This is a genomic window from Flavobacterium polysaccharolyticum (assembly GCF_038739875.1).
Lineage (GTDB): Bacteria > Bacteroidota > Bacteroidia > Flavobacteriales > Flavobacteriaceae > Flavobacterium > Flavobacterium polysaccharolyticum.
Map to the genome: position 1 here is coordinate 115344 of NZ_JBCGDP010000008.1, position 57671 is coordinate 173014.

47 protein-coding genes and 1 pseudogene (1 of these 48 only partly in view) are annotated in these 57671 nt (G+C 34.9%); 14 read left to right on the forward strand and 34 right to left on the reverse strand.

Going from position 1 to position 57671, the window contains the following annotated elements:
• The 5 genes from coaBC to WFZ86_RS09865 all read right to left on the reverse strand — a co-directional run.
• On the reverse strand, positions 1-8 hold the 5' end (the start) of the coding sequence (gene coaBC, locus WFZ86_RS09845; protein WP_342691781.1) for a bifunctional phosphopantothenoylcysteine decarboxylase/phosphopantothenate--cysteine ligase CoaBC. Its footprint begins 1228 nt before the window's first position; 8 of the gene's 1236 nt are visible here — the first part of the coding sequence; the start codon lies at positions 6-8; its stop codon lies off the left edge, out of view.
• A 9-nt stretch (positions 9-17) separates the two neighbouring features.
• The gene (locus WFZ86_RS09850; protein WP_026709525.1) at positions 18-335 is read right to left on the reverse strand and encodes a DNA-directed RNA polymerase subunit omega; all 318 of its coding nucleotides are present in this window, start codon (positions 333-335) and stop codon (positions 18-20) included.
• 8 nt (positions 336-343) lie between these two features.
• On the reverse strand, positions 344-1138 hold the full coding sequence (locus WFZ86_RS09855) for an outer membrane protein assembly factor BamD (protein ID WP_342691782.1): 795 nt from the start codon (positions 1136-1138) through the stop codon (positions 344-346).
• Positions 1139-1275: 137 nt separating this feature from the next.
• Complete coding sequence (gene dapA / locus WFZ86_RS09860) at positions 1276-2151, reverse strand: 4-hydroxy-tetrahydrodipicolinate synthase (protein WP_342691783.1); 876 nt, start codon at positions 2149-2151, stop codon at positions 1276-1278.
• 7 nt (positions 2152-2158) lie between these two features.
• Positions 2159-2677 carry a DUF6913 domain-containing protein gene (locus WFZ86_RS09865; protein WP_342691784.1) on the reverse strand — a complete coding sequence of 173 codons (519 nt, stop codon included), beginning with the start codon at positions 2675-2677 and terminating at the stop codon, positions 2159-2161.
• A gap of 47 nt (positions 2678-2724) precedes the next feature.
• On the opposite strand from WFZ86_RS09865, the gene WFZ86_RS09870 reads away from it, so the two are divergent.
• On the forward strand, positions 2725-3504 hold the full coding sequence (locus tag WFZ86_RS09870; protein WP_342691785.1) for a 5'-nucleotidase C-terminal domain-containing protein: 780 nt from the start codon (positions 2725-2727) through the stop codon (positions 3502-3504).
• 59 nt (positions 3505-3563) lie between these two features.
• Positions 3564-4481, forward strand: coding sequence for a bifunctional metallophosphatase/5'-nucleotidase (locus WFZ86_RS09875; RefSeq protein WP_342691786.1), 918 nt, complete (start codon positions 3564-3566; stop codon positions 4479-4481).
• Between the two features lie 87 nt (positions 4482-4568).
• Here WFZ86_RS09875 and WFZ86_RS09880 read toward each other — a convergent pair whose 3' ends face one another.
• The 6 genes from WFZ86_RS09880 to rpsF all read right to left on the reverse strand — a co-directional run bounded on the left by WFZ86_RS09880 (position 4569) and on the right by rpsF (position 9067).
• Positions 4569-5261: a lysoplasmalogenase family protein gene (locus WFZ86_RS09880; protein WP_342691787.1), complete on the reverse strand. Its 693-nt coding sequence runs from the start codon at positions 5259-5261 to the stop codon at positions 4569-4571.
• The gene (ligA, locus tag WFZ86_RS09885; RefSeq protein WP_342691788.1) at positions 5251-7254 is read right to left on the reverse strand and encodes an NAD-dependent DNA ligase LigA; all 2004 of its coding nucleotides are present in this window, start codon (positions 7252-7254) and stop codon (positions 5251-5253) included. The genes WFZ86_RS09880 and ligA overlap by 11 nt, the downstream gene beginning before the upstream one ends.
• A gap of 72 nt (positions 7255-7326) precedes the next feature.
• On the reverse strand, positions 7327-7800 hold the full coding sequence (locus tag WFZ86_RS09890; RefSeq protein ID WP_342691789.1) for a DUF6495 family protein: 474 nt from the start codon (positions 7798-7800) through the stop codon (positions 7327-7329).
• A gap of 112 nt (positions 7801-7912) precedes the next feature.
• The gene (gene rplI, locus WFZ86_RS09895) at positions 7913-8356 is read right to left on the reverse strand and encodes a 50S ribosomal protein L9 (RefSeq protein ID WP_342691790.1); all 444 of its coding nucleotides are present in this window, start codon (positions 8354-8356) and stop codon (positions 7913-7915) included.
• Between the two features lie 67 nt (positions 8357-8423).
• Positions 8424-8720 (reverse strand): 30S ribosomal protein S18, encoded by a 297-nt coding sequence (gene rpsR, locus WFZ86_RS09900; protein WP_159684738.1) that lies wholly within the window; start codon positions 8718-8720, stop codon positions 8424-8426.
• 5 nt (positions 8721-8725) lie between these two features.
• Positions 8726-9067, reverse strand: a complete 342-nt coding sequence (gene rpsF, locus WFZ86_RS09905; RefSeq protein ID WP_159684735.1) for a 30S ribosomal protein S6 — start codon at positions 9065-9067, stop codon at positions 8726-8728.
• Between the two features lie 168 nt (positions 9068-9235).
• On the opposite strand from rpsF, the gene WFZ86_RS09910 reads away from it, so the two are divergent.
• Positions 9236-9931, forward strand: coding sequence for a LytR/AlgR family response regulator transcription factor (locus WFZ86_RS09910; protein WP_342691791.1), 696 nt, complete (start codon positions 9236-9238; stop codon positions 9929-9931).
• An 11-nt stretch (positions 9932-9942) separates the two neighbouring features.
• On the opposite strand, the gene priA is transcribed toward WFZ86_RS09910, so the two are convergent.
• The 4 genes from priA to nadC all read right to left on the reverse strand — a co-directional run bounded on the left by priA (position 9943) and on the right by nadC (position 15016).
• Entirely contained in the window at positions 9943-12393 is a 2451-nt protein-coding gene (gene priA, locus WFZ86_RS09915) for a replication restart helicase PriA (protein WP_342691792.1), read from the reverse strand.
• A gap of 147 nt (positions 12394-12540) precedes the next feature.
• The gene (locus tag WFZ86_RS09920) at positions 12541-12972 is read right to left on the reverse strand and encodes a DUF2147 domain-containing protein (protein ID WP_342691793.1); all 432 of its coding nucleotides are present in this window, start codon (positions 12970-12972) and stop codon (positions 12541-12543) included.
• A 203-nt stretch (positions 12973-13175) separates the two neighbouring features.
• Positions 13176-14135 carry a YihY/virulence factor BrkB family protein gene (locus WFZ86_RS09925; protein WP_342691794.1) on the reverse strand — a complete coding sequence of 320 codons (960 nt, stop codon included), beginning with the start codon at positions 14133-14135 and terminating at the stop codon, positions 13176-13178.
• 23 nt (positions 14136-14158) lie between these two features.
• Positions 14159-15016, reverse strand: a complete 858-nt coding sequence (nadC, locus tag WFZ86_RS09930; protein WP_342691795.1) for a carboxylating nicotinate-nucleotide diphosphorylase — start codon at positions 15014-15016, stop codon at positions 14159-14161.
• A gap of 266 nt (positions 15017-15282) precedes the next feature.
• Here nadC and WFZ86_RS09935 point away from each other — a divergent pair, with 266 nt between their 5' ends.
• The 6 genes from WFZ86_RS09935 (at position 15283) to WFZ86_RS09960 (ending at position 19555) form a co-directional block, all read left to right on the forward strand.
• Complete coding sequence (locus WFZ86_RS09935; RefSeq protein ID WP_342691796.1) at positions 15283-15825, forward strand: hypothetical protein; 543 nt, start codon at positions 15283-15285, stop codon at positions 15823-15825.
• A 2-nt stretch (positions 15826-15827) separates the two neighbouring features.
• A complete protein-coding gene (locus WFZ86_RS09940; protein ID WP_315144378.1) occupies positions 15828-16031 on the forward strand; it encodes a helix-turn-helix domain-containing protein in 204 nt (67 codons plus the stop codon).
• 271 nt (positions 16032-16302) lie between these two features.
• Positions 16303-17136 carry a 50S ribosomal protein L11 methyltransferase gene (gene prmA / locus WFZ86_RS09945; protein ID WP_342691797.1) on the forward strand — a complete coding sequence of 278 codons (834 nt, stop codon included), beginning with the start codon at positions 16303-16305 and terminating at the stop codon, positions 17134-17136.
• Between the two features lie 37 nt (positions 17137-17173).
• The gene (locus WFZ86_RS09950; protein WP_024982108.1) at positions 17174-17449 is read left to right on the forward strand and encodes an ATP-dependent Clp protease adaptor ClpS; all 276 of its coding nucleotides are present in this window, start codon (positions 17174-17176) and stop codon (positions 17447-17449) included.
• Between the two features lie 93 nt (positions 17450-17542).
• Positions 17543-18808, forward strand: a complete 1266-nt coding sequence (locus WFZ86_RS09955; protein ID WP_342691798.1) for a sterol desaturase family protein — start codon at positions 17543-17545, stop codon at positions 18806-18808.
• 75 nt (positions 18809-18883) lie between these two features.
• Positions 18884-19555, forward strand: a complete 672-nt coding sequence (locus tag WFZ86_RS09960) for a lysoplasmalogenase (protein ID WP_342691799.1) — start codon at positions 18884-18886, stop codon at positions 19553-19555.
• Between the two features lie 65 nt (positions 19556-19620).
• Here WFZ86_RS09960 and WFZ86_RS09965 read toward each other — a convergent pair whose 3' ends face one another.
• The gene (locus WFZ86_RS09965) at positions 19621-20037 is read right to left on the reverse strand and encodes a DUF6691 family protein (protein WP_342691800.1); all 417 of its coding nucleotides are present in this window, start codon (positions 20035-20037) and stop codon (positions 19621-19623) included.
• A gap of 7 nt (positions 20038-20044) precedes the next feature.
• Entirely contained in the window at positions 20045-20605 is a 561-nt protein-coding gene (locus WFZ86_RS09970) for a YeeE/YedE family protein (RefSeq protein WP_342691801.1), read from the reverse strand.
• A 405-nt stretch (positions 20606-21010) separates the two neighbouring features.
• Here WFZ86_RS09970 and WFZ86_RS09975 point away from each other — a divergent pair, with 405 nt between their 5' ends.
• The 3 genes from WFZ86_RS09975 (at position 21011) to WFZ86_RS09985 (ending at position 23274) form a co-directional block, all read left to right on the forward strand.
• Positions 21011-21463 carry a 2-dehydro-3-deoxyphosphooctonate aldolase gene (locus WFZ86_RS09975; RefSeq protein ID WP_342691802.1) on the forward strand — a complete coding sequence of 151 codons (453 nt, stop codon included), beginning with the start codon at positions 21011-21013 and terminating at the stop codon, positions 21461-21463.
• Between the two features lie 119 nt (positions 21464-21582).
• Entirely contained in the window at positions 21583-22401 is an 819-nt protein-coding gene (kdsA, locus tag WFZ86_RS09980) for a 3-deoxy-8-phosphooctulonate synthase (protein ID WP_342691803.1), read from the forward strand.
• Positions 22402-22422: 21 nt separating this feature from the next.
• Positions 22423-23274, forward strand: coding sequence for a hypothetical protein (locus tag WFZ86_RS09985; RefSeq protein WP_342691804.1), 852 nt, complete (start codon positions 22423-22425; stop codon positions 23272-23274).
• Positions 23275-23355: 81 nt separating this feature from the next.
• Here WFZ86_RS09985 and WFZ86_RS09990 read toward each other — a convergent pair whose 3' ends face one another.
• The 13 genes from WFZ86_RS09990 to WFZ86_RS10050 all read right to left on the reverse strand — a co-directional run bounded on the left by WFZ86_RS09990 (position 23356) and on the right by WFZ86_RS10050 (position 47791).
• Positions 23356-25587 (reverse strand): DUF6055 domain-containing protein, encoded by a 2232-nt coding sequence (locus tag WFZ86_RS09990; RefSeq protein ID WP_342691805.1) that lies wholly within the window; start codon positions 25585-25587, stop codon positions 23356-23358.
• A gap of 157 nt (positions 25588-25744) precedes the next feature.
• The gene (locus WFZ86_RS09995; protein ID WP_342691806.1) at positions 25745-27949 is read right to left on the reverse strand and encodes an alpha-galactosidase; all 2205 of its coding nucleotides are present in this window, start codon (positions 27947-27949) and stop codon (positions 25745-25747) included.
• Between the two features lie 18 nt (positions 27950-27967).
• Complete coding sequence (locus WFZ86_RS10000; protein WP_342691807.1) at positions 27968-29179, reverse strand: M24 family metallopeptidase; 1212 nt, start codon at positions 29177-29179, stop codon at positions 27968-27970.
• 45 nt (positions 29180-29224) lie between these two features.
• Positions 29225-31369, reverse strand: coding sequence for a family 43 glycosylhydrolase (locus tag WFZ86_RS10005; RefSeq protein ID WP_342691808.1), 2145 nt, complete (start codon positions 31367-31369; stop codon positions 29225-29227).
• Between the two features lie 6 nt (positions 31370-31375).
• The gene (locus WFZ86_RS10010; RefSeq protein ID WP_342691809.1) at positions 31376-34066 is read right to left on the reverse strand and encodes a DUF5695 domain-containing protein; all 2691 of its coding nucleotides are present in this window, start codon (positions 34064-34066) and stop codon (positions 31376-31378) included.
• A 50-nt stretch (positions 34067-34116) separates the two neighbouring features.
• Positions 34117-35808 (reverse strand): DUF885 family protein, encoded by a 1692-nt coding sequence (locus WFZ86_RS10015; RefSeq protein WP_342691810.1) that lies wholly within the window; start codon positions 35806-35808, stop codon positions 34117-34119.
• A 31-nt stretch (positions 35809-35839) separates the two neighbouring features.
• Complete coding sequence (locus tag WFZ86_RS10020) at positions 35840-38899, reverse strand: beta-L-arabinofuranosidase domain-containing protein (protein ID WP_342691811.1); 3060 nt, start codon at positions 38897-38899, stop codon at positions 35840-35842.
• A 55-nt stretch (positions 38900-38954) separates the two neighbouring features.
• Positions 38955-41204: a S9 family peptidase gene (locus WFZ86_RS10025; protein ID WP_342691812.1), complete on the reverse strand. Its 2250-nt coding sequence runs from the start codon at positions 41202-41204 to the stop codon at positions 38955-38957.
• 191 nt (positions 41205-41395) lie between these two features.
• Positions 41396-42808, reverse strand: a complete 1413-nt coding sequence (locus tag WFZ86_RS10030) for an APC family permease (protein ID WP_342691813.1) — start codon at positions 42806-42808, stop codon at positions 41396-41398.
• 165 nt (positions 42809-42973) lie between these two features.
• The gene (locus WFZ86_RS10035) at positions 42974-44209 is read right to left on the reverse strand and encodes an NAD(P)/FAD-dependent oxidoreductase (RefSeq protein WP_342691814.1); all 1236 of its coding nucleotides are present in this window, start codon (positions 44207-44209) and stop codon (positions 42974-42976) included.
• 64 nt (positions 44210-44273) lie between these two features.
• Positions 44274-45284 carry a 4-hydroxyproline epimerase gene (locus WFZ86_RS10040; protein WP_342691815.1) on the reverse strand — a complete coding sequence of 337 codons (1011 nt, stop codon included), beginning with the start codon at positions 45282-45284 and terminating at the stop codon, positions 44274-44276.
• A 3-nt stretch (positions 45285-45287) separates the two neighbouring features.
• Positions 45288-46856 carry an aldehyde dehydrogenase (NADP(+)) gene (locus tag WFZ86_RS10045; protein ID WP_342691816.1) on the reverse strand — a complete coding sequence of 523 codons (1569 nt, stop codon included), beginning with the start codon at positions 46854-46856 and terminating at the stop codon, positions 45288-45290.
• 20 nt (positions 46857-46876) lie between these two features.
• Complete coding sequence (locus WFZ86_RS10050) at positions 46877-47791, reverse strand: dihydrodipicolinate synthase family protein (RefSeq protein WP_342691817.1); 915 nt, start codon at positions 47789-47791, stop codon at positions 46877-46879.
• A gap of 137 nt (positions 47792-47928) precedes the next feature.
• Here WFZ86_RS10050 and WFZ86_RS10055 point away from each other — a divergent pair, with 137 nt between their 5' ends.
• Positions 47929-48771 carry an AraC family transcriptional regulator gene (locus WFZ86_RS10055; protein ID WP_078229284.1) on the forward strand — a complete coding sequence of 281 codons (843 nt, stop codon included), beginning with the start codon at positions 47929-47931 and terminating at the stop codon, positions 48769-48771.
• A gap of 55 nt (positions 48772-48826) precedes the next feature.
• On the opposite strand, the gene WFZ86_RS10060 is transcribed toward WFZ86_RS10055, so the two are convergent.
• From WFZ86_RS10060 to WFZ86_RS10070, 3 genes are all read right to left on the reverse strand, one after another.
• Positions 48827-50416: a M61 family metallopeptidase gene (locus WFZ86_RS10060; protein ID WP_342691818.1), complete on the reverse strand. Its 1590-nt coding sequence runs from the start codon at positions 50414-50416 to the stop codon at positions 48827-48829.
• Positions 50417-50515: 99 nt separating this feature from the next.
• A complete protein-coding gene (locus tag WFZ86_RS10065; RefSeq protein ID WP_342691819.1) occupies positions 50516-52123 on the reverse strand; it encodes a RagB/SusD family nutrient uptake outer membrane protein in 1608 nt (535 codons plus the stop codon).
• An 11-nt stretch (positions 52124-52134) separates the two neighbouring features.
• On the reverse strand, positions 52135-55131 hold the full coding sequence (locus WFZ86_RS10070) for a SusC/RagA family TonB-linked outer membrane protein (protein ID WP_342691820.1): 2997 nt from the start codon (positions 55129-55131) through the stop codon (positions 52135-52137).
• 241 nt (positions 55132-55372) lie between these two features.
• Between WFZ86_RS10070 and WFZ86_RS10075 the strand changes: the two are divergent.
• Positions 55373-55561, forward strand: a pseudogene (locus WFZ86_RS10075) (IS1595 family transposase); the annotation flags it as partial.
• Between the two features lie 210 nt (positions 55562-55771).
• Here the strand turns inward: WFZ86_RS10075 and rho are convergent.
• Positions 55772-57607 (reverse strand): transcription termination factor Rho, encoded by a 1836-nt coding sequence (rho, locus tag WFZ86_RS10080; protein WP_342691821.1) that lies wholly within the window; start codon positions 57605-57607, stop codon positions 55772-55774.
• Positions 57608-57671 lie beyond the last annotated feature (64 nt).

Below are 57671 nucleotides of genomic sequence, written 5' to 3' on the forward strand. Positions count from 1 at the left end.
ACTGACATTAATTCTAATTATTTATTAGAATCTCTATGGTAGATTTTTCCATCTAACCACTCTTGCACTGCTAATGCGTGTGGTTTTGGTAATTTCTCATAAAATTTAGAAACTTCAATTTGTTCCTTATTTTCAAAAACTTCTTCAAGACTGTCATTATAAGTAGCAAACTCTTCTAATTTTTCAGTTAATTCTTTTTTAATTTCAGAATTGATTTGATTTGCTCTTTTAGCCATAATGGTTATTGCTTCATATACATTACCAGTTGGTTCTTCAATTACAGTTTTGTTATAGGTAATTGTATTTACTGGAGCATTCGTCTTCTTTAAATCCATGACTTTATTTATTTAATAAATTTTTGTAAATCGTTTTCAATTCTAGCCAACATGTCATCAGCTTTTTCTTTGTATTCAGTATCTGCCTTGTAACGTATTAAAGTAGCATGAGCTAATTTAGCCACTTGCAATCTTTCTTCCATCTTCTCTGGAACACTATTAATAGCCAGATGATAGGCAGAATCTAATTTATAATACAACGCCTTTTCTTTAAAAGGAGTTCCAGGATAATCTGCAATAAAATTATCTAAAGCTATTAAAGCGGACTTATAATCCATAATGGTATTGTATCCAATAGCATTTTCGTATACTTTTTTCTCTATCTTTTCGTTCAAAGTACGCATTGTCTTGTTTGCTTCTGGCAAATACTCTGAATTAGGATAATTATCAATGAATGCTTGAAGTTTCTCAATAGCTTTGAATGTATCTACCTGATCCAAGCTATATACCGGAGAAAGCATAGAATAACATTTTGCCCCTAAATAAGAAGCTTCTTGCGTTTTTTCACTTCTTGGATAATTAGAAGCAAAACTTTCGAATTGATATCCTGCCAAATAATATTGTTTTGTTTTATAATACGCTTGAGAATACATGTAAAACATTTTCTCTGCTTGAGGTTTCCCTCTGTAAGCTGGAGCTATTTGCTCAAAAAGTCGAATGGCTTTAGAATATTTCCCTGCATCGTATAGCTTTTCTGCTAATTCATACTTAACCCCAACATCTTCCGATTTTAATGCCTTTTGATATTCTCCGCAAGAACCTAAAGCTAGGGCAAGAATTAATAATGCAACTATTTTCTTCATTTATTTTACTTTTATTACAATTTAGCACCAAATAGTTATAAATCAAACTCAACTTTGGGTGGCAAATTTAGTTATTAATTTAGCGACTACAAAATATATTTTTATTTAAAAAAAAGCCTACTTTTTTGTATATTATTTTAGAACTTTTTTACAAAATCATAAATTCTTTTCGAAAGCGAATCATCAACTGATACTAGTGGCAAACGCACCACGTTTTCAGCAATTCCAAGGAACTTAAAGACTTCTTTTATTCCAGCTGGATTTCCTTGTTCAAAAATCATATCAATACTATCTGCAATTTTGTATTGAATTTCGAAAGCGGCATCCACTTTTTTATTCAATCCAAGACGAATCATTTCTGAAAACTCTTTTGGAAAACCTTGACCAATTACTGAAATTACGCCTGCTCCACCCGCCAAAACCATAGGTAAAGCAATCATATCATCCCCAGAAATCACCAAAAAATCTTTGGGCTTGTGCTGAATAATCTTCATCGCTTGAACCAAATCTCCAGCTGCTTCTTTTATTCCAACAATATTTGTAAAATCATTGGCTAGACGAAGAACGGTTGACGGCAACATATTACTTGAAGTCCTCCCTGGCACATTGTATAATATAACTGGAATTGGAGAAGCTTCTGCTATCACTTTAAAATGTTGATAAATTCCCTCTTGAGTAGGTTTATTGTAATAAGGCGAAACCGATAAAATAGCATCAAAAGCAGATAAATCTCTTGTTTGCAATTCAGCAACAACCTCCATCGTATTATTGCCTCCAACACCTAAAACTAGTGGTAGTCTTCCATCATTCGTCTCAACTACAGTTGCAATAACCAATTCTTTTTCTTCAGCGCTAAGGGTAGCATTCTCAGCAGTTGTCCCCATTACAACCAAATATTCTATCCCATTCTCTATTGAAAAGTGCACTATGCTTTTTAACGTCTCTACATCTACTGAAAAATCTGATTTGAATGGTGTAACTAATGCAACACCTGTGCCTATTAATGCTTGCATAATGGTATTAAATTTTATTAAATAATTGTAAAACTCGAACAAATTCTTGTACGAATTCTTTATAATTCATGGTTTGAGTATTAATCAATATATGATTTAAACGCTTGTCTACTGAAAAAAAACCAACTTTGAAAGAGGCTTTAGATTGAGAAGTAATCCATTGCAAGAATCCATTATTTGTATCGTAATAACTCAACAATACATCAAAAGGATGCTTTACAAAATCTAACAATAAGGCTTCTTGAATTTGAAAACTCCAATTGATGTGTTCCCAACCAAAAGTGGGATACTCATTCAGTTCTTTTACTTTAAAAGGATCTCTAAAAACAACAATTGAAATATTTTTTTCTAAAAAATTATGCTCAATTAACGCTTCTTTTAATGCTAATGTTTGTAAAAAAGAACGCTCATCTACAAGAATTCCAATAGTTTGAACTTTATTATTCGATGGAATCACTTCAGCATTTGACAAGCTGTTTTTTAATTTCTTTTTTAAGAAATAATCTTTAAAATAATTGAAAAACATACTACTTTTACTGAGGTTCAAAATTAATTAATAAAGTTGCATTACAAATGGTAAATTTAAAAAAGTATAATGGTGTTTTAAAACTTTTTGTTATATTCTTAACATTTTTTTTAATTCTTTCCTGCGCATCCTCTCCTTACACCTTGACAAAAATAGAAGGAAAACGTGTTCCAATAACCAACACCTACACTACTAATCCTGAAATAGATAAATACATTGCCCCCTACAGAGAAAATATAGACAAAGATTTAAATTCTGTTTTAGCTTTCAGCCCCGAAACATTGGACAAAAGCACTGGAAAATGGCAATCCACATTAGGCAACTTAATGGCTGACGCCTGTGTAGCTCGAGGCAATACTATTTTGTATGCTCGCGAAAAAAAGAAAATAGATATTTGTATTCTAAATCATGGTGGTATTCGCGCTGCCTTACCTAAAGGTGATGTTACGCCTCGTACTGCTTTTCAGATTATGCCTTTCGAAAACAGCTTAGTAGTGATTGCTATGAACGGCGAAACAGTCATGGAAATGATTCGATATTTTATCAAAATTCAAAAAGCACAACCCCTTTCTGGTTTAACTTTTACTATCGATAAAAACAACCAGCCGAAAGACATCAAAATACAAGGAAACCCTATCGAAATCTCAAAAGTGTATTATGTTGCCACTAATGATTACTTAGCTAATGGAGGAGATGACATGACTTTTTTTCAAAAAGGAATACAAACGTATGACTTGAATTATAAATTACGTAATGTACTTATTGATTATTTCAAGGAAATCAAAACCATTCCAGTTTTAAAAGAGACTCGAATTACTGTAGAATAAGTTCAAAAAAAATCTATTAACAACAACAAAGCTTCTCAAAAGTTGTAAAGAAATATAAAATGAAAAGAAGAGATTTTATTCAAAAAACAGCCGCTGGCTCTGCCTTATTAGCATTACCAAGTTTGCCTCTAATGAGTTTTGCAAAGCCCGAAATAAAAAAAATAACAATCCTACATACCAATGACGTTCACAGTCATATTGATCCCTTTCCTGCAGATGATCCCAGAAATGCTAATATGGGAGGCGTATCCAGAAGAGCTGCCTTAATCGAATCAATACGTAAAGAAAACCCAAACGTTCTATTATTGGATGCTGGAGATGTGTTTCAAGGAACGCCGTATTTTAATTACTATGGAGGAGAATTAGAGCTAAAATTAATGAGTATGATGCAATATGATCTCGCTACATTAGGCAATCATGATTTCGACAACGGCATCGAGGGATTTTATTCCCAATTACCTCATGCTAATTTTGATTTCGTTTCAGCCAATTACGATTTTAAAAACACAGCCTTAGATACTCATATCAAGCCCTACAAAATCTTTCATAAAGACGGAATCAAAATTGGTGTTTTTGGATTAGGAATCGAATTGCAAGGCTTGGTAGATAAAAAAAACTACAAAGAAACGGTTTACCGCGATCCGATAGAAATTGCCCAAGATATGACTCGCATCTTAAAAAAAGAGGAGAAATGCGACTTGGTAATTTGTTTATCGCATCTTGGGTACGACTATAAGAAAAGTGACGAAAACAAAGTGTCTGATTTGAAATTGGCTCAAAAAACACAAGACATTGATTTGATTATTGGAGGCCACACCCACACTTTTTTAGACAAACCAACTGTTGTGAAAAACGCTGCAGGACAAGAAGTTTTAGTCAATCAAGTCGGTTGCTATGGTATTCACCTTGGAAGAATCGATTTCTATTTTGACAATAACAAACAAAATATCGCCAAAGGAAAAGCTATTGTGGTATAAAGACAACTATTTTCAATAGGTATCTAAAATTAAAAATAAAGCAAGATAACTTTTAGTAAGGCGGATTACTTTCATAATCCGCCTTATTTAATTGTCAACTTTTATAAATTCTTCTTTTTTGTTTCTCTCTAAAAAGTAATGCATCATTAGATAATACCCCAAAACTTGCGACAGATTTCCTCCAATTCTTAGAAAAGCAAGCTTTATAAAATAATTGTTTAGCAGCAACGACAAATCTGAAATAAAAACACTAAGACCAAAAAGCACTAAATACAAGCTACTCTTTTGATGGGTTTTTACAAAATTAGCAAATGACAAAATAAACATGACAACGAAAACTATACTGTAAATAATATACAAAATAAAATTCACATCGGTATTTTTCAAATCTAAAGACAAGATAATGTATGCAAGAGCCCCCAATAGTCCCATCAACACCACAAGCTTAAAAAACTCGGCTTGGCTCCATTCTTTTTCCTTGACATCCAACCACGATAATCCCAAGAAAATTAAATTTATACATAAAAAAAGGACAATTGGAATAGTTTCGGTATACGACTTAACATAGAGATAATAGGTTTCTCCAAAAAAAGATAGTAAAAGTATGGTTGCAACGACCGGACTAAACTTTGAATCTTGAACAAAAAAAATGAGTGCTACTACCAGAACAATTACGCCTTTTAAATAGAGTATAATCTCGCCCAAGCGAAATATACTCAATACCCCCACCATAAAACACAAAACAAAATATAGTACAACTAATAACCTATCAATCTTCATAAAGCATCTTTTTAAAATTTTCCTCCGACAAAATCAGTATACCCAATTTGGTTGCTTTTTCTAATTTAGTAGGCCCCATATTATCTCCCGCTACCACATAATTGGTTTTGGACGAAATTGAACTTCCTACTTTCCCGCCATTGTCTTCAATTGCTTTCTTTAAATCATCTCTAGAAAATTCTTCAAAAACACCAGAAACTACAAAGGTTTTTCCTAAGAACTTAGTTGTCGCATTAGGATTCACTTTTTCAACAATTTCCATTTGAACACCCTGCAATCTTAATCGCTCAATAATCGCTCTATTTTCTTCATTTGCAAAAAATTCGATTACGCTTTTGGCAATACGTTCTCCTATTTCATCCACCAAAATCAAATCTTCAAGAGTAGCTTGCTCTAAAGCCGAAATTGTTTTGTAATGCTTGGCCAATTTTTTAGCAACCGTTTCACCTACAAAGCGAATTCCCAAAGCAAACAAAACACTTTCAAAAGGAATTTCCTTTGATTTCCCTACACCATTCACTAAATTCTCTGCAGATTTCTGAGCCATTCTTTCCAGCGGCAACACTTTCTCCACTGTCAAATCATATAAATCTGCATAATTATGAACCAAACCGTTATTGTATAATAAAGCAACTGTTTCTCCTCCTAAACCTTCAATATCCATTGCCTTACGAGAAATAAAATGCTGAATTCTACCTATGATTTGAGGGGGACAACCATAAAAATTAGGGCAATAATGATTGGCTTCCCCTTCAGAGCGCACCAAAGCCATTTGGCATTCAGGGCAATTTGTAATATAATGCGTTACTTCAGACTGTTCAGGACGCTTTTCGAAGTCAACAGCAATGATTTTTGGAATTATCTCTCCACCTTTTTCTACAAAAACCGTATCTCCAATTCGGATATCCAATTTTTCTATCTGATCAGCATTATGCAAGGAAGCGCGTTTCACAACAGTTCCTGCCAATTGTACTGGCTCTAAATTAGCAACTGGGGTAATAGCACCTGTACGCCCCACCTGATAGGAAATCGAATTCAATCGGGTACTAACTCGTTCTGACTTGAATTTATAGGCAATGGCCCAACGAGGAGATTTTGCAGTATATCCTAACTCGTCTTGATAAGACAACGCATTCGCTTTGATCACTACACCATCCGTTTCATAAGGAAGCTCATGACGATGGGTATCCCAATAGGTTATAAACTCAAAAACTTCGTCTATATTTTTAGCTAGTTTAGCTTCATTTGGCACCTTGAATCCCCAATCTCTAGCAGCTTGAAGTCCTTCAAAATGTGATTGAAAAGGCAAATTATTTCCAACTAACGAATAGAGTAAACAGTCCAATGGGCGTTTTGCAACCTCCGCACTATCTTGTAACTTCAAACTTCCAGAAGCAGTATTTCTTGGATTAGAATAAGGTGTCTCCCCGATTTCAATCAACTCCTCATTCATTTTTTCAAAACCAGCAAAAGGCAAAATAATTTCGCCACGAATGGCAAAATGAAGAGGATAATTGCCTTTCAATTGCAAAGGAATCGATTTAATGGTTTTGATGTTATTCGTTACCTCGTCACCTTGAAAACCATCACCACGCGTAACTGCTCGAGCCAACTTTCCGTTTTCATACGTAATACTAATAGAAGCACCGTCATATTTCAATTCGCAAGTATATTCGATAGGAACATTACCTAAAACTTTCTGAATACGAGTTTCCCAGTCCACTACATCTTCTTTAGAATACGAATTATCCAAAGAATACATACGATAATCATGAACCACAGTTTGAAAGTTTTTAGTGATTGCACCACCCACTCTTTGAGTTGGAGAATTGACATCGAAAAACTCCGGATGCGCAGCTTCTAACGTTTGAAGTTCTTTTAATTTTTGGTCAAATTCGAAATCCGAAATTTGAGGTTGATCTAACACGTAGTAGTTATAATTGTGTTGGTCTAATTCGGAGCGCAACTGCTGAATCGTATCTTGAATATTCATGAAATAAAAATAGCTATTTTAGTTTTTCAAATAAGGTACTAAAATAGCCAATTTATACTTTATAAAATAGTTTTACGATTCTATAATTGAATTTATTTGGTTAAATAATTGACCATCACTTAGAAAAGCGCCTTGCTGAATTAATTGAAATAAAGAATAATTTCGTTCCTCAGTAAATACTTTTTTACCCACTTTCATCTCGATGGTTTCGGTAAACATATTATCAGAAAGCCATTGTAGTCCTTCCTTAGTCAAAAAATCAACTTCAGGAACCAATGATTTCAGAACAATTGATTTCACTTCTGTATCAAAGCATTGAAATAAGAAAATATGATTTTTAGAAAAATGTTCTAAAAACTGTGCTTTGGTCAATACGCCTTCCCATATTAAATCTGAAAAAACATCCAATTCTTGTTCAGCCACTTCTGGCTTTTCCTTTTTAATGATATCCCATTCCGCTTTATCGATAGATTGCGTTGCTAAAAAAGTAGTAAACTCTTGATGTAATTCTTCAAACTGTTCTTTAGTTAATCTTGTATATTTCATTTTAATAAAATTTAAACAAAAAAGCTATTGTTTATTTAATACTTTCTAAAAATAAAAAATCCCGATTTCGTTCAAAAAACGTATCGGGACTTTAAAAATTGTAAATCTGAAATTATGCTTTCTCAGGAACGATTTCGTAAGGTATTTCAACAATTACATCTCTGTGTAAACGGATAGATGCACTGTATTTTCCAATACGTTTTACGATACCACTTGTGATGAATTTACGGTCAATTTCTTGACCTGCATTAGCTAAAGCAGCAGCAATGTCTATGTTTGTAATAGAACCGAATAATTTTTCACCACCTGCTTTTGCAGCAATTTTAATTTCTAATGCTTTCAATGCTTCAGCAGTAGCTTTAGCATCAGCAACGATTTTAGCTTCTTTGTGAGCTCTTTGTTTTAGGTTCTCAGCCAATACTTTCTTTGCAGAAGCAGTTGCCAAGTGAGCAAATCCTTGAGGAATTAAATAGTTACGACCATAACCGTTTTTTACAGTTACGATATCATCTTTAAAACCTAAGTTTTGCACGTCTTTTCTTAAAATAAGTTCCATGTTGTTGTCCTTATATTGCAGAAGTTAGGTTTCATTTTACCGAAAACCAACAACTATTAATTAATTATTATTTTAGTAAATCAGCCACATATGGCATTAAAGCTAAGTGACGTGCTCTTTTCACAGCTACAGACACTTTTCTTTGGTATTTCAAAGAAGTACCAGTTAAACGACGAGGCAAAATTTTACCTTGCTCATTTACAAATTTCAATAAGAAATCAGCATCTTTATAATCCACATATTTGATACCTGATTTTTTGAAACGACAATACTTTTTAGTTTTGTTGATTTCTATATTCAAAGGCGTTAGATATCTGATATCCCCGTCTTTTTTTCCTGAAGCAGATTGTTGTAATGTTGCCATGATAATTAAGCTTTAGTAGATTTAAGTTTTGCTCTTCTTCTTTCAGCCCAAGAAATAGCATGTTTGTCAAGAGCAACAGTTAAGAAACGCATTACACGCTCGTCACGTCTAAATTCAGTTTCGAATGGAAGTAAAACTTCACCAGCTACTTTGTACTCGAATAAATGGTAAAAACCACTTTTTTTGTTTTGAATTTCGTAGGCCATTTTTTTAAGACCCCAATCTTCTTTCGATACCATTTCAGCTCCTCTACTAGTAAGAAATTCTTCAAATTTGCTTACTGTTTCCTTTACCTGAACCTCAGATAAAACGGGATTTAAAATGAAAACAGTTTCATAATGATTCATAAATAATTTATTTATTTGTTAATTTGGGTGCAAAAGTAGTCTTTTTATTTGATTACACAAATGTATTTTTGAAATAATCGACAAAGTGCAAAATTTATGTTAGCAAATTTGTTTTACATAATAAAAAAAAATATATTTACCTAACCAAATTTTTTAAATAGCCTAATTATGAAACTAAACTGTGTTGTTGTTGATGATAGTTCCATCCAACGAATGATCATAGCTAAATTAGTTAATAATCATCAACACTTACACTTGATAGGCGATTTTTCAAATGCGATAGAGGCAAAAAACTGTATGTCAATCCATACAGTGGATTTGATTTTTCTTGACATTGAAATGCCTGTTATAAGTGGATTTGACTTTTTAGATGGATTAAAAATAAAACCCCAAATCATTTTCATCACTTCAAAAGCAGAATATGCGATGAAGGCGTTTGATTATGATGCAACTGATTACTTACAAAAACCTATAGCTCTTGAACGTTTTAATGCTTCTGTAAAAAGAGCTATTGACTTACACTTGTTAAGAACTGAAAACAAAGAAGAAGAGGGCGAGCATATCTTCATCAAGAGCAATTTAAAGAAACTTAAAATTTTTACATCAAAAATCAAATGGATTGAAGCGTATGGCGATTACGTAAGAGTAGTTACTGAAGAAGATAGCAACCTAGTACTTTCAACCATGAAATCCTTCGAGAATGATTTAAGTAAAGAAAAATTCATTCGTGTTCACAAATCCTACATCGTCAATATTGACAAAATAGATCGTTTCAATAGCAAATTTGCTGAAATTGGAGTTACCAAAATTCCATTAAGTCGCAATAAAAAAGAAGATCTTGTTAGAGCTTTATCTATACTCTAAATTCATTTGAATTAATAAAAATCCACGTTAGTACTCACTTTAATCGCTCTATACTGAGCAACAGCTTCAAAACTATTTAACACTTTTTGAATCATTTTTTTTGTTCCTCCGATAGGCTTGTCTTGAGGGATTTTAATCATGATGGTTCTAATGTATTCATTTCTAATTCTATTAACAGCAGGTTCCTCTGGACCCAAAACAGGCATAAACAACGACTGACTCATTACTTGATACAACCACATCGCACCTTCTTTGAGTTTATCAAAATCTCGATGTTTTAACGTTATTTTAATCAACCTATAATAAGGTGGGTATTTATAGATCTGTCTGTCATATAATTGTTCTTTATACATTCCTTCAAAATCATTTCTAGTAACTTGCTGAATGGTATTATGCAACGGATTATACGTTTGAATAATAACTTTTCCTTGCTTTTCAGCTCGCCCAGAACGACCAGCCACTTGTGTCATCATTTGAAAACTTCGTTCGAAAGCCCTGAAATCAGGATGATATAACATGTTGTCTGCATTCATAATTCCAACTAAGCTCACATTATCAAAATCCAAACCTTTAGCTAGCATTTGAGTACCTACCAAAATATCAATTTCTTGATTTTTAAAACTGTCTATTATTTTTTCAAAACCGTATTTTCCTCTGGTAGTATCTTGATCCATTCTCCCACATTTAGCATTTGGAAACAATGACAACAATTCGAGTTCTATTTGCTCCGTTCCAAAACCTTTTGTAGTCAAATCGATACTAGAACACGAATGACAATTGGTAGGTTTCCCAATTGCATACCCACAATAATGGCACCGTAACTGATTTTTAAATTTATGATAAGTCAAACTCACATCACATTGTGGACATTGAGGAATATGACCACAAGTCATACATTCAATCACAGGAGAAAAGCCTCTTCGATTTTGAAACAAAATCACTTGTTCACCTAATGACAAGGCAACACTTATTTCTTCAATTAAGGTATCACTAAAATGACCTTTCATTCGTTTACGGAAATATTTATCCTTCAAATCTACCAACTCTATAACAGGCATTTGACCATTACCAAATCGTTCTTTAAGCGTGACTAATCCGTATTTAGCAGTTTGGGCATTATAATAGGTCTCCAAACTTGGTGTCGCTGACCCCAAAAGCACTTTAGATTTATGAAAATTAGCCAAAACAATAGCTGCATCGCGAGCATGATAACGAGGAGCTGGATCGGTTTGTTTAAAAGTTTGCTCATGCTCTTCATCAATAATAATACCACCTAACTCTTGAAATGGAAGAAATAACGCCGAGCGAGCCCCAATCACAATCTGAGCTTTTCCGGAATTGTTCAAAACCTGCTGCCAGACTTCCACGCGTTCGTTGTTATTGTATTTTGAATGAAAAACCGCCACTTTGTCTCCAAAATGCAATCTCAAACGACTAACTAATTGAGTAGTTAAAGCTATTTCTGGCAATAAATACAATACTTGCTTTCCTTTGACTAGATATTCTTCTATCCATTTAATATAAATCTCGGTTTTCCCACTTGCGGTAACACCATGAAGCAAACATACCTCTTTTTGAGAAAATTGATTTTGAATAGCATCAAAAGCAGTTTGTTGTGAAGTACTCAATTTCAAACTTTTTGAAGAAACCGCTCCCGAATAGATTATGCGATCTTGTTGAATATAATACTCTTCAAACACAGCCTTATCAATCAAAGCTTTAACTGTTGCAGTAGTAACCTTTGCAGATTCTACTAACTTTTTGATAGGAATTGGCTTTTTCTCTGTGGCATTCAACTGAAAGTAATGAAGTACTATTTCTTTTTGCTTGTTGGCATTTTTCAATTGTTCCAACAAAGCTGTCAAACCGTCTTGGGAATTATATTGTGGATGCAAACGAACGTATCTAACAAGTTTTGGTTTATAGTTTTCAGATATTTCTTCTTGCAAAACCAATATGTTTTTATCTATCATTTTATGAATAATAGGAAAAACATTCTTTTTATTGAGTATAGCAATAATATCATTAATCTTAAGCGAACTTTGTTGTTGCAGTGCTTGAAATACTAGATACTCCTCATCAGAAAGTTGCATTTCATTTACAAAGGATGATGATTGAACAGTAACCACAGTTTCACTTTCCAAAAGCAAAGCGCTTGGCATTGCCCCGCGATAGAGTTCGCCAATACTACACATATAATAGGTAGCAATCCAAAACCAATGATCAATTTGTATTGAAGTCACAATAGGTTCGTGATCTAATATCTGATGGATTTCTTTCGCTTGATATAAAACAGGTTCGTTTTGATGAAGTTCGAGTGCAATAGCTGTATAAATTTTGCTTTTACCAAAAGGCACCGCCAAACGCATTCCTTTTTTTATGAAATGATATTCGGTTTCCGAGACTTGATAGGTAAAGGTTTTAGCTAAGGCTAATGGCAAAATTACTTCAACAAAAAACATGGGATACTTGGTTTTGTCAAGCGACAATTTTTGAATGGTTACTGTATTAGGCTAGGCACCAAAAATAATAAAAAAATACCCTTACTACTCTATTTCAAATTATAATCTGAACTTTGAGTGATAAGGGTATCTCTTATATGTAAAAAACTATTTTACTCTATGCCAGTATTGTGTTCTTCCGATTAAAGAAAAGCCAATATAGCCTCTTACTTTTAACTTATCTTTACCTTCAAGAGTAATGAAACATTTGTATTTCTTTCCTGTTACTGGATCTGTAATTGACCCTCCGTTGAATTCTTCGGCGTCTTTTTGAAGTCCTTTGACAATAACCATCCCTAAGACAGGTTTGTTTTTTTCGTCACCTGTACACTCTGTGCAAAGCTTGTCTTTTTTTTGTGGATCTAATATATCCAAAATTTTACCATAAATCTTTCCAGATTTTTCATAGACTTCTACAATAGATTTTGGTTTTCCAGTTTCGTCATCAATTGTTTTCCATTTACCAATTACTGATTGGCTACGAACGGTTGTTACTACTACAAAACACAAAACGCTTGCTACTAGAATGGTTTTTCTCATTTGTTATTAATTTCTTGGTTTTTTATTTTATTCTAGCCCTGATGGAAGCGGCATCCTTTCTTGGACTCGTTTTTAAGAGACCAAGAAAGATATAGCGTACAGCAGGAAATAGCTCCAAAACAACATTTTTTTATTAATAAATTAGGATTTTGGAATTTCAAATTTATTCAAAAATAAAACAGTTTGTCTTATTTATAACACAACTATAACGTTTTTTTTGATTTTATTTGGTTGCGATGAGACTGAATAATTGCATTAAGCTCAAAACCAAGCAAAAGCAACATACAATTGATCCAAATATAAAACATAAGAATTAAAAGTGTACCGATAGAGCCGTACAATTCGTTGTATTTGGAAAATTTCACTACCCAAATCCCAAAACCATAAGAGGAAATAATAATTAAAATTGTAGTAAAAACAGAGCCTACAGAAATGAATTTAGGTTTGTGTCTTTGTTTGATTCCGAAGCGCAATAAAATAGATGTAGTAAACAAAATCATTAACGAAAGAAACAAATAACGTCCAAGTTGGATAAGCGGAATATTATCACTTACCACATCTTGTATTTTAGATTTTTGAATAAAGACCTCAAATACAACAATGATTGCCACAGTAAAAAGCAATAAAAAAGACAGGAAAATAGACATACCAATGGCTACAACATACTGGTCAACAAATCCTCTTTTTTCAATTACGTGTCTTGATTCTTCAAAACCACCTAAAATAGCATTTAAACCATTAGCCATTAAAAAAATGGACAAAATAAACCCTGAGGAAAGTAATCCAGAGTGACTATTATTTAAGATATCGTTTATGATTCCAGCAATCGCCTCATAGGTGTTTGGCGGTACGCTTTGCTCAACAAATCGCAGAAAATCAGCTTGAAAACCTTGTATGGGTATGTATGGAATTAGGTTTAAAATGTACAGTGCAAACGGAAACAAGGCCATAAAGAAACTAAAAGCAATGGCTCCTGCTCTTACATTTAATTTTCCGTTTAAAACTCCCACTACATATGAATGCAAGAAGTCATATAATGAAACCTCTTCCAGCCAAAAGAGTTTCTGGCTTTGCAAGAAATGAATCAATTTACGAACCAAGCCATTCGCTTTGATTCTGTTTTTAACTAAAATTTCAAAAGGAACTTTATTTGTTGGGGTCATTTGAATATCTTTTATTTATCCAATCAAATAGCTTTTAAACTTAAATCCATATTGTACACTGAGTGCGTTAACGCTCCAGAAGAAATATAATCTACTCCACAGTCCGCATATTCGCTTATAGTCGTTTCGTTGATATTTCCTGAAGATTCGGACTGGCATTTGCCGTTAATCATTGCAACTGCTTTGCGGGTATCCTCGTAATTAAAATTGTCTATCAAAACTCTGTAAACACCCTCAGACTTTAAAATTTCTTCAATTTCGGCTAAATCTCTAGCTTCAACAATGATTTTCAAATCCAAGTTGTTTTTCTTTAAATAGGCTTTTGTTTTGTCGATAGCTTTTGTGATGCCTCCAGCAAAATCGATATGATTGTCTTTGAGCATGATCATGTCGTACAACGCAAATCGATGATTCACTCCTCCCCCAATGGTTACGGCCCATTTCTCGGCAGCACGAAAACCAGGAGTTGTTTTACGAGTATCTAAAATTTGGGTTTTTGTACCTTCTAGCAAACGAACATAACTATTGGTTTTTGTCGCAATGGCTGACATTCGTTGCATGGTATTCAACACCAAACGTTCTGATTTTAATATCGATTGTGAACTACCCGATACGTGAAAAACCACATCGCCATAGCGCACAGGCGTTCCATCTTGTATAAAGGTTTCTATTTGTAAGGAAGGGTCAACATAGTTGAAAATCATTTTTGCCAAGGCAACACCCGCGATTATCCCATCTTCTTTTACTAGCAATTTTGCTTTTCCCGTGGCCATTGACGGAATACAAGCTAAGGAACTGTAATCCCCCGGACCAACATCTTCACGAATACCATTAGCAATAAACAATTGTAACTCTTGTTGAAACTGTTCTTCTGAAATCATTCTCTTATTTTTTTTGTGGTGCTAAATTAATCAAAAACGATGGCAAAAGCTAGTCTAAAAACCAAAATAAACTATCAAAATTAGCCCAAAAAAAAACCAGCAAAAACAAGGATTTTCATTAATAACGCCACTTTTTTCAAATCCATCACTTTCACTATTTTCTGAATTACCATTTTCATTTAAATAAATTAAAATAATAAATTTTTATTGTTTATCAATAAATTTTTATTATTTTTGAATCAATAAACCAAAAAAAACAAACCGTTATGGAAATCAGAATTAGCACCGAACAGCTACTCAAAATCCTATTTTATGTAGCCCTTTTACTTTTTGTTGGCATTTGCATTGAGTCAGGAATGTACATTTTTAATGGCATATACACCTTCACCATCAATTCGTACAACGCCAATTTTTTGAGTCTAAAAGCACTCTATCAATTTGACCCTGGACATTATGGTGTCGTGATGCTGCTGTTAAGCATCGTTACTACCTTAAAAGCCGTCCTCTTTTTTGTTATCCTAAAACTATTGCACGATAAAAACCTCAATCTTTACCAGCCCTTCAGCACAAAAATGTATCATTTTCTCTTAACCTTAAGCGGTTTAAGTGTAGTAATCGCCTTTTTTTCCAATTATGGCCTCAACTACTTGAAGTGGTTGCAAGAAAAACCTATTGCCCTTCCTGACTTAAGTACATTCGCAGTAGGCGGAGGCGATGTTTGGTTTTTTATGGGCATCATCTTATTTCTGATAGCAAAAATCTTCAAAAGAGGCATCGAAATCCAGTCCGATAACGAATTAACCATATAATTATGCCTATAGTAGTCAACCTAGATGTAATGATGGCCAAAAGAAAAATGTCCCTCAACGAGCTCTCAGAAAAAGTAGATTTAACCCTCTCCAACCTTTCGATTTTAAAAACAGGCAAAGCAAAAGCCATTCGTTTTAGCACGCTCGAAGCGCTCTGCAAAGCCTTAGAATGCGAACCAGGCGATTTACTCGAATATAAAAAATAACCGTTCTCAAACCATCACAAAACCTCGACTTGTAAATAGGTTTTCAATTTTTAGGAGCGCTAACAAAAGGCTTATTTGTTAGAATAGTTCTTGCTCTCCGCTGTATCTTTGTCTTTTTAAAGAAAAAAGACAAAGGATGCCGCTGCGATCAAGGCTAAGGAGCAGCATTGTTGCTTTTTTGGTTTCCAACCTACTAAATAGCACCATAGCTTTTTGATATTTTTAACGCAGCTTCATCGCAGAAATAGTACCTTTGCAAAAAAATTGAAAGATGTCAAATAGTTACATAGGATACCATTTTACCATTGAACCCAAAGAATTAGGTTCAGAAATTCTAATTGCCGAGTTGGGCGAAAAAGCATTCGAAAGCTTTACTGAAACCGAAACAGGAATTGACGCATTCGTTCAAAAAGACCTTTGGGACGAAACTATTTTAGAGGATATTTTTATTCTACAATCCGAAGAGTTCAAGATTAGCTATACCTTCGAAGAAATCGAACAAATCAACTGGAATGAAGAGTGGGAAAAAAACTTTGAACCTATAGATGTAGACGGAAACTGTCACGTTCGCGCTCCTTTTCACCCAAAAACCGATGCCGAATTTGACATTGTCATCGAACCGAAAATGAGTTTTGGTACAGGGCATCACGAAACCACACATATGATGATTCAGCACCTACTCGATATGGATGTTGCGGGTTTAAAAACACTAGATATGGGATGTGGCACTGCTATTTTGGCCATTTTAGCCGAAATGAAAGGAGCTCAACCGATTGATGCCATTGATATCGACAATTGGTGTTATTTGAATTCTATAGAAAACGCACAACGCAATAATTGTGAACACATTAGCGTTTACGAAGGCGATGCAGCATTACTTGCTGGCAAACAATACGATTTGATTATTGCCAATATCAACAGAAACATTTTATTGAACGATATGCAAAGTTATGTTGATTGTTTGAATCCAAAAGGAACCTTATTATTGAGTGGTTTTTACGAAGAGGACATTCCGTTCCTAGATGCCTCTTGTACTGAAAAAGGACTAACTTTTATAAAAAAACTACAAAGAAACAATTGGGTTTCGCTTAAATATAATAAATAATCATTTTACACCATTCCTAGTATCAAAACACAGCATTATGAGTACTAAAGAAAAAGTAAGAGAAAAAGTCAATATCAAGGAATTGATGGGACTCAACAATGAAATTATAGTATACAATGACGATGTTAACACTTTTGACCACGTAATTGAAACTTTAATTCGAGTTTGCGACCATACCCCTGAACAAGCAGAACAATGCTCGTTAATCATTCACTATAACGGAAAATGTACTGTAAAAACAGGACCTTATGACAAATTGAAACCGCAGTGTACTAAACTATTGGCGGCAGGTTTAAACGCTGAAATAGTCTAAGAAAAAAAACTTTCATAAAAAAGCAGTATTACCAACACAATTGATAGTACTGCTTTTTCTTTTTTTATATATTTGGTAAAAAAAAAGTACTTTATGGAAGAATACGGCAAAATATTGGTGTTTGTAATGCCTATATTTTTACTACTCATTGCGATTGAAAAAATCTACGGGTATTTTAAAGGTTATGACACTACACCTTATATGGATACAGTTTCAAGTGTAAGTTCAGGAATGACCAATTCGGTTAAAGATGTTTTGGGGATTAGTATTTCCATTCTAACTTATGAATGGCTTGAAGCCCATATTGCCCTATTTCATTTGGAAGCCACTGTTTGGGCGTATATCATTGCCTTTATTTGTATTGATTTTTATGGCTATTGGTCGCACCGATGGGCGCATCAAATTAATTTTTTATGGAACAAACACGCTATTCATCACAGTAGTGAGGAATTCAATTTGGCTTGTGCGTTGCGTCAGACCATTTCAAGCTTTGTCAATCTTTTTACCTTTTTACTTATTCCTGCCGCAGTTTTAGGAGTTCCCTCGGTGGTAATTGCCGTTACCTTACCCATTCACTTGTTCTTGCAGTTTTGGTACCATACCAAACACATCAAAAAAATGGGCTTTCTAGAAAAAATCTTGGTTACACCTTCTCATCATAGAGTGCATCACGCCATCAATCCAGAATATATCGATAAGAATCATTCCCAAATCTTTATTTTTTGGGACAAACTCTTTGGTACTTTCCAAGAAGAATTGGATGAAGTCCCTCCTGTTTTTGGAATTACCCGACCTGCACAAACTTGGAACCCTATCCGAATTAATTTTCAGCATTTAGGATTGCTTATTTCGGATACTTGGCGTGCCGAAAATTGGAAAGACAAACTCACCATTTGGTTCAAACCAACAGGTTGGCGTCCAGAAAATTTTGAAGAAAAATATCCCGTTACTAAAATTAGCGACGTCTATCATTTTGAAAAATATGGGACACAGCATTCTAAAAAATTAATGTATTGGTCCATTTTTCAAGCCTTGGTTACTTTGCTTTTGATTACCTATATGTATGATTCTATAGGCACGATTGGCTTACCGCACGTGTTTGTATATGGCGCCTTTATCTTTGTAACCGTATACAGTTACACAGAATTGATGGATGCCCGAAAAACGGCTGTATTTTGGGAGGCTTTACGATTCCTTTTTGCTATGGGGCTGCTCTATTTTTATGGAGATTGGTTTGGATTGACCAATTTATTACCCGTGAGTACCTTTATTTTAATTGGGTATTTTTCGATTTCCCTTGCTATAAGCATTTACTTTGTGGCTGTTGATTTTGAAAAAGAAAAAATAGCACTCGCCTAATTGCTTCAAACTTATTCCAAACTTATTTAATTATCATTAAGTGGTCGTTTGACTGCTAACTACTTCTTGTGTCTTATGAAAACAAACAGCATCCTTAACTGCTACCTTATTTTTAGCCTACTCTACTTGTTATTACCTTTTATTGGATTAGATACTGTTAACTGGTATTTAAAGCCTTTTTTGTTGCCCTTTTTGCTAGGAACTGTTCTCCTTACAGCCGATTTCCAAGGCAAAAAATTATTGCTTAGCGCTTTATTGTTTTCTTGGATAGGAGATATCATTTTGATGTTTGCTGACAAAGCCGAAATTTATTTCATTTTAGGATTGGTTTCCTTTTTACTTTCCCATATCCTGTACATTGTACTTTTTAGCAGACAACCCAAATCAGCACTTAAAGGTACTTCCGTTGCTTTGTACCTAGGAGCTATCTTGATTCTTGGTTACTTCTTTGGTATGGTTAGTCTATTGTTTCCGAAATTAGGCCCTTTGCAAATTCCTGTGATGGTCTACGCTGCTGTTATTACTACAATGCTCTTTGTTGCTTATAAAGGAAGTTTGGCTTGGGAGAAGCCCGCTGCTTATTTTATCCTAGCAGGTGCTATTTTCTTTGTACTTTCGGACAGCATTTTGGCTATTAATAAATTCTACCAACCTATAGCTCAATCTGGTTTTTGGATTATGAGCACTTACATCTTGGCACAGTACCTTATTGTTTCCGCCATACTTCGCCTAAACCAAAAAAAGTAGTCTTTTCAGCATAGAAAAGACTACTTCTTTTTTATCAATTTTTAAATAAAATTCTATTCAGAAGCTTAATGAGGCAGTTTGTTTTTCGTCAATCCATAAACAAAGGTTCCCAAAAGTGCTCCCAATAGTACTAGCACCACTGGGAAAAATCCAGCGCCTAGTAATATAAAGATAGGTCCAGGACAACAACCTACAAGGGCCCATCCTAAGCCAAAAAGAATGCCCCCAATCCAATAGCGACCTGACCCTTTTTCTTTGTCTTCAACTTGCATAAGAGTCCCTTTGATATTTTTGATTTGAAACCGTTTCACCAATTGCATTCCGATTAATCCAGTAGTTACCGCTACACCTATTATCCCATACATATGAAAGGATTGAAAGTGAAACATTTCGTAAATGCGGTACCAAGAAACTGCTTCCGATTTCGTTAAAACAATTCCGAATAGAAATCCAACGAGAAGGTATTTTAAAGCTTTGAACATATCGTAATTATTTTAAAAGTAAAGGCAACAAGAGATGCGCCATTATTAATCCACCAATAAAGAAACCAATTACCGCTTTGAGCGAAGGCAATTGCAAATTACTTAAGCCTGTAATGGCGTGTCCGGAGGTACAACCGCCAGCATAACGAGAGCCAAAACCTATTAAAAAACCACCTAAAAGCAATAGTGCAATTCCTTTTGGAGATTGAAACACCGAACTGCTAAAAAGCGCATCAGGCACTAATTTCCCAGCTGGAGCATCAATACCAAGTGTTGCCAATTGCTCGACAGTTTGAGGATTGATTGCTAAGTTGGTTGGAGCACTCATATAATGTACCGCCACAAATCCACCTAGCATTGCACCAAGTACCACGACTAAATTCCAGCGGGAGGCTTTCCAATCAAAATCAAAGAAAGGTACTTTTTTGCCTGCACCAGCCAAGGTACATAAAGAACGAAGGTTAGAAGACATACCGAATGTTTTTCCAAAATACACCAAAAGAAGCATGACACATCCGATAATAAAACCAGAAACGTACCAAGCCCAAGTTTGAGAAATAAAATCCATATAAACTGTTTAATTTTCGGCAAAGATAGCAAGCAAATCTAAGTTTCATACAAAAAGTGCTTTTTTGAATTAAAATCGCATCTTTAAAATTCTGAACGTAATTCAAAACAAAGCTTGCCTACCATACATTTGCTGTTTTTTACTGCACTACAAAGTAAAGCCTCGAGTATAGCGGAGAATTGGACTTTATTGCCCTAGAAAACCTTTTACTGCCTCTAAAAATATGACATCTTATAAACTTGAAATTCATACTCTCAACAACAGAAATAATCTCGAGTAGTAAAGTGTAAAGTGTTTATATTTGCTTTTGAAAATCATCACAAAAGTTGGTATCATTCTTGTTTGACCCAAACAGAGTATATACCCGAAACACTTGAAAAGAATACAAAATTATAACTTCTGACTATGAAAAAAATCTTTGGACTAGTGGCTAGTCTTTTTCTATTTGCGTCCTGCATTAGTACAAAATCGACTTTAAAAAATGTGGACAACAATGCGCCTACACCAAAACTTACTAAGAACAATACATTCGTCATTACAGAATTTAGTAAAGACAAAAAGTATGGGTATAACAAAGATTACCCGATCAATATCTTTTATCATGGTACCAAAGACGATGTTATCAATCAGCAACGCTTTTTAAATGCATTGGCTGGTCCAAACGGGGAAGCAATTACTTTTTCAAAATTAGAAAGCTGTTGTCCTTTCCCTTCAAAAAACACAGAAATGGGTGCAGGATTTCTAGATGTTTATGAAATAAAATGGGAAGGACTGAAAAACCCCATACTATTGTATTTGAATATCTATGAAAGAGGACAATTGATGGTTCCTGTTGGGTTTAGCTTGAAGAAAAATTAGTTTGCATTTGATGTAATCCTTAAAACTTTCTTAACTACAACTCTAAAAACAATATTTTCCCCTCCATTTATAATCAAAAATCGCAAAAGCTAATTACCTTTGCACACAAAATTTAAAAAATGAACATACATCATATCCCGCAAATTAAGCATACCGATAGTGGTAATTTTTTTGTATTAGCAGGTCCTTGCGCCATAGAAGGTGAAGAAATGGCTTTGCGTATAGCAGAGCGTTTGGTTGGCATCACAGACAAATTGCAAATTCCATACGTATTTAAAGGTTCTTTCAAAAAAGCCAACCGTTCTAGAATTGATAGTTTTTCTGGAATTGGAGACGAAAAAGCTTTGAAAATTCTTCAAAAAGTATCTGAAACATTTGGTGTTCCAACCGTTACAGATATTCATACTAATGAAGACGCGGCTATGGCTGCTGCTTATGTAGACGTGTTGCAAATTCCAGCCTTTTTGGTAAGACAAACTGACTTGGTGGTTGCAGCTGCCAAAACTGGAAAAGTAGTCAACTTGAAAAAAGGACAATTCATGAGTCCAGAAAGCATGAAGCACGCCGTACAAAAAGTATTGGATTGCCAAAATGAAAATGTAATGGTTACAGACCGCGGTACCATGTTTGGTTATCAAGACATGATTGTAGATTATAGAGGTATTCCAACGATGCAGCAATACGCAACAACGGTTTTGGATGTTACGCATTCTTTGCAACAACCTAACCAAACCGCTGGTGTAACTGGAGGTCGACCAGACATGATTGAAACTGTTGCCAAAGCTGGAATTGCAGTAGGTGTAGACGGTATCTTTATTGAAACTCATTTTGATCCAGCTAATGCTAAAAGTGATGGTGCGAACATGTTGCATTTGGATTATTTTGAAGCTTTAATGACCAAACTAGTCGCCATCAGACAAACCATTAATCAATTTTAATTTTTTTTTATTACTTATCACTTGAAAAATTCATTTTATTTATTCGTTCTTTTTTTAACGACAACAATTGCCTTTGCACAAGAAAACACTCCTGTAAGATACACTGCCCACAATAAAGGTAAATTCTTTATTTCGTGGGGAGGAAACAGAGAATCTTACAGTAAATCTGATGTTACCTTTACCGGTAAAGATTATCGTTTTACGGTAGCTGATATGAGAGCTCACGACAAACCCAAAGGTTGGCATGTGGATTACATTAATCCAACTAAAATGACGATACCACAAACGAATTTACGTTTAGGGTATTTTTTCTCTGATCATTATAGTGTAGCTATTGGGGTGGATCATATGAAATATGTGATGACCCAAGATCAAACGGCTAATGTAACAGGAACCATTAACTTACCTGCCTCAGACCCAGGGTCTGTTTTTAACGGTACTTATAACAAAACTCCTGTTAACTTTACTGATGAACAGTTTTTAACTTACGAGCATACAGATGGTTTAAACTATATCAATACCGAAGTGTCTCGTCATGATGATATTTCTAAGTTATTCAAAATTGGAAATACGGATAAAATTCAGGTTAACTTGACAGAAGGAATTGGTTTTGGGGTATTGTATCCAAAAACAAACACCAAATTACTTGGAAAAGAACGTCATGATGATTTTCACGTATCCGGTTTTGGAACTTCCTTGAAAGCTGGTGTAAATATTACTTTCTTTAAATATTTCTATATTCAAGGAGAATTAAAAGGCGGGTATATCAACATGAATGACATCAGAACTACAATGAGTCCAGACGACAAAGCGTCACAAGATTTTTTCTTTTTTCAGAGAATACTTGCTGTAGGAGGAAAATTCAGAATCTAAGCTTATAAAATTATATAGTAAAAATAGGCTGCCCTTTTCGGGCAGCCTATTTATTTTTAACTCTTTACATCTAAAAAAAGATTAGTTCTTAATAAAAGACTTAGTTACATAATCATTTCCTGTATTGATACGCACTAAGTAAACACCTGGAACCAAATTACTACAATTATAAGCAAGATCGATTCGTCCAACATCATAAGTCTTATCTGTAATAATACCAATTTCACGTCCATACATATCAAACAATGAAACAGTAACTTTTTCCTGCTCGGTTTGCATAAATGAAATTGTTAGATTTTGATTGGTCGGATTTGGGTAAATACTCAAGTCAACTTGAGAATCAAGAACTACTTTATTCGTACTTAGTGTCGCTACAGTACAGTTAGGTGTTGTGCTAAAAGCCATTTGTGCTGCTGTAAAATTTGTGAATGTTGCATTAATATCTATATTAGAAGTATCTGCCGCTCCTTTACCATCACAATCTGTTCTGCCATTTCTCCAGTAAGGAAACTGCAAATATACACCAGGCGTCGAGCAGCTGCCAATTTCAGCATCACCTCCCACCACAACAGAACTTCCAAAATTTCCAGCAAACAGCATCGCATTTCCTTTAATAGTAGCTGTATTTGCAACTGATCCTCCTTCCATCCAAGCATTCCCTTCAACAATAGCACTATTAGATAAAGTTGTGTTGTAAACACAAGCATTCCCTCTTACAATTGCGTTACCATTTATCGTTCCTCCATCTACCATAGCATAGTCTTCTATACGAGCATTACCCGAAATAGTTCCAGCTCTGACCACTGCGTAAGGACCAACATATACTGTCGATGCAACATTCGCATTGTTAGACACCCATCCTCCTCCGTTTGCATGTATACGTCCATTTGTTTTAAGAAAACTTCTGAAATTAGCAGCTGGCTGAAATCCTTCAGGAGTTGCATTAGCAATTTTTAGTTCATACGGATATCTTCTTTGTTTAGGGTAACCTTCATCTATATTGTAATTAACATGAACTTTGGGTGCAGAGAAAACTACAAGAAAAATATTGGCTTCAGTAGACGTATTAAGTGTAAAAGAAGCTTCTCCATCCGTTTTATACATTGGACTGTAACGAGATATTGTACCATCGGCTTTTGTGGTAACAAAACCATATCGCCAACCAGCCTGTGTTGTATTAACTTCTGAATGACCTTTAAATTTAATACTCACACTCTTTTGAGCTCCAGTACAGGTTGGGTATAAAGGGATTACATTCATTCCATAATCTTGTGGCGCCCAATCATTGTTAGTGTAATATTGATCTGTTGTACCAGCAACTTTTGTTAGTAGTGTATATTGTCTACTTGTATAGCGAGGTATGTTTGTCTTAATGTAGTTGTAGGCACTTCTAATTGTTTTTCCAAAATTACTGTTTGCATTTATTTGTGAATTCCATTGAATAGGATAGTCAAATGCAGGCTGTCTTTGTGCATATCCCCAAAGATAATCATCGAGTTGATCCTGTGTAAAGCCTTTTAATCTCTTAATTGTTTCAAGTGGATGTTCTTGATTTCTAGATTCTGCCCACATTCTTCTTGTAAAATCAAAACCTTCTTTTTCCTGAACATAATACATTAAATGAAAGTTTGTGTAATGATGTCGATTAGAGGACCACATAAAATGTTTGGTTTGTATCCACCTAGTTAAAGTACCATCAATTTCTGCCCATTTGGGATACACCTGACCTCGCATAAAATTGGCATGTCCTTCAAAAAATGGTCCAGCCCAGTCATATCCGGCAAATGCAGTTCCGTTGCCTGGATTTTCCTGAATCCTCATCATCATTTGCAGGGTATGAGCAAATTCATGCGATAATGCGCCTCCATCTCTGGTTGCTTGTGGGTGCACAAACATAGCACCAATAGTATTACTAAAAGCACTTGCTTGAGCAAAAGCCTCTAACCTTGGATCTGTAGAATTCCAAGTATTCATCATCATGATAATGGTTTTGTACTTACCAAAGTTTGTCGTTGGGGCATTATTGACAAATTTTAAATCGGTTATCAAACGTTTAAAACTAGTTTCAAGTGTATCCGCCACAGATTTGGGAGTAAAACGTAATGAAGTATCTGAGTAAGCTGCCGGGTTTGTACCCACTTTATCGCCCCAATAAAGAACAAAATTGGTCGACTCATATTTTCTTGAGTTTGATACTTTATTGTAAAACTCATTGTTGGGGTCGCTCCATTCTGGAGGAGTAAAAAGGGTCTTCTGCCCCATTGCAAAATAACTGCAAAGAAAAAGGGCCACTTGTAGTAAAAGTGTTTTCATAAAATTAATGGTTTAGTAGGTTAAGGACATATGTCTTCTGTAAACATAGAAGATATATTGTGAATATTATAATACAATATTTACCTAATTTAATACTATTTTACCCCATTTAACCAGCTAATTAGTTCAATAAAAAAGCATGTATTCAAAATAAATATCATTCAACTGCTGAAATTTCCAATACAACACTGCTTTCTTGTCTAGAAGACGAAACCTTCAATCCAATTTTCATCAGGAAGTCACCAGAAAAAACATTTCCAGATTCTTCAAATGTATTTTTGCTTTGAGGCATTATATTAATCTCTTTTACAATATATTTTTTTGAAGGATCTAGTCCTTCTAGCCTTACTAAACTATAATTAGGATCTGCAAGCGGATGCAAAGTATATGAAAAAAGTACCGATTGTGTTTTATCCTCATTTACATACATTATAACTGCTCTGCTGTCTTCATAAGGTGATATCAGTCGATACGCATCACCCTCCCAAATTACAGGGCTTAGTCGTTTGTAATTTGCTACCGCTTCCTGACAAAATTTTAATTCGTTTTCCTTTAAGTCTCCAACATTTATATCAAAACCCAATTTACCCATCATAGCGACATCAGTTTTAAATTTAACAGATTGGGTTCCCATTGAGGTTACGTGGTTACAAATTGCCAATGCAGGATAAAAATTTGAATATCCCCATTGAATAAATACGCGGTCGAAAGGATCCGTATTGTCGCTTGCCCAAAATTCAGTAAAATAGTTCAGTAGTCCGTAATCAACCCTTCCACCTCCGCCCGCACAAAGCATCATTGGAAGATTTGGATATTTATTTTTTATTCGATCCAAAACTTTATACAATCCTTTGGTATAGTCAATAAATAAATGCGATTGCTGATTTTTTAAATAATTAGAATAAGCGCTTGTCATCATTCGGTTGCAGTCCCATTTAAAAAAAGCAACCCCCGATTTGGTCTGCATAATATCATCAACTACCTTAAAGACAAAATCCTGCACTTTTGGATTGCATAAATCCAGAACCAACTGTGTCCTGTAGATACTTTTGTCACGATTGGGCAAACTTAAAACCCAATCCGAATGTTTTTCATACAGTTCGCTTTTTTCATTAGTCATTTCGGGTTCAATCCAAATACCAAATTTGACATTGGTTTCTTTTGCCTTTTCCATCAGAAAACCAATTCCATCCGGCAATTTTGATTTTGTGGCTTCCCAATCTCCCAAACCAGAAACAGAACCACTTCTCGGATATTTATTCCCAAACCAGCCGTCATCGAGTAAAAACATATCAACGCCCAATGTTTTGGCATCTACAAACATGTTTGCTAATTTAGCCTGGTCAAAATCAAAAAAAGTAGTTTCCCAATTATTTAATAATGTCAAGCGTGGCTTTTCTCCGTCTTTCAATCCATATTTTCTAGCCCAGGCGTGTAAATTTCTACTGGCTTGCCCCTTTCCATTATTAGAAAATGTATAAATAAAGACTGGTGTTTTAAATACTTCCTGCGGTTTTAGATTGTATTCTGAAGCAAATTCATTTATCCCAGAAATGATTCGCAATTCGTTATTATTATCAATCTCAAAAGTATACTTAAAATTTCCTGACCATGCTATCGAACCTGCAATAACTTCTCCCGTTTTTTCTGTTGATTTTGAATTTAATGAAAGAAAAAAACTTGGTGCGGCAAACATATTCGTTCTGACTCCCAGTTTTGAATCGATAACTTTTGAGCCTCTTGTAAGCTGACTTTCTTCCATTCGCATTTCTTCGACAACATCACTGTAAAATTGGGTCAGCCAATATCTATCAGCATCGAGATGCAAAGCTGATGATGCATAGTTATAAAGTGTCAGCGCCTTTTTTTCATGATGCTGAATTTCTGTCCAGGACTCAATTACATTTTCTTTAGCAAATGTTTTATAATGAAGCGAAACATAAACAGGATACTGAGGATCTTTTAACTTAATAATGGTTTCTGCTGTATTTGAATCAATTTTATCTGTTGTATGATTTTGATATTCTAATTCTAAAGAAGGATTTCCATCATTATGCGTCATTCGAATAGCGGGTCCAAACAAATTATCAGTTCCAAAAGTCGGATATGCTAAATGCCGTAAATCAATTAGAGGATTTCCATCATTTATGGCAAAATTTTTTGTATTTTCTCTTGAGATAAATTCATACTCCTGATTATTATTAAGCTTTGAACCAAAATATGTTTGATACACTTTTTTGTTTTTACCTACTTTAAAAACCAAAGCAGCACTTTTAGTTTCAACACAAATCAAAGGGTTTTCTTGTGCGTGGCCTATGCAGTACACAATACTCAGAATTAAAAGTAATAAACGTTTCATCATTTATTTTAGATAATAAAATTAATACCCAAACGGATTGTCAACACTATGCATTGGAGTTGTAAACCATTTTGGTCCCTTTTCGATCATGTAAAAATGATCTTCATGTCTAATTCCGAATTTACCCGGTACGCAGATCATCGGTTCGTTACTGACCACCATTCCTTCGAGTAGCTTTATTTCGCTTCCGCGGACTAAATACGGGTATTCATGAATATCAAGTCCGGTGCCATGCCCTACTCTGTGTGGCAATCCGGGTAAATCATAATCAGGGCTTAATCCGGCTTTGGCCAATGTTTTACGGGCAGCATCATCTACAAAACAGCATTCAGTACCAATTTTTGCAGCTTCAAAAGCAGTTTGCTGTACCTTTTTTTCTAGATTCCAAATCGTTTTATATTCTTCTGAAGGAGTTCCAAAAGCATAAGATCTTGTAATATCAGAAAGATAGCCTTCTAACCTGCAGCCTGTATCAACAATTACAGCCTGATTTTCTTTTAAAAGCTGGGGAACTGCTACTCCATGAGGATATTGAGTATCATCACCAAACAAAATAATACAGAAGTAAGACCCTGAAGTTATTCCTGCTTTTATATGTGCTTTATTTACAAAATCTGTCACTTCGCTTACGCTGATTCCGGGCCTTAAGATTCTGGCAGCGGCTCGTTGAACCTCCATCGTAATATCTTTTGCTTTTTGAATAATGGCAATTTCATTTTTAGACTTTTGCATTCGGCATGATGATGTAATGTTTTGTGCCGTTACAAAATCATAAACATTATTGGTCTTTGAAATTCCGTCAACTAAAAAATAAGCTGCCGATTCATCTATAGCAATAGTTCCGTTAGTCAAATTCTTTTTATTCAATAATTTTCCAACTAAAACATAAGGAGATTCATGCTCCTCCCAGCAATTAATATTGGACTGAACTTTCAAATATTTGTTAAAAGTCCCTTCTTCAAATTTTGGAACTATATATTCTAAAGAACCATCTTCAAAAAGTATCGCTCCGACCATTCGTTCAGAAGCACTCCAAAGTGTTCCTGTAAAATAATACAGATTCGTTCCCGCGTTAAGATACATTGCTTTAACATAAAGTTGTTTCATTAGGTTTACCGCCTTTTTGATACGTTCCTGATATTCTTCTAATTGAATAGGTTGAACATCGAGTATTCTGTTTTCTATTTTTTCTAATTCAATTGCAGCACTTGAACCGCCTACACCTATTGTCATTTTTTTCTAATTTTACGTTAACCCGCTAAATTAATCAATCTTATTTTATTCTTTTTTAGGTTTTGTCTGGTTCATCAGTTTTACTACTTCATCCTGATTTAAAGCATAATCATACATACGTAATGAAGCGATAAATCCCGAGAAATTCTCTCCAATATCTGAAGCACCAATTATAAGTTTAGCTTTATCGATGGCCGAAGACAAAAGCATATTTTGCGAATTATCCAAAACTCCGTCTACATAAATTTTCTCGACAACACCATCAAAAGTTAAAACCAGATAATGCCATTTATCTGCCTCAGGAAGTTTGTTAAATTTCATGTCAAAATGCCCGTCTAAATGTACTCCTGCGCCATAAGGTCCACTGTTGTAAGCTAGGGCGTTATATGAATTTGCAAGACCAAACCTAGTCCTATCGCACCAAGAGGCTAAAATTTCTCCTTCTTTTGCTATTTCTGGGTTTTTAACCCATGTTGCTAGGGTGTAAGAGCCATTCCATGCAAGACTTTCAGGTACTGGATTATCTAGTACAAAGGCACCATTTTTAAAATGAAAAGCTTTTATTCCGTCTACTTTTTCCAAAGAAACGTCGCCATTTTTAGTAAAAACCCCTCCAATAAATCCTTTATTAAAAACAGTACTTATTGTTGAATTACTTTGAATTGTAGCTGCATCAAAATCTACCAATAATTTCTTAGTGCTTTTTACAGCAGGAAACGTTTTAGATTCTTTATTTTTCAATGGCAACGGAATATCAAATAAGGAATCATAGACCTTAATATTCCAGACTGCTGCATATAATCCGGTTTTTTCTGAGGCTGAAATGGTCAGTTTTACATAACGTGCCCTAACCTCACTATCATCAATCATTGGACTTCCAGCTGTCCGATTTTTAGATCTGTCAGCATATAGATTCCACTTGGTTCCATTAACAGAATATTCTAATGTATACTGGTAATAATAACTTGCAAACTCAAATTGGGTCATTATTCTTTTTATTTTCTTCTCTGAACCTAAATCGATAATTAAATGTTGTGGCGTTGTATTATCAGAAGCTTTCCACATTGTGGCATTATTATCATCTGTCGCATAAGAAGGCTTGTATTCATAATCATATTGAGTCGATTTTAGATGATAAAAAGACGAAGCTGTTGTTTTTGCTCCAAAAGCGATGTCTTCAGGAACCTCCGATTTTACCAAATCTTTTATTCCTCTACTTGAAGGAACAACCGTTTTGATTGTTGAATCGTTTTCAAATACCATCTTATCCATGCAAACCTGCCTGGCAAGTCCGCCTCTGGTCATTGGATAATCGTGTTTATGATAAACGATATAATAATCGTTATTCTCTTTCAAAACCGAATGATGTCCCGGGCCATGTACCGTTTGATCGTTATTGGTACTCAAAATCGGATTATTTTTTCCTGGAATAAAAGGTCCATATGGTGAATCAGAATATGAATAGCGAACATTGTAAGTTTCATCATGGCAGGATGCACCAGAATACATTAAAATGTATTTTGATCCTTTTTTCATGATGTAAGCTGCTTCAAAAGGTGCCGGAGTTTGCTCAAGTGGAATATTGGTTGAGTTTTTCATTTTGTTCATCGAATCTTTATCTAATTCGCCCACTGCATAACCTCCATTATAATGCACCCAAGTACCCCAATAACTATAGATTTTACCATCTGTATCTTTAAAAAACTGAGCGTCGAGTGAAGGGAAATTTTCTCTCGGATAACCGTTTGAAATTACCGGAACATCTTTTTTGCTTAATTTTTCCCAGGGTCCAACAGGAGAATCTGAAACATAACCATAAATATTACAGCCAATTTCGCAATTTCCAAAATACAAATAATACTTTCCATCCTCACCTTCTACAATATCAGGAGCCCAAAAGTTTGTAATTGACTGGGCTGAAAAGGATGGGATTTCCATGATATAATTATACCAGTTTTTAAAGTCTTTGCTGTACCAGACTGTTGGGGCTCCAGATGCCAGCATTTCATTATCTGTTGTTGCATAGATATAATAAATGTCTCCAAACTTTTTGATTGTGGGATCGGCAAACCAACCCGGTAAAATTGGATTTTTTACTCCGGGAGCACTTACATAAACATCTTTTTGTGCAAAAATGGTTCCTGCAAATGCAAAGATAATTAAGCTGTAAAATAGTTTGTTTTTCAGCATTGAATATTACAGTTTAATTTGAATAGCTTTGCTTTTTAACGCTATCTTGTAAGCGCCCCTTACTTTTTCGTAAGGTAGTTTAATCTCCTGATCAGTTCTTAAATACGCATCTGGCGTGTGCACTGTTTTAGGATTTAAAGTAATGCTGACAACACCAGTTTTAGTATTATAATTTACTTTTCTAAAAGTTCCAGCATCTAAAGTAAGCCAAAGTTTTTTTGGTGCAATGAATATTTTAGATTTGGCTGCTGTTGTAATTTCAACTTCAACCTCGTTCTCTTTTTCTTTTAGATTCCCACCAAAAGCCAGCCAGCCGTATTCTTTTTCATTGGTAATAAAAGTAGCCGTATTAACTGCATAACCAAAGAAACCGGATCCATAATCTCCTGATAAATAATCAATTTGCAAGGTTTCAGGATAAGAGTGGAAAGCAGCAGGACCGAAACCATCTTCGGTAATATTTGAAATTCCGCCCAATAAACCTCCGTATCCAACTTTTAAGAGATGAAAATTATCAGGTGTTTTTCTGAACTGCTCTAATACCGGAATCGCATTTATAGCCGAACCATAATGATGTATCTGACGCTCTACTCTTGATAATTTTCCTCCATATAAAAAGTCCCAATATCTACGGGCGTTTCCATTGTACGCCCAATGCGGCATTGTTGGCATGTAAGCCAAAATAGCATCCATAGTAACTTTTGCTTTGTCGTTATATCCAAAATAAACTGACCACGTATACACTTCTTCCTGACCTGTAGAATCCCAAGGCATTTCACTTCCGAACGGATAATTCAGTGTTCTCCAATGATCTGCTCTTTCTTTCATTTTGGATTCCAGATTATTGGCCATTTCAGTATATCCTTCCGCTTTTAAATCTTTCAAAATCAATAAAAATACTGTTCCTTCCATTTGTCCGAACTGTGCATAATAAGGTGCCAATCTGGTCATAGCAATAGTGGTTTCATAAGCATTTTTCAGATACCAGTCCCACGCATGATTGGTAACCAAACCATCATGATATCTTGCCAAGCGATACATCGTCCAGTGCGCAGCTGCAACGTGCGGATAATTAAAAGATCTTCCAGGATCGTCAGAACCTTTTTTATCCCATGCAGCCCAGGTTTTATAATTTATATCTTTGCTGTATGTACCTTCAGGCATTAACTTTGGCTCGTAATAAAAAACACTTTTTTTAACACCGTACTTTAACGTATCAGCTGTATTATACTGAATGCCGCCCCATAATGTTTTATCGACAAACTGTTCCAGTTTTTGAATTTCTTCTTTATTTGGAGCTATTAATTCTTTCATCATAGCACCCAGCCAGCCACCTGCCCCGCCTTCGTCACTTAAACCAGCGATCCAGACACGACTATCCTGACTTACTTGCTTTTTGGTTTCATAATCATAAGAGATTACCGAAGGATTTCTATGAAAAGGATCATTTTTTTCATCAAACCATTGGGCTGTTGTCAGGAAATGTCCAAAATCATTAATCACACTTGTTTCCGATTTTATGACTTTATAATTGATTGATTGTTCTAATCCATCTTCATAAACCACAGTTAATCTTGCTCTTCCCCATTTTTTGCCGTGAACTGTGTATTGAAAATATCCGTTCTTATTTTTTGATTTTTCTTCTACAACTAAAGCTCCTTCTGGTTCAATTTTAATAGATTTTACTGCCCTTTTATATTTCAGAAAAAGCTGTCCATCAACATCCTTAGGCAAAACATAACCCGGAACGCCAACCGCTACCGGACGTTCGTTCTGAATTAAAGATTTTTGAATATTTTCTATCTCATCAACCAATACAAATCTCAAAGAAAAACTTTTAGATTCTCCTGCTTTTAGGATTAATGAAGTTGGTGTATTCCATTGGTCGGCACTTTTCCATTCCTGGTCTGCATAGGCTTTGCTCAATGACATCCATTCGTGGAAGCCTTCAAAAACAATACTTCTGGGCGTTTCATCATCCAATAATGGACGGTAGGCTTCAAAAGACATATTTTCTTCGGGAAGCAACAACAAGACCGGCCCGTGACCGCTTAATCTTTTCACTTCCAGATAACCGGCGTCTTTGCCAATATAAGGATCAAAAAATACATTATCGATGTGAGTTTGATCTAATGTTTTTCCCTCCAAAATGTTATTAAAAACCATTGGAACTCCCAAAGCTCCTAGTTCCTGAGCCTTATCTGATTTGTTGGTAATTTCAAAGCGCAATATTAAATTCCCGTCTTTCTGTTCGTAAAAACGTTTTATTGTTACAGGAATATCAGTTGGTAATGTATTCGAAAGATCCGCTGCTGCGAGAACATTTCCCGAAGCACTTAAAGCCGATACCGAAGCACGTTTTGCAGCCGTCGAGTAACTTTTCCAGCTTCCGTCTGCTGTCTTTATACGAAGATTAATATCTCCTAATTGATATAAACCGTCTTTGTCGCGAACAGAAAGTCTTTCTCCTGGGGTGAAATCAAACGTTTTATCGCTAACAGGAGATAAAGCCGCTACAGTTTGAGATGATTTTAACAATTTTAGTTCAAAAGATTTTGTATTCAGATTAAGGAATCCTTGGTCTGTTTCGAGCGTTGATTTTTTCGCCTTAATCTTATCCCAATATTCCTGTGCCTGTAAGTTATCCGAAGCAATTAAGCAGCAAATTGTCAAAGCCAATACTTTTATTTTTTTCATAATTTGATGTTTTTAAAACCTGAATAAAAGCTATTCAGTGATACTTTTTATTATTTAAAATCAGTCGAAAACTTCCATTTTGTTTTATAATCTTCCTCGGCAGGCAAATCCTCCAATAAAATCCGGAGCATTTCTACAGGCATAATATTTTCTTTTAAAACCCTGTCATGAAACTGTTTTTCTGTCCATCCTTTGGCTAACAATTCATTTCTTAAAGCATAAAACTGTAAACCGCCTGTCATATAAGCAACCTGGTATAATGGTGCATCTCCGCTGGCAAAGGAACGTCTTACTTCTGCTTCTGCATTTGCGTATTCATGCCCCACTTCATTCACTAATAAATCAATACATTGCTGTGGAGTCATTTCGCCCAAATGATATTTTAATGAAAAAATGATTCGGGCACAACGGTGTATTCTCCAAAATAACATTCCTAATTTTTGTTCTGGAGTTTGCGGAAATTGTTTATTCCAAAGATTGATTTCCCAATACAAAGCCCAACCTTCCATCCAGAAAGGAGTATCAAAAAGCTGGCGATAGGACTTGTAACGACTGTTCATGAAAAACTGTAGGTTATGTCCAGGAAGCAGTTCGTGTTGCACCGTTGCAAAAGAAAAATTTGGATTGTTACCACGCATGCTCATCAATTTATCTTTCTGATCCATATCCTCTGTTGGATACGAAATACTTATTTCCCAGCCTCCCGTAAAAAATGGATTCACTTTCTGACGTTCCGGAGTCATCATAATCATCTGCCAAGTTTCTTTTGTCAAATCAGGTAAGGTGATTAAATCGCGGTCTTCAATAAATTTTATCGATTGATTGTATAGATTCGTAATCGCCTGTGGCTGTTCGCCTGCCGGAACATAAGTATCTTTAACGTGCTCCAATGCCTTTTTCCAGTCATTTCCATAACCTAATTCTGTAGATGCCTTGATCATTTCTTTTTTGCACCATTCAAACTGAGTTTGAGCTGCCAAAATTAATTCCTCTGGAGAATAGGGAATATATTCGAACGCAAGACTTTTTATAATAGCTTCTCTTCCAATTGGTTTTCCAACAATCCCGCTACCATCATCTTTTAGACTTGTTTTAGAATAATTGGCTCTTAAAAAATCCTCATAGCCTTTTAGTTTTTCAGATAGTTTTTTATACGGTTTTTCCATCCACCAAGTAAAATCGGGGTCATAGCTGTAATAGAAATCATAAGCTTCTTTTAATGATTTTTCAAAAGAAACTATCGTTTTTGCGGCTTTGTCTGCTGCAAACCAGTCTTTAAAAGGTTTGTTTTTGAGCAGCTCTGTTTTTTTGTCAATAGTAATTCCGGCAATATCAAATACTTTTGCTAATTGACTGGCCACCGGGCGTTTTCCTCTTCTTCTTTCCTGAATAAAAAGATTGATATCAGCTGAAAAATCTAAAACCAAAACTATTTCTTTATATGATTTGTATTCGATCTGTAAAAAATAATCTTCCCTGCTAATTAGATTTTTTAGCAACAGATAATCTACTTTTCCGTCTTTTGATAAATTTTTAAAATCAATACTTTTTACCTTTTTTCCCCACTCTTCATAAAATTTAGAAAACCTCACATAATATTCTTCGGATTCGTTATTGGAATAAAAATTTTGCAGCGCTGTTTTGTCTGCCTGAAAAGTATTCACGACATCGATAAGTTCGCTGGAAAAGGAAGGTGTTACCATAAATAAAAATAAAATAAGGCTTAGAATTAATTTTTTCATGCTTTTGTTTTAATGTTTTAATGCTATTTCATTATTCTTTCAAAGTGACATCCAAATAAACCGAATGACGTCCGTAGGTTTCGTAAAATGGCTTGTATAGTGTTCCATCGATTTTAAACTCTAATTTCTTCGGATCTCCTTCTATTGTTTTTCCAATATTTTTTGCGTCTAATGTCACTTTGCGCCAGTCCTTTCGTGGTTCTGTTTCTTGGGCGGCCAGCAATATTGGTCCATAAAACAAACTAGCGATATTTTGTTGATCTATTACGGGTTCTAAGTGAAAATCAAATGGCATTTGCAATTCGATTGTATCGCCGTCTTTCCATTTTTTATTTAGCCTGAGATAGCTACCCGGTGTTACTTTTACTTTTTCGGGTTTACCATTTATCTTCACAAAAAATCCTTTAACCGCCCAATGTGGCACACGAACATTGATTGCAAAACTTCCATTTCCTTTTATGGTTAATTGTGTATGATCTTCATTTGGGAAAGAAGTTTTTTGCTCTATAATGACATTCCTTTCTGTCCATTTTAAAGTTGACGGAATGTAAAGATTTACATAAATCGCATCATTCGCAGCACTCTTGAAATAAATCGAATTTTGAAACTTCGTATTACTTTCAATTGCAGTTCCGTTGCAACAGGTAAAACCAGTCATATGTGGATTTCCAAACTGTTTTACAGCACCTGGCCTTAAGGGAACATGATACGTATTTGCCGGACTATTTTCTGCTACGGAAGAAAGAATGTGATTGTACAGTCCGAGTTCGTAATAATCCATTAATTCACCGCGCTGGTCATAAAGAAACAAGTCGCTTGTTAACTTAAGCATATTGTAAGTGGCACAGGTTTCGTTTTGACCTCCAGATGAAAATCCGTTTTCGTAAATGGTTGACGGCTCACTGATAAAACATTCTGCATTAGCGGGATTACGTGCTCCGGCCACTCCACCAATGCTGTACGTATAATTATTTGTGGTTTTATTCCAGAAATTATCGGCAACCTGATAATATTCAGACGTTCCTGAATCGCGGTACATTTCGAGTGCACCCATAATTTGCGGAATATGCTGATTGGCGTGTAATCCTCTAAAAGTATCTACATTTTTTACTAGTCCATGCGAATGGTTTGCATCGCCATAAAACACTTTTATATTGTCGAATAATTGGGCTACTTCTAAATAATGAGGATCTTTTGTGATTCTGTACAATCTTGCCATCGCTTCGTTCATTCCGCCAAATTCGCCTGCAATATATCGGTTCCACATACTAATCAGGGTTTCGGTTGGCAATTTTTTCATTCTCGCATAAACCCAGTCTCCCATTCCTTTGGCTGTTGCAAGTGCTTTTTCGTTGCCGTTTACTTCGTAAACATCCATTAAACCGGCAAGAATTTTATGAAGCGTGTAATAAGGTGCCCAAATTTGAGTTTTCTGCCCTCCATAAGTTGCTCCTTTTTCCAGCATGATGAATTGATCTGGCGGATAGGCACTGATATATCCTTTGCCCCAATTCCAGTAATCGGTACGAATGGATTCTGCACTGAGTTCGGATTCATAATCAGTTTTTCCAGCTCTTGGCGGAACTGCCGTCGGATCTGAAACAAATGCGCCACCAGTTTCTTTCGGAGTTCCTGACAATTGTGCCAATTGATACAATGTATTGACCATGTATTGCATTTTATCTGCAAAATTGGTTTGCAATGTTTTATCATAACCTGTGCTTGCATATGCTTGCGCAATTGCGGTTAAATAATGCCCTGTTGCATGCCCACGTAGTTTGGTTTCCTGAGTATCCCAAACGCCAAGCGGTTCTGCTCCTTTTGGTTGCTCTTGTCCGAAGGCATTTCTAAACATATACAAAAAAGAATCCGGATCTGTCGTGGCTAATGTTTTGATGAACTTGTCTCGATTTTCTTCAAATTTGGTATGATTTCCGTGAAGATCATCATTCAGGGTAACTTCATCCAATTTGAACGCTTCCAATTTGCGTTGAGGGGCAACGGCTGCCTTTGTATCTTTTACAGTAACAATTGCTTTTGGCTTAAAATCGGTTCCCGGAACGCTGCCGATTATAGTATATTGCCCCACTTTTTGCACGGAACTATTGTCCTTCGGCGAAGGCCAAATTACTCTTACTTCAGGACCAGCAATTCCGTTTTTATAAGTTCCTTTTACATAGCTTGGCAATCTTGGAAGATAACCCACTGCTGTTTCTGCTCTGATGTCTGAAACGCTTGCCAAATAAGAATTATAAAGCTGAGGAATTGTTTTTGAAAATACCGGCAGCTCTACTATCTGCTCTTCTTCTGATACTTCTTCCTGGTTTTCATTTAATGCATTATGATAAATTCTGGCAATTTGTTTTTCTTCTAATGGAACTCTGTAAATTCTAAAATCGTGCAGTTTGGCATCAAGAAAAGGATCTCCGGTTTCTAATGATTTTCCGATATACAAAAGGTTTTTTCCTGCCAAATTAGTATCCAATACCTGATTTAATTCTAAGGCTACATTTTTGGTTTCACTTACCAAGACACCGTTTAAAAAGGTGCTAATCGATTTTGAAGGAATGTTGATTACTAATGCTATATGGTTCCATTTATTAATTTCTAAAACCACAGATTTAGTTTGATATTTATTCTTTACCTCTGCGGTAATTTCAGCATGATATCCTTCTTTTTCTTTTGTTCCGGTTGGTGAAGCAAAGAAATTAGATTGTGTATTTTTTCCGAAATCAAAAAAACGTTGTCCTATTTGATTGGAACGTAAATAAAACCATCCCGTTATGGTTAACGATTCTTCTCCTAATAATGCTTCGCCTGGAAGAGAAACAAAAGCATTACTGTCTGCAGGCAAAGAAAGTACAGTTCCAAACTGTTCGTCATTTATAAATTTTCCTTTTGAATCCTGAATTTTTCCGTGCCAATTATTTCGTGACCAGTCTTTTGTATTACCATCAAATATATATCGGGCAATTAATCCTGTTTCGCCAATTCCGTCCAAAATCTGATCACCTGTTTGTGCGTGCAAAGTTGTTCCACACGATGCCCAAAAACTTAGTATGACACCAAAAAATAACTGATATATTTTCATTCTGAATTGTTTTTCTTATGATTTACAAAACCTCTTTTTTCTCTTTCAAAAATTTCTACTTATAAATTTCTTCCCAGCTCGGCGGAATAACACCTAATAAATGCTTTACAAAATAATCTCTTCGTTTGCGTTCGCCAAAATCACCTCCAGCAGAATGCCCCATTCCCGGAACTGTAACCAATTCAAAGTTTTTATTGGATTTTATTAAGGCATTTGCAAATTGCATGGTCGATGCCGGATCTACGTTGTCGTCTAGTTCTCCCAAAATCAACATCAGATTTCCTTTTAATTGTGCTGCATTTGCTGTATTTGAACAAGCTTCATATTCTGGTCCAACCGGATACCCCATCCATTGTTCATTCCACCACATTTTATCCATTCTATTATCGTGGCAACCGCAGGAAGCTACAGCAACATCATAAAAATCAGAATTAAAAACCAATGCTGCTCCAGCATTTTGTCCTCCTGCTGACGTTCCGTGAATACCTACTTTATCAATATTCATATAAGGATATTTGGTAGCTACAGCTTTCATCCAAAGTTTTCTATCGGGAAAACCAGCATCTTTGAGGTTTTTGTAACAAATGTCATGAAAAGCTTTTGACCGGTTTGAAGTTCCCATTCCGTCAATCTGCACCACAATAAATCCTAATTCTGCCAAAGACGACATGGCCCAATAGTAGGATTGAAAATTCTTTGGAACAAATGAATCCTGAGGACCTGCATAAATATATTCAATGATTGGATATTTACGATTTGGGTCAAAAGTGGTTGGACGTACAATTATTCCCCAAATGTCGGTTTTTCCATCTCTTCCTTTGGCTGTAAAAACTTCCGGTGCAATCCAGCCAGTATTCTTTAATACCGAAATATCCGCTTTTTGCATTTCCAAAATTGTTTTTTGTGTCTCGATGCTTTTCAAGACCGTTACAGGTGGTGTATCAACCCGAGAGTATTGATCTACGTAATAGATGTAATCTGGAGAAAATGTTACTTTATGATTGCCGTTTTCTGTTGTTAATCTTTTAAAATTCTTTCCGTTAAAGTCAATTCTGCAATAATGTAACAAATAAGGATCCTGATCGCTGTCTAATCCGCTGGCTGTAAAATAAATTTGTTTTTTCTCTTCATCAACTTTTAGAACTTTTCTGATTGGCCAGTTTCCTTTGGTAATCTGATTTTTTACTTTTCCTTTCAGCGCGTCATATAAATACAAATGATTCCATCCGTCACGTTCTGAAGCCCAAATAATTTCATTACTTTTTTTAAGATCATAGCGGTATCTTTTTCCGCTGTATTCCACAAAAGTTGGGCTTGTTTCCTCTATGATAACGCTCACTTTTCCTGTTATCGCGTTTACCTCCAAAATACGATACAACTGATGTCCTCTTTGGTTGAATTCAAAAAGAAAAGCACTACTGTCGCTTTTCCATTCAATTCCTGAAATGTCATATTGCTCCTGAAACAAATCGGTTGGAATCTGGATTTGTTTTTTTGAAGCCACTAGAAACAGTTGTGGACTTTTAAATGGTAACTGATCTCCTGGCTTTAGATAATCTCTAGTTTGCAATTTTGGCTGAAACTGATCTTTTGGACTCGACTCTACAAAATAAATTTTATGCTCTTCGCCAGGACGTACCTTATACGCCATAATGGTTTTACTGTTTGGCGACCATTGCAAATAAGACGAATAGTAAAATCCTTTTGAGCCGTCGTAACTCAATTGTGTTTCAACTTTTGTTTTTTTATCCTTAATGTATAAATTGTAATTTTTTATGAAGGCGACATGTAAAGAATCCGGAGAGCCAACAGGTTTATTGCCCAATTCATCAAAGTTATCTCCCCAATACTCCTCTTTATTTAACTGCTTTTTGTAATCTCCGATTTTACTTAGCTCATCGGCATTTAAATTATATGAAAATTTCAATGCTTCGGTTGTAAAAACTAATGTTGACAGGTTTTTATCAAACTCTAAATTTTCTATCGGAAGATCTTTAGGATTTACTTCTTTAGCTAAAATTTTTGATAATGACTGTCCTAATTTATTGTGATCAAAAGCTAATGATTGCTTTTGATTTTTCGTATCTGCCAAAATAAACTCTTTCCCTTTCAATAGATTATTGGTATACCATACGTAATCATTTCCAATCCAATGAAAATCCTTAGGAGTATTAACTACTTTATTCTTAAATAACGAATCTAAGGCATTAGCGCTCTTGTACTCTTTTAGTGTACCCTGAGCATAACTTGTTAAACACCAAAAAAGTGTTAAAAACACACTTATTTTTTTATCAGTTGTCTTCATAATTTTAATATTCATAAAAATATATAGTATTTATTGACATCAATGGGTCAATATTATCACATAGTAAGATTATATTAACCATCGAAATAAGAATGTGATAAAAAAACAGTTATTAAATACAAATTTGTATTGAAACGATAGACCTAACAGGTTTTAAAAACCTATTAGGTTTCCACTAAACGTCAAATTAATTAATAATTTTTTTCTTTTATCAAATAGTAAATCGGAATCCCAATTAGCATAATCAAAACACCCCATCCACAAGTAGAAAATTTTGTAAACAATAATGAAACACACACTGCTGAGGCTATTATAATGTACAATAAAGGTAAAAAGGGATAACCTAAAGCTTTATAAGGACGAACTGCATCGGGCATTTTTTTGCGGAGAATGATAATTCCGTAAATGGTCAGGATATAAAAGATAAGTACGATGATAATTACAAAGTCTAATAAATCACCATATTTACCGGTAAGACATAATACAGAAGCCCATAAACATTGTGCCCAAAGTGCCCACGAAGGAACGCTCGCTTGGTTTAGTCTTGCAGCTTTTTTAAAAAACAAACCATCCTTTGCCATTGTATAATAGACTCTGGCTCCAGCCATAATTAATCCGTTGTTACAGGCAAAGGTCGAAATCATAATCATCAATGCGATAATGAGTGTTCCTATATCTCCAAAAATATATTGTGCTGCGACTACTGCTACCCTGTCTGATTTTGCACCCGCAATTTCGTTAAGCGGAATAACAGCGACGTACATCAAATTGGTCAATACATAAATTACTGTCACTATAAATGTTCCTAAAAGCATGCTTAAACCTACATTACGTTTTGGATTTTTAATTTCTCCAGCGATAAAAGTAACACCGGTCCAGGAATCACTAGAAAATAAAGCACCCACCATTGCAGCAGAAATTCCTGAAATCAAGGCTGTAGTACCAATTGGCATCCAGGAACCGCTAGTTGTATTAAAAAAATGCGGAGTCCAAGCATCTGTCCAATTAGCATCCCAAACAGAAGCTTTGGCAGCTAAGGTAAATCCGAAAATAATTAATCCTGAAATAGACAGAATTTTTATAATCGTTAAAATCGTTTGTAGAATTTTGCTGTTTTTCACACCTAGGGTGTTCAGGTAAGTCAGAAAAATAATCGTTATTATAGAAACAATTTGAGCAACATTAAGCTTAAAACTTCCTAATTGATATACTATATTTTCATCGCTGAATGCGGGAATCAAATATGCTGCAAATTTAGAGAAAGCAACTCCAACCGCTGCAATTGTTCCTGTCTGGATCACGGCAAAAAAGCTCCAACCGTATAAAAACGCTATTAATTTATTGTAAGATTCTTTTAAATACACATACTGACCGCCCGCATTAGGAAACATGGCGCTTAATTCTCCATAACTTACTGCGGCAATCATGGTGATAATTCCCGAAATCAGCCAGATTAAAACAAGCCATGCTGTAGAACCGACCTGTCTGGCAATATCGGCGCTAACGATGAATATTCCTGAACCAATCATCGAACCCACGACAAGCATGGTTCCGTCGAAGAGGCCGAGTTCTTTTTTAAATTCTTCCTGATTATTTGTTGTCATTTTTGGTTTGTTTGGTTTGTTTGGTTTGTTTGGTTTGTTTGGTTTGTTTTTTATTTTTTGTTTAGGTACTTTAAAAATCTAATATGATTAGGTTTTTAAATCATAATTTAAAATTCTATGTAAAAAAAATCAGCTTCATTTTTAATTAAACATGAAGCTGATTTTTTAGAGTTGAAACATTTGAGTATCGACAGAAGTTGGCTTTTCAGAAATAATCTCCGAAACTAATTTGCCTGTTGCCGGTGCCAGACTTAAGCCCATCATGGCGTGTCCTGTAACTACCGTTAGATTTTTTAGTCTTTTATCTTTGGCAATTATGGGCATTCCTGAAGGTGTACAAGGTCTGAATCCGAACCAGATGTCTTGCTCTTTTGGCATTTCTATTTTCAAATCAGGATAAAAATCATTAATTGAATTTAAAATTCCCCGAACTCTGTTTTGATTGATTTTGATATCATTCGTATGTGTGATTTCCATAGTTCCTCCAAAACGAATATCATTGTTCATAGGTGTGACAGCCACTTTTCCTTCACATAAAATACTCGGAATTGATGGTTTATGGCTTTGATCTTTTAACGTAAAACTATATCCTTTTCCCGGTAAAATTGAAATATTGATGTTTAGTTTTTTAGCAATATGCGGACTCCACGATCCTGTTGCCAAAACAACTTCATCGGTTGAAAAATTTCCTTTATCTGTTATAATTTCTGAAACGGTATTATTCTTTAAGAAAAAATCTACTACAGTTGTCTGGGTATGAATTTTTACATTCAATCTGCCCAGTTCATCTTTTAAAAACTGCATAAACTTTTGCGGATAGATGTGTGCATCGCTTTTGTAATGAACACCGCCAATAACATTTGTAGCGGTTCCTTTCTCTAAATTTGAAACTTCCTCTTTGGAAAGAAAATCAACTTCTAGGCCTAAATCTTCAGCCAACTTTCCTTCGTGATGAATTTCTTCTGCGGTTTTATCCGTTTTATAAAGCATCAAAAGCCCTTTTTCTTCATAGAAAAAAGAGTTGTTTTCTTTTGCTAGATCCTGATAGAGTTCTTTACTTAAAAGTGATAAATCGCAAAGGGCGGGCATCGCTTTTTCGACATGTTTCAAATTGGCATGTTTATAAAACTGTAAACCCCAATTCATTAAATCTATATTTAATCTGGGCTTAACATAAAACGGACTTTGGCTATCAAACATCCATTTTATTCCCTGTGCAATCATTCCAGGCTGAGCCAGCGGAATAATATGTGAAGGAACTATCATTCCTGCATTTCCGTAAGAGCAACCGTCATTCATGTCTGATTTATCAAAAACAACTACTTCATAACCTTCTTTAGCCAAATAATAAGCAGAACACAAACCTATTATACCTCCACCAATTATACTTACTTTTTTCATTATTACTCTCAATTAAAAATTTGGCGACAAGATTTTTTGTTAACCGTTAAATTATAGTTTCTTTTTAAATGACCTGAAAACCAAATGCGTACGGATCATCATCTTCATCAATTATAATGTTATTATAACCGTACACTTTTGCCCAACCCTGAATACTTGGTACGATGGCTTTTATATCTCCAATAGCGGTTTCTTCTTCCACTCGTCCAATAAACTTGCTTCCGATAAAACTTTCGTGAATATAATCTTCCCCTTTTTTAAGTTTTCCTTTGGCATGAAGCTGTGCAATCCTGGCTGAAGTTCCGGTTCCGCAAGGTGAGCGATCGATAGCTTTATCGCCATAGAAAACAGCATTTCGCCCTGAAGAGGACGGGTCAATAGGATCTCCTGTCCAGAGCATATGACTCACATCCCGAATCGTATCATTTTCAAGATGAATGAAAAGATTTGGGTATTTCTCGTTAATACGTTTGCGGACTACCTGGCTGTACTGCACTATTTTTCCGGCTGTAAAATCCTGAATTCCTGAAAAATGTGGCTGCGGGTCTACAATGGCGTAATAATTTCCTCCGTAAGCCACATCAAAAACAATTTCGCCTAGTTCCGGACAATCAACTGTCAACCCCTCGGCTGCCAGATACGATTTTACGTTTGTCAAACGTACCCATTCTACTTTCTTTCCCGTTTGCTGGTATTCGATCTGGACCAATCCTGCTGGTGCTTCCATTTTAATTTTTCCCGGAATTTTAGGAATTACCAAACCCTCTTCAATGGCAATGGTTATGGTTCCGATGGTTCCGTGACCACACATAGGAAGGCATCCTGAAGTTTCGATAAATAAGATTCCGAAGTCATTTTCAGGATTGCTTGGAGGATACAAAATGCTGCCACTCATCATATCATGTCCTCTAGGTTCAAACATAAGTCCTTTGCGAATCCAATCGTATTCTTTTAGAAAGTGTTGCCGTTTTTCACTCATGTTGTTTCCAACAAGGTTTGGGCCTCCGCCGGCAACTACTCTTACTGGATTACCACAAGTATGTGCATCAACGCAAAAAAAGGTTTTTCTGGGCATATATTAAATAGGATTCTGGGTTACTATATCATTTACTGTTCTGTTAATTCCTAATAGGTTTTCATCCTGCAAAGCAACGGGCAATAATTTATTTGGCCAGTCCTGAAACGTAACCGGACGAACCCATCTTTTTACTGCCGTTAATCCTACCGAAGTAAATTTACTGTCAGAACTGGCAGGAAAAGGGCCACCATGTGTCATTCCCGAGCAAACCTCAACTCCTGTAGGTACATTGTTAAAGATTAATCTCCCTACCTTATTTTTAAGGTTTTGGATTACTTCTTTGAAATCTTTTAATTCACTTTCATCCGAATTTAAAATAGTACCGGTGAGCTGTCCTTCCAGATTTTCAATAATTGTATTCAATTGCTGAATATCATCACATTTAACAACCACAGAAAAAGGCCCAAAAACCTCCTTATGAAATATTTTGTTCTTTAAGAAGGTATTTCCATCTACCGATATTACATTTTGCAGGGCATAATTTGGCTTTACCTCTTTCTTTAAATTAGTCTGCTGCGTATATCCTTCCTGTTCAAGAACTTCTGACTTCAAACTTTCATATTTAGTTTTAATATCGGGATGCAGCATACAGGCTGGCTCTAATTTGTCTGTCTCTAAAGCTAAAATAGTAATAAAATTCTCTAATTCTTTACTATTTATTCCTAAAATAAGTCCGGGATTGGTGCAAAACTGACCTGTTCCTGCTATAATAGATGCAGCGTAGTTTTTAGCCCATTTTTCACTCTCCAGTTTTAAGGCCGATGGTAAAATTACCACTGGATTAATGCTTCCCATCTCTGCATAAACTGGAATCGGAACAGGTCTGTTGGCTGCAATTTTACAAAGAGCAGTTCCTCCTGTAATACTTCCTGTAAAACCAACCGCTTTTACAGAGGGATGTTCAACCAAAGCTTTTCCTACCTCGATACCGCTGCTGTTTAGGTTCGAAAAGACACCATTTGGCATTCCGGTTCTTTGAGCTGCTTTGATAATTGCCGAAGATACCAACTCGCCCGTTCCCGCATGAAGCGGATGTGATTTTACAATGACCGGACAACCAGCAGCCAAAGCACTCGCCGTATCACCACCGGCGGTCGAGAAAGCCAGCGGAAAATTACTGGCTCCAAAAACCACTACAGGCCCAAGTGGAATCTGCATTCTGCGAATATCAGGTTTGTCTTCTGTTTTGTTGATGATGGCTTCTACCCATGAGCCTTCTCTCAACATCGTAGCAAAGGCCCTCAACTGTCCGGTTGTTCTTCCGCGTTCCCCATTGGCTCTGCCAACAGGAAGTCCAGATTCCTGAATATAAGTCGTTAATAAATCCTCACCCAACGCTTCAATTTCTTCGGCAATAGCTTCCAGAAAATCTGCTTTTTTTACGTCCACAATTGTTCCGTATGTTTTAAAAGCTTCTTCAGCTAAAGCTACAGCCTGAGCAATTTCGTCTTGGGTAGCTTCATAAAAAACAGTTTTATTCTCTGTATTTAGTTCCGGATTGATCGTCTTATAAGTCGTTTTACCTTTTGCGGAAAGCGTTTCTCCAATATAATTTTGTCCAGTAGTCATAGCTTACTTTTTACCTTTAGTTAAATGTTTTTGTAATCAGGCAAAATGGGTCTGTTTTTCATTGCAACATCGATAATAGTCAAAACGCGTTCTCTTTCAACTCCCTGCAATGGAAGTCTTGGAGCTCTTACGTTTTCTGTACCAAGTCCAGTGGCAACCTCAGCCAATTTGATGTTTTGTACCAATTGCGGAGAAATATCCAGTTCTAATAGTGGCATAAACCATCTGTAAATGGCTACCGCTTCCTCAATTCTTCCAGCTTTTACAAGTTTATAAATGGCCACAGTTTCTGCCGGATATGCTACTACTAAACCGGCAACCCAGCCATCTGCTCCTGTCACCAAACTTTCTAATGCCAGAGTATCAACACCACAAAGTACTTTTAAACGGTTTCCAAAACGGTTTCTAATTCTTACTACATTGCTAATATCGCGCGTAGACTCTTTTACTGCCTGAATATTGTCTAATTTTAAAAGTTCTTCAAACATGTCCAGCGTTACCTCAATTTTATAATCTACAGGATTATTGTAAATCATAATCGGTAGCGATGTACTTTTTGCGATTTCCTTAAAATAAACAACCGTTTCGTAGTCTGTAGCTTTATAGCGCATTGGAGGCAGTAACATCAAACCGTTTACACCTAATTCTTCGGCACGTTTGGCCAAAGTAATGGCTTCGCTGGTGGTCTGTTCTGCAATGTTTACAATAACCGGAATTTTTCCTGCTGTGATTCTTAACGTGTTGTTAATTAAAACCTCTTTTTCTTCTTTAGTCAATGTACTAGCTTCTCCAAGGGTTCCGCCAAGTATGATTCCGTTAACTCCAGCTTCAATTTGTGCTTTAATATTTTTTTCGAACATTACGAGGTCTAGTTGACCTTCTTCTGTAAACTTAGTCGTTACAGCCGGCATTACGCCTTCCCAATTTATATTCATATTATAATTTTTATCAAAAATAAAACTTATAAAAAGAGACGTCTTTGTCATTATTAGCCGTTATCAGGACTATATTACCCCATCTATTGTATAATCTGATTTTTTTGATAATATTTACATAACTAAAAAACAATCCTTTGAAAATCTTACCTTTTAAAATCCCAAAAACCGAGAGAGAAGCACTCATATATCAAGAGGATATTGAACGTGTTTTCTATGATCAGCTGCACCAGCATGAAGAAATTCAGATCAGTTATATCGTGAAAGGTGCCGGAACACTGATTGTTGGAGATTCTATTAATGATTATAAAGAAGACGATGTTTTAATAATTGGTGAAAACGTACCGCATGTTTTCAGGAGTAATGTAGAAGCCAGCCCGGAGTCTGTAATGCTAACTTTATTTTTTACCAAAACCTCTTTCGGGAAAGATTTTTTCAGTCTGAATGATATGAGCAGTGTAGATGATTTTTTTAAGGAATCTGAATATGGAATGAAAATACTGTCGAACCACAAAAAAATCATCCATCATTTTGAGAAGCTGAAAAAGCAGAATAAATTACAGCGAATCGCCTCGTTTTTAAAAATTATAAACATTATTATTTCTTCTGAAAAAACACCGCTTTCTTCTTTTGTTTACAAAAAAAAATATACTGATGATGAAGGAAGAAGAATGAGTGCTGTTTTTGAATATGCTATTGAATTTTACCATCAGAATATTACATTGGAAGAAGTGGCGGAGAAAGCCAATATGAGCAAAAATGCCTTTTGCAGATACTTTAAAAAACGTACTAATAAAACCTTCTTTCAGTTTTTGATTGAAATCAGAATTGAAAATGCGTGCAAATTACTGTACCATAAAAAAGACCTTTCGATTGCCTCCATATCTGAACTCTGCGGTTTTCAGGATATTGCCAACTTCAACAGGAAGTTTAAGGAACTGAAGGGAATTTCCCCTTCCCATTATCGCGCCCAATTTTAATTTTTTTAGCTTACAAACTCAGCAGTTTTTTTTCTAATCTTTCTAATCTGTGGCTTTAAATTTTAAAAATAGATTTTCTGATTTCTAATTGCAGTTCTGACGCTTCCGAAATTTTTTTGATTTCAAAACTTCTTTCGAAAAAGTAATCTTTTTTAACTGAAGATTTTACCAGACTCAAATCGATTTGAAGTCCTGCGTATTTTAAATATTTTGGGTAATCTATTTCAGTCGTAGTGTCTACATAGTTTTTTATTTCAGCTAGAGATTTTCCTGCGATTTGTTCAGAAGTCTGCCAAAACTCGGCTTCGGTAAATCCTCTTCCTTTTTTTTCATAATATTCATTATATAGAAAACGCATTACATCGTCTAATGATTTTTGATTATGGGTATTGTTTCTGATTTCAAGATCTAATAAAAAACCAATAACCGGTCCTTTATTGTAATAGGAAATCGTAGTTTGTTGAGCATTACTTTCGTTGTTGAAGAAATTCAGCCAAATATCAAAACTCGATCTGGATAAGGACATGTGTTTATTACCTTCAATATTTTCGTATCGTTTTATAGATTCCGAAATGTATTTTAAAGCTTCATTACCATCAAGCAAACCGGCTTTCATCATAATAATGTACTCGTAATAAACCGTAAAACCTTCAGAAAACCATAACATTGAGGTATAATTTTCTTTGTTATAATCAAAAGGTCCTAATTCTATTGGGCGAATTGCTTTTACATTATAAAGATGGAAATATTCATGTGTTACAAAATTCAGAAAATCAGTGTATGCTTCATTATTTTTAAAATCGAAAGTTCCGTTGGTAAAAATAGCCTGCGAATTCCAATGCTCCAATCCTCCGCCTCCTGCTTCCATCATAATGTAGCTGTAATCATCATAAGGCACTTTTTCCATGATAGCAGTTGTTGCTGTCATTATTTTTTTGAGATCTGAGGTTAATTTTTCTTCGTTTAATCCTTGTGGAGTTGCAATTCCTAAAGAATATGATTTTCCTTCATGCTTGAAATTGATAATTTTTTGATTGCCTAAATATATTGGACTATCATACAAAATATCCATATTTTTAGCTGTAAAAATAAAACTGTCCGGAGCAGCAGATTGTAATCCTGTTGAGATTTTTTTCCAGTTTTTATAAGGATTGATGGTCAGTGTTACTGGGTTGTTTAAGGCGTTTTCTACATGCATAAAAATAGTGTTGGGCATTAAAAATGCTTTTTCAGAATCGACATACGATTCTGCTACCGATTTTTTATTGGCAAAAACCCTGTACTTTACCTGTATTTTAGAGGCTTTTCCGTTTTCTGCCACCCAGCAGTTTTTAGTTTTTTTATGCCAGTTTATTTTGTTGCCATTGGCATCTGTTACGTCAAAATCTATAATATAGCGCGGTGTATCCAAAATCAAATAATAACCAGGCGTCCAGACCGGAAGCACTAAATTAGTTTGTGCCGATGAAAGGTTTTCAAAATTTAGAACTACTTCGAGATAATGCGACTCCGGATCCTGAAAAGCAACCGAATAATGCTGTTTTATTTGGGTATTAGCTGTCTTACTTACTGTTTTACAAGAAAGTGCTATTTGAAAAACAATCAGGCAAAAACAAATTTTTATGATTTCAATTGTATATTTCATATTGATTTTACTTTAAAATGAAAAGCCATCCCTGAACAGGAACAGCTTTTCACACACTTATAATTACAAGTAACCAACTTGTAAAAGTTTACTATTTTATTATAGGTACCCTGGATTTTGTTTTAAATTGCTATTTCTCTCTAACTGAACCTTCGGTATTGGAAGAATAGCTCTAAAAGCACCGGCAGGATTTGCTACCTTTGAAAACCATGATTTTGTTGAATACACTCCAAATCGTATTAAGTCTTGTTTTCTATGTGCCTCTCCAACGAATTCCCAAGCTAATTCATCAAGGAAACCTCCGTAAAGAATATCTGCTCCTCCTTCGTAATTTGTAATTACTCCTGCCTTATAAGTACCATATTTATAAACACTTCCTCCTAACAGTTTCGCACCTGTAACAGTTGCTTTGGCCGGATTAGTCTTTCTAAAATTTCTTTCTCTTACTTTTGTTACAATTTCTGCAGCACCAGCAGCATCTCCTGTTCTTAATAAACACTCTGCTTTAATCATCATAGCGTCGGCTAATCTATAAAAAGGAACATCATTACTTAATTGTGCAATTTGACCTTTGCCAATTTCATATTTAACCATTCTATACCCTTCGTTAGGTTCGCAGCCATTAACATCTGTCAAGTAGTTAAGATACTCAAATTGTGCTCCATTTTTTAGCATAATAGGTTCTCCTTTACTATCAAACTGTTTTCCTCCTAACCAGGAATCTTTTAATCTTTGATCATCAGGATCATAAGTATCTATAAATTGAGGTATTCCGCCAGAACCATTCCAGGGTCCTCCAGCTAATTCATAAGTTACCTGACTTTCAGCTGCTAATGTTTTAAATGGCCAGTAACTTCCACCTGCTTTTTTTTGATCAAAAGGAATAGAAAATATCTGTTCTGAAGAAAATTGATTTTCTATTATGAAATTATCTAAATAATTTGTGCATAATGTAAAACCTCCATTATTTATAACATCATTAACTTCAGCTAAAGCTTCGTTCCATTTTGGCGTTCCTATATAAACCTCAGCATTTAAATACAGTTTTGCCAAAGTCATTTTAGCAGCCCATTTTGTAACTTTCCCATAATTTTTAGATTCTTTCTTATCACTCAAATAAGGTAAAGTACCTTTTAGTTCACTTTCTACAAAATCATACACTTCTTTACCTGTATTTTGTTCTGGCAAATATCCTTTAGGTAAATCATATTTGGTTACAATAGGAACATTTCTAAAATTATCTAATAATAAATAATAATAAATAGCTCTTAAAGCTCTTAGTTCCTGAAAAACAATATCTTTATTTTCAAGATCCGGTATTTGTTCTATCTGAAAAATAGCTTTATTGACATTATTTACACCACCAAACAAATAAGCCCAATTCCCTTCTGCATGAGGTAGCGGAGCCTCATACGTGTGTTGGTGCATTGTAATGTAATAATCTCCCCAGCCAATACCGTTTCTTAATGGCGTTACTATTAAATCTGATGATTCTTCGTATAAACAAAACGCCGCATCCCAGCCCCAATAAACCTCTCTTAATGACGTATAAGCTGGTGCCATAAGGCTTGCTAAATCTTCTGCCTTAAATTTAGTTTCCTCACCAATTACTTTATCATAAACATTCTCATCTAAATTAGTGCATCCTGTTCCTAAAAGCAGTAAGCCCGAAGCAAGGATTTTGTATATTATATTTTTATTTTTCATTTTGAATTAATTTAAAAAGTTACATTTAATCCCAAAGTCATACCTGTTGTACTTGGATATTTATCCCTATTATCCATTCCTTGAGATGTAGGGTCTCCTCTTATTATCTCTGGATCCAAACCTTTGTACTTTGTAAACGTGGCTAAGTTATTCCCGGATACATACAATCGCATTGCATTGATGAATTTAAACGGCTTAACATCAAAATTATAGGATAAAGTTATGTTGTCAATCTTTACATAATCTCCTTGTTCAATATAATAACTTACATAAGTTGGATTATAATTTAATACCGCCTTACCATACACTTTGTCATATGTACTAGATAGCATATTATATTCTGTTTTAGAATTTCCATAAAACATACGTTGACTATTTAGTATTTGAAAATCGAAAGCTCCTGTCAGCACCATACTTAAATCAAATTTTTTGTAGCTAAAAGTATTGGTCCAACCTGCATAATATTGCGGAATACCATTTCCTAAATATTGCTTATTCGTATCATTGTACATAGAAGGATCAAGTGTTTTCCTTGTACCGTCTGGCAATTCAACAATCCATTGTCCATCATTAGTAATATCTACCGATTTTAACCCCCAAAAATTACCTAATGATTGTCCAACTTCTAATCTATGAGTTTCGAATGAAATAGGATCTCCAGTGTTTCCTCTATTTATATAATCTCCTTCAATTTGATATAAATCATTAGAAAGACTTGTTAACTTATTTTTATTGTGTGAAAAAGTCATTGAGGAACTCCAAAGAAAATTATCCGTTTTGACAGGAATTGTATTAAGAAGAATTTCGATACCTTTATTTTCCATTTTACCAACATTAGCAATAGTCGAATCATATATATTAGGAGGACTTGGCACAGCGTATGTCCATAACATATCAATTGTTTTTTTACTATACACATCAACGCTTCCGCTAATTCTATTATTAAAAAATCCAAAATCAAGACCTATATTTACTTCTGTCGTTTTCTCCCAACGCAAATCAGGATTAGGATTACTTACTGGTTCTAATCCTCTCACCCATTTTCCATCATTATAAAAATAGCCACCATAATTATACAATGTCAGTGACATATAAGGATCATTAGGAATTACTCCTGTTTCTCCATAACCTGCTCTTAATTTTAAAATATTTACAGTTTCAACATCTTTTAAGAAAGACTCCTTATTAATACTCCATCCTGCAGAAACCGCAGGGAAATTTCCCCATTGGTAATTTGCACCAAATTTAGAAGATCCTTCTCTCCTGATACTAACTAATAAATCGTATTTACTATTAAAGTTATAGTTAACTCTACCAAAGAATCCAATTAATGTATTATCATTTTTATAACTTCCCATCCCTGCTAATCCATCAGACAAAGCATTTCCTGAACCCAAATTATTATAGGAAAAAGCATCGGTAGGAAAATCAGAATTACTGGCCGAAAATCCTTCATTTACGATATATTGATAACTATAGCCCCCTAATACTGTAAACTCATGCTTATCTAAAATTTTATGGTATTTGGATGTTATCTCAACTAAATCACTATCCGTCGTACCCATATTCCTTGAAGCAACACCATTTCGCAAATTTATCGTATTTGAATAATGTTTTTTGGTTTCTGCATATCCGTTTAAAAATGTGTCTTTATTTTTTGAAAGTTGCGCCCCTACATCCCATCCTGGTAATAAATCAAGTGTCAGATTAGCTGTAAATCTTTGCCATGTTCTATTTCTATCTTCTATTGTTTCATTTATAATACCTACAGGATTATAATATTGAAACTTACCTTTATCCGTATAATTCTCATCATAAGTCACTCCATCAGGCTCATAAACAGAAGCTGTAGGGTTTCTTATCATAGCTTGTCTATAGGCGTAAGCTACTGTTCCTTCTGAAAGTCCCATATTTTGGGTTCCATTTAGTAAGTTCAAATTAACTTTTAACTTATCATTGAACATACTATGATTAACATCAAATGAGAATCGATACTCTTTATTAAATGTATTAGTAAAAACACCTGTTTCATCTATATAATTAAGATTCACAGTATAGTTTGTTTTAACATTTCCTCCTTTTAAAGCTAAATTATGATTTTTAGCAAATCCACTTCCTGAAATTTGATCCAACCAATTGGTATCAGCCCCACCCTCTTGATAAGGTATTCTTAATCCTTGAGAGCGGAAATTTCTTTGTTGTGTAGCATCTAAAAAATCAGCCTTATTATAAAAATTACTTATTGTAGCAAATGTTGAATAGGTAATAGTTGGTGCAATGTCTTTGTTTACCGTTTTTGTGGTAATAAGAATAACCCCATTTGCACCTCTTGTTCCATAAATTGCAGCTGCTGAAGCATCTTTCAATATATCGATAGAAGCAATGTCATTTGGAGCAACGGTATTCATACCTCCCGGTACACCATTAATTAAGACCAAAGGAGCAGCGTTTCCTTGTAAAGTAGAAACTCCACGCAATGAAATATTAGATGATGAACTCGGATCACCGGAACCATTACTAATTGTTAGACCTGCTGCTTTACCTCTAATAAGATCCGAAGCATCTCTAATAGCACCTCTTGTAAAATTCTCCTCTTTTATACTAGCAATAGCGGTGGTAACCCTTGATTTTTTCTGGGTTCCGTATCCTACGACCACTACTTCATTTAATTCATTTAAGTCCGATTCTAAAATTACATTGAGAATATTACCATCTGGTTTTAGCTCTTTAGTTTTTAATCCTACATAAGAAAAAACTAATATGACATTGTTTCCTTTAGTACGAATTTCAAAGCTACCATCAAAATCACTTATAACTGCATTGGTTGTGTTTTTCTCTAAAACTGACACCCCTGGCAGAGGAAGATTGTTTGAATCTGTAATTTTCCCGCTGTATTTCTGTTGAGAAAAAGAGCTTAAAAAAACAAACATAAATAAAATTGTACAGAACACCTTGTCTCTATAATAAGATGTTATTGTACTTTTAAAAGCTTGTGTGATTGGTTTCATAATTTAAACAGTTTTATTTGTGTACTATTAACACTTGTAAAAATATATTAAATTAAAGCTGACCAAAATGTTTATATTACCACATGATAATACTATATTATCCTATATTTAGTTAAATATTTAAAATTTAAGTAAAGACTGAAAGGATTTCAATAATTAATATCAAAGAAATTGTATATATAGTATGGCTATTCGTTACTTTTACTAATGCAGAAAAAAATATTTGGGTTATCACCCCATTATGAACCTACCTAAGTTTTTCGAAAAATATCCTGATGAGGTCTCATGTATTGAGGAATTTAAAGCCAAACGGCTTGAAATGGGGATTACTTGTAAAAAGTGTAAACACACAGAACATTATTTTCGCAAGACGGATTTAAAAGTTCAATGTGAAAAATATGGAAGTCGCATCAGTCTTGGTTCTAGTTCTGAAATCAGGTAAAGTTCCGGTGTATTAATCGATTGAGATTTAAATATTACTTCAGCCATTGCATGTTATTTGTGTAACTCTAAAGCATTTTAGAATAAAAACTGCAAAAAAAAAGCTGTCCTTACTTTAGACAGCTCCTTTTTTATATATTAAATCCGAATTTAAAAACACGAACTTTTGCTTACTAAATATTCTGCTTTCAGCAGTGAATTAGTCATTCATCGAAATCAAAAATTCTTCGTTATTGCGGGTTTTCTTAAATCGATCATTAATAAAATCCATCGCTTCAATAGGATTCATGTCCGAAAGGTATTTTCGCATGATCCACATTCTATGCAACGTATTTTGATCTAAAAGTAAATCATCACGTCTAGTACTTGAAGATGTCAAATCAATAGCTGGGAAAATACGTTTGTTAGCAATTTTTCTATCCAACTGTAACTCCATGTTACCCGTACCTTTGAATTCTTCAAAAATAACTTCATCCATTTTAGAGCCAGTCTCGGTCAATGCAGTAGCAATAATACTTAGAGAACCTCCATTTTCAACATTTCTTGCTGCTCCAAAAAAGCGTTTTGGTTTTTGTAATGCATTAGCATCAACCCCACCGCTCAAGACTTTTCCTGAAGCAGGTTGAACGGTATTGTAAGCCCTAGCTAAACGTGTAATTGAGTCTAATAAGACCACAACATCATGACCACATTCTACTAATCGCTTAGCTTTTTCTAGAACGATATTAGCAATTTTCACGTGTTCTTGAGGCTCTCTGTCGAAAGTGGAAGCAATTACCTCACCCCTTACACTGCGTTGCATGTCTGTAACCTCTTCTGGACGTTCATCAATTAACAGAACAATCAAATAAACTTCTGGATGGTTAGCAGCAATTGCGTTGGCGATGTCTTTTAACAACATGGTTTTACCCGTTTTCGGCTGTGCAACAATCATTCCACGCTGTCCTTTTCCTATTGGAGAAAACAAATCAATAATTCGAGTAGAAATAGTACTTTGTTTTTCAGCTAACTTAAACTTTTCTGAAGGGAAAACAGGTGTTAAATGTTCAAAAGAAACTCTATCTCGAACTACTTGTGGGTCGTGTCCATTAATTTTTAAAACACGAACTAATGGAAAATATTTTTCTCCTTCTTTAGGAGGACGAACCACTCCTTTTACGGTATCACCCGTTTTCAATCCAAACAAACGAATTTGAGAAGTTGACAAATAAATATCATCAGGAGAAGCTAAATAATTATAATCTGAGGAACGAAGAAAACCATACCCATCAGGCATCATTTCTAATACTCCTTCACTTTCAATGATACCATCAAACTCAAAATCGGCATCTTTAAAATTATTTTTCTTGTTTTTGAAATTGGGATTTTGGTTACCATTAGCGTTACCATTATTGGCGTTATTACCGTTCCCATTAGGGTTTTGATTTGGATTCCCGTTTTGCTTTTTATTGTGATTAGGATTAATCTTTTTAGCAGGAATAGGGTTCTCTATTACTTCAGTTGTTTTGCTTTCAACAGTTTCTTCTGGTACAAAAGCAGTGGTGTCATTTGATATTTCAGGAGCTTCTATTGCATTTTTTGCTTCTTCTTTTTCCCGCTGAAGCGCCATCTTCTTCTCGTATGCCGATTTATTGAACTTAACCGTTTTATTAACTTTTCCTTTTGCAGCGTCAGCTTCTTTATGATTTTCTGCTTTGACAAATTCTCTAGCAGGAGATTCTAACGTTTCCGGATTAGACGAAACTTGTTTCTCTTTCAAGACTTTAGCATCCTCTTCTTGAAAAAGAGTAGTTGGATTACTATCAACAGTGTTTGTTTTTTTAGTGGGTACAATACGAGCTCTTTTAGGCTTTTCTGTATCCACAGTGTCTTTAACAACACTTTCATCAACTTTGGAAGTTGCTGCTTGATGCTCTAAAATAAGACCAATTAAAGTTTCTTTTTTTACACCGTTAAACTTTATTGTTTTTGCTGTTTTAGCAATTTCTTGAAGCTCAGAAAGCTTCAATTCTTTTAATGCAGAAATATCAAACATGAATGTTCTATTAGATTATTTATTTTGGGAAATCCTGTGAAGAATAGAATAGATTTTTTTTCTT

Coding starts and splice junctions, on each gene's coding strand:
- ligA (WP_342691788.1), bottom strand. CDS start 7,254: ATGAATATTCAAGATACGATTCAGCAGTTGCGCTCCGAATTAGACCAA.
- WFZ86_RS09990 (WP_342691805.1), bottom strand. CDS start 25,587: ATGAAAACACTTTTACTACAAGTGGCCCTTTTTCTTTGCAGTTATTTT.
- rpsR (WP_159684738.1), bottom strand. CDS start 8,720: ATGGCAACATTACAACAATCTGCTTCAGGAAAAAAAGACGGGGATATC.
- WFZ86_RS09935 (WP_342691796.1), top strand. CDS start 15,283: ATGGAAATCAGAATTAGCACCGAACAGCTACTCAAAATCCTATTTTAT.
- WFZ86_RS10065 (WP_342691819.1), bottom strand. CDS start 52,123: ATGAAAAATAAAAATATAATATACAAAATCCTTGCTTCGGGCTTACTG.
- prmA (WP_342691797.1), top strand. CDS start 16,303: ATGTCAAATAGTTACATAGGATACCATTTTACCATTGAACCCAAAGAA.
- WFZ86_RS10005 (WP_342691808.1), bottom strand. CDS start 31,369: ATGCTGAAAAACAAACTATTTTACAGCTTAATTATCTTTGCATTTGCA.
- WFZ86_RS09850 (WP_026709525.1), bottom strand. CDS start 335: ATGGATTTAAAGAAGACGAATGCTCCAGTAAATACAATTACCTATAAC.
- WFZ86_RS10015 (WP_342691810.1), bottom strand. CDS start 35,808: ATGAAAAAATTAATTCTAAGCCTTATTTTATTTTTATTTATGGTAACA.
- WFZ86_RS09950 (WP_024982108.1), top strand. CDS start 17,174: ATGAGTACTAAAGAAAAAGTAAGAGAAAAAGTCAATATCAAGGAATTG.
- WFZ86_RS10030 (WP_342691813.1), bottom strand. CDS start 42,808: ATGACAACAAATAATCAGGAAGAATTTAAAAAAGAACTCGGCCTCTTC.
- nadC (WP_342691795.1), bottom strand. CDS start 15,016: ATGATTTCAGAAGAACAGTTTCAACAAGAGTTACAATTGTTTATTGCT.
- WFZ86_RS09970 (WP_342691801.1), bottom strand. CDS start 20,605: ATGGATTTTATTTCTCAAACTTGGGCTTGGTACGTTTCTGGTTTTATT.
- rpsF (WP_159684735.1), bottom strand. CDS start 9,067: ATGAATCATTATGAAACTGTTTTCATTTTAAATCCCGTTTTATCTGAG.
- WFZ86_RS09880 (WP_342691787.1), bottom strand. CDS start 5,261: ATGAAGATTGATAGGTTATTAGTTGTACTATATTTTGTTTTGTGTTTT.
- WFZ86_RS10035 (WP_342691814.1), bottom strand. CDS start 44,209: ATGAAAAAAGTAAGTATAATTGGTGGAGGTATAATAGGTTTGTGTTCT.
- WFZ86_RS10040 (WP_342691815.1), bottom strand. CDS start 45,284: ATGCCCAGAAAAACCTTTTTTTGCGTTGATGCACATACTTGTGGTAAT.
- WFZ86_RS09870 (WP_342691785.1), top strand. CDS start 2,725: ATGGTAAATTTAAAAAAGTATAATGGTGTTTTAAAACTTTTTGTTATA.
- WFZ86_RS10060 (WP_342691818.1), bottom strand. CDS start 50,416: ATGAAATATACAATTGAAATCATAAAAATTTGTTTTTGCCTGATTGTT.
- WFZ86_RS09955 (WP_342691798.1), top strand. CDS start 17,543: ATGGAAGAATACGGCAAAATATTGGTGTTTGTAATGCCTATATTTTTA.
- WFZ86_RS09925 (WP_342691794.1), bottom strand. CDS start 14,135: ATGACCCCAACAAATAAAGTTCCTTTTGAAATTTTAGTTAAAAACAGA.
- kdsA (WP_342691803.1), top strand. CDS start 21,583: ATGAACATACATCATATCCCGCAAATTAAGCATACCGATAGTGGTAAT.
- WFZ86_RS09960 (WP_342691799.1), top strand. CDS start 18,884: ATGAAAACAAACAGCATCCTTAACTGCTACCTTATTTTTAGCCTACTC.
- WFZ86_RS09975 (WP_342691802.1), top strand. CDS start 21,011: ATGAAAAAAATCTTTGGACTAGTGGCTAGTCTTTTTCTATTTGCGTCC.
- rho (WP_342691821.1), bottom strand. CDS start 57,607: ATGTTTGATATTTCTGCATTAAAAGAATTGAAGCTTTCTGAGCTTCAA.
- WFZ86_RS10010 (WP_342691809.1), bottom strand. CDS start 34,066: ATGAAAAAAATAAAAGTATTGGCTTTGACAATTTGCTGCTTAATTGCT.
- WFZ86_RS10000 (WP_342691807.1), bottom strand. CDS start 29,179: ATGACAATAGGTGTAGGCGGTTCAAGTGCTGCAATTGAATTAGAAAAA.
- priA (WP_342691792.1), bottom strand. CDS start 12,393: ATGTTTTTTGTTGAAGTAATTTTGCCATTAGCCTTAGCTAAAACCTTT.
- WFZ86_RS09920 (WP_342691793.1), bottom strand. CDS start 12,972: ATGAGAAAAACCATTCTAGTAGCAAGCGTTTTGTGTTTTGTAGTAGTA.
- rplI (WP_342691790.1), bottom strand. CDS start 8,356: ATGGAACTTATTTTAAGAAAAGACGTGCAAAACTTAGGTTTTAAAGAT.
- WFZ86_RS10025 (WP_342691812.1), bottom strand. CDS start 41,204: ATGAAGACAACTGATAAAAAAATAAGTGTGTTTTTAACACTTTTTTGG.
- WFZ86_RS10070 (WP_342691820.1), bottom strand. CDS start 55,131: ATGAAACCAATCACACAAGCTTTTAAAAGTACAATAACATCTTATTAT.
- WFZ86_RS09875 (WP_342691786.1), top strand. CDS start 3,564: ATGAAAAGAAGAGATTTTATTCAAAAAACAGCCGCTGGCTCTGCCTTA.
- WFZ86_RS09865 (WP_342691784.1), bottom strand. CDS start 2,677: ATGTTTTTCAATTATTTTAAAGATTATTTCTTAAAAAAGAAATTAAAA.
- WFZ86_RS09965 (WP_342691800.1), bottom strand. CDS start 20,037: ATGTTCAAAGCTTTAAAATACCTTCTCGTTGGATTTCTATTCGGAATT.
- WFZ86_RS09890 (WP_342691789.1), bottom strand. CDS start 7,800: ATGAAATATACAAGATTAACTAAAGAACAGTTTGAAGAATTACATCAA.
- WFZ86_RS10020 (WP_342691811.1), bottom strand. CDS start 38,899: ATGAAAATATATCAGTTATTTTTTGGTGTCATACTAAGTTTTTGGGCA.
- WFZ86_RS09995 (WP_342691806.1), bottom strand. CDS start 27,949: ATGATGAAACGTTTATTACTTTTAATTCTGAGTATTGTGTACTGCATA.
- WFZ86_RS09855 (WP_342691782.1), bottom strand. CDS start 1,138: ATGAAGAAAATAGTTGCATTATTAATTCTTGCCCTAGCTTTAGGTTCT.
- dapA (WP_342691783.1), bottom strand. CDS start 2,151: ATGCAAGCATTAATAGGCACAGGTGTTGCATTAGTTACACCATTCAAA.
- WFZ86_RS10050 (WP_342691817.1), bottom strand. CDS start 47,791: ATGAATATAAATTGGGAAGGCGTAATGCCGGCTGTAACGACTAAGTTT.
- WFZ86_RS09910 (WP_342691791.1), top strand. CDS start 9,236: ATGAAACTAAACTGTGTTGTTGTTGATGATAGTTCCATCCAACGAATG.
- WFZ86_RS09940 (WP_315144378.1), top strand. CDS start 15,828: ATGCCTATAGTAGTCAACCTAGATGTAATGATGGCCAAAAGAAAAATG.
- WFZ86_RS10045 (WP_342691816.1), bottom strand. CDS start 46,856: ATGACTACTGGACAAAATTATATTGGAGAAACGCTTTCCGCAAAAGGT.